The 54,768-nt window shown below is 63.6% G+C and carries 48 protein-coding genes; 24 read left to right on the forward strand and 24 right to left on the reverse strand.

Going from position 1 to position 54,768, the window contains the following annotated elements:
* Together ACTIFE_RS18370 and ACTIFE_RS18375 are read right to left on the reverse strand one after the other, a co-directional pair.
* The coding region (locus ACTIFE_RS18370) for a FecR domain-containing protein (protein ID WP_439530590.1) at nt 1-1,110 on the reverse strand (1,110 nt) is incomplete at its 3' end.
* A 133-nt stretch (nt 1,111-1,243) separates the two neighbouring features.
* Nucleotides 1,244-1,966 (reverse strand): glycerophosphodiester phosphodiesterase, encoded by a 723-nt coding sequence (locus ACTIFE_RS18375; RefSeq protein ID WP_439530591.1) that lies wholly within the window; start codon nt 1,964-1,966, stop codon nt 1,244-1,246.
* 412 nt (nt 1,967-2,378) lie between these two features.
* Between ACTIFE_RS18375 and ACTIFE_RS18380 the strand changes: the two genes are divergently transcribed.
* From ACTIFE_RS18380 to ACTIFE_RS18400, 5 genes are all read left to right on the forward strand, one after another.
* The gene (locus ACTIFE_RS18380; RefSeq protein WP_439530592.1) at nt 2,379-2,957 is read left to right on the forward strand and encodes a YceI family protein; all 579 of its coding nucleotides are present in this window, start codon (nt 2,379-2,381) and stop codon (nt 2,955-2,957) included.
* Between the two features lie 63 nt (nt 2,958-3,020).
* Entirely contained in the window at nt 3,021-3,602 is a 582-nt protein-coding gene (locus ACTIFE_RS18385) for a cytochrome b (protein ID WP_439530593.1), read from the forward strand.
* Nucleotides 3,603-3,630: 28 nt separating this feature from the next.
* The gene (locus tag ACTIFE_RS18390; RefSeq protein WP_439530594.1) at nt 3,631-4,173 is read left to right on the forward strand and encodes a YceI family protein; all 543 of its coding nucleotides are present in this window, start codon (nt 3,631-3,633) and stop codon (nt 4,171-4,173) included.
* 414 nt (nt 4,174-4,587) lie between these two features.
* Complete coding sequence (locus tag ACTIFE_RS18395; RefSeq protein ID WP_439530595.1) at nt 4,588-6,225, forward strand: fumarate hydratase; 1,638 nt, start codon at nt 4,588-4,590, stop codon at nt 6,223-6,225.
* 469 nt (nt 6,226-6,694) lie between these two features.
* Nucleotides 6,695-7,288 (forward strand): L,D-transpeptidase, encoded by a 594-nt coding sequence (locus tag ACTIFE_RS18400; protein WP_439530596.1) that lies wholly within the window; start codon nt 6,695-6,697, stop codon nt 7,286-7,288.
* A gap of 224 nt (nt 7,289-7,512) precedes the next feature.
* Here ACTIFE_RS18400 and ACTIFE_RS18405 read toward each other — a convergent pair whose 3' ends face one another.
* Entirely contained in the window at nt 7,513-7,872 is a 360-nt protein-coding gene (locus ACTIFE_RS18405; protein WP_439530597.1) for a gamma-butyrobetaine hydroxylase-like domain-containing protein, read from the reverse strand.
* A gap of 166 nt (nt 7,873-8,038) precedes the next feature.
* Between ACTIFE_RS18405 and ACTIFE_RS18410 the strand changes: the two genes are divergently transcribed.
* Entirely contained in the window at nt 8,039-9,064 is a 1,026-nt protein-coding gene (locus tag ACTIFE_RS18410) for an FkbM family methyltransferase (RefSeq protein WP_439530598.1), read from the forward strand.
* Between the two features lie 3 nt (nt 9,065-9,067).
* On the opposite strand, the gene ACTIFE_RS18415 is transcribed toward ACTIFE_RS18410, so the two are convergent.
* Nucleotides 9,068-10,507: a cryptochrome/photolyase family protein gene (locus ACTIFE_RS18415; RefSeq protein WP_439530599.1), complete on the reverse strand. Its 1,440-nt coding sequence runs from the start codon at nt 10,505-10,507 to the stop codon at nt 9,068-9,070.
* Between the two features lie 238 nt (nt 10,508-10,745).
* On the opposite strand from ACTIFE_RS18415, the gene moaA reads away from it, so the two are divergent.
* On the forward strand, nt 10,746-11,777 hold the full coding sequence (moaA, locus tag ACTIFE_RS18420) for a GTP 3',8-cyclase MoaA (protein ID WP_439530636.1): 1,032 nt from the start codon (nt 10,746-10,748) through the stop codon (nt 11,775-11,777).
* 19 nt (nt 11,778-11,796) lie between these two features.
* Here moaA and ACTIFE_RS18425 read toward each other — a convergent pair whose 3' ends face one another.
* The 3 genes from ACTIFE_RS18425 to ACTIFE_RS18435 form a co-directional block, all read right to left on the reverse strand.
* Nucleotides 11,797-13,002, reverse strand: coding sequence for a multidrug effflux MFS transporter (locus ACTIFE_RS18425; RefSeq protein ID WP_439530600.1), 1,206 nt, complete (start codon nt 13,000-13,002; stop codon nt 11,797-11,799).
* Nucleotides 13,003-13,122: 120 nt separating this feature from the next.
* The gene (locus ACTIFE_RS18430; RefSeq protein ID WP_439530601.1) at nt 13,123-14,013 is read right to left on the reverse strand and encodes a DMT family transporter; all 891 of its coding nucleotides are present in this window, start codon (nt 14,011-14,013) and stop codon (nt 13,123-13,125) included.
* Nucleotides 14,014-14,178: 165 nt separating this feature from the next.
* Nucleotides 14,179-15,351 (reverse strand): Mrp/NBP35 family ATP-binding protein, encoded by a 1,173-nt coding sequence (locus tag ACTIFE_RS18435; RefSeq protein WP_439530602.1) that lies wholly within the window; start codon nt 15,349-15,351, stop codon nt 14,179-14,181.
* A gap of 260 nt (nt 15,352-15,611) precedes the next feature.
* On the opposite strand from ACTIFE_RS18435, the gene ACTIFE_RS18440 reads away from it, so the two are divergent.
* The 3 genes from ACTIFE_RS18440 to mobA all read left to right on the forward strand — a co-directional run bounded on the left by ACTIFE_RS18440 (nt 15,612) and on the right by mobA (nt 18,934).
* The gene (locus tag ACTIFE_RS18440; protein ID WP_439530603.1) at nt 15,612-16,298 is read left to right on the forward strand and encodes an SDR family oxidoreductase; all 687 of its coding nucleotides are present in this window, start codon (nt 15,612-15,614) and stop codon (nt 16,296-16,298) included.
* A gap of 122 nt (nt 16,299-16,420) precedes the next feature.
* The gene (locus tag ACTIFE_RS18445; RefSeq protein ID WP_439530604.1) at nt 16,421-16,876 is read left to right on the forward strand and encodes a BLUF domain-containing protein; all 456 of its coding nucleotides are present in this window, start codon (nt 16,421-16,423) and stop codon (nt 16,874-16,876) included.
* Nucleotides 16,877-17,047: 171 nt separating this feature from the next.
* Nucleotides 17,048-18,934, forward strand: a complete 1,887-nt coding sequence (gene mobA / locus ACTIFE_RS18450) for a molybdenum cofactor guanylyltransferase MobA (protein ID WP_439530605.1) — start codon at nt 17,048-17,050, stop codon at nt 18,932-18,934.
* A 10-nt stretch (nt 18,935-18,944) separates the two neighbouring features.
* Here mobA and ACTIFE_RS18455 read toward each other — a convergent pair whose 3' ends face one another.
* Entirely contained in the window at nt 18,945-19,985 is a 1,041-nt protein-coding gene (locus tag ACTIFE_RS18455; protein ID WP_439530606.1) for an MBL fold metallo-hydrolase, read from the reverse strand.
* 131 nt (nt 19,986-20,116) lie between these two features.
* Between ACTIFE_RS18455 and ACTIFE_RS18460 the strand changes: the two genes are divergently transcribed.
* The 6 genes from ACTIFE_RS18460 to ACTIFE_RS18485 all read left to right on the forward strand — a co-directional run bounded on the left by ACTIFE_RS18460 (nt 20,117) and on the right by ACTIFE_RS18485 (nt 26,014).
* Complete coding sequence (locus tag ACTIFE_RS18460; protein WP_439530607.1) at nt 20,117-21,019, forward strand: LysR substrate-binding domain-containing protein; 903 nt, start codon at nt 20,117-20,119, stop codon at nt 21,017-21,019.
* 52 nt (nt 21,020-21,071) lie between these two features.
* Nucleotides 21,072-22,196, forward strand: a complete 1,125-nt coding sequence (locus ACTIFE_RS18465) for a DUF4214 domain-containing protein (RefSeq protein WP_439530608.1) — start codon at nt 21,072-21,074, stop codon at nt 22,194-22,196.
* A gap of 433 nt (nt 22,197-22,629) precedes the next feature.
* On the forward strand, nt 22,630-23,409 hold the full coding sequence (locus ACTIFE_RS18470; protein ID WP_439530609.1) for an ABC transporter substrate-binding protein: 780 nt from the start codon (nt 22,630-22,632) through the stop codon (nt 23,407-23,409).
* A gap of 136 nt (nt 23,410-23,545) precedes the next feature.
* The gene (locus ACTIFE_RS18475; RefSeq protein ID WP_439530610.1) at nt 23,546-24,259 is read left to right on the forward strand and encodes an ABC transporter permease; all 714 of its coding nucleotides are present in this window, start codon (nt 23,546-23,548) and stop codon (nt 24,257-24,259) included.
* Nucleotides 24,256-25,080 (forward strand): ABC transporter permease, encoded by an 825-nt coding sequence (locus ACTIFE_RS18480; protein WP_439530611.1) that lies wholly within the window; start codon nt 24,256-24,258, stop codon nt 25,078-25,080. The genes ACTIFE_RS18475 and ACTIFE_RS18480 overlap by 4 nt, the downstream gene beginning before the upstream one ends.
* 52 nt (nt 25,081-25,132) lie before the next feature.
* On the forward strand, nt 25,133-26,014 hold the full coding sequence (locus ACTIFE_RS18485) for an NAD(P)-dependent oxidoreductase (RefSeq protein ID WP_439530612.1): 882 nt from the start codon (nt 25,133-25,135) through the stop codon (nt 26,012-26,014).
* A 175-nt stretch (nt 26,015-26,189) separates the two neighbouring features.
* Here the strand turns inward: ACTIFE_RS18485 and ACTIFE_RS18490 are convergent, their stop codons facing one another.
* Together ACTIFE_RS18490 and ACTIFE_RS18495 are read right to left on the reverse strand one after the other, a co-directional pair.
* Nucleotides 26,190-26,675 carry an Lrp/AsnC family transcriptional regulator gene (locus tag ACTIFE_RS18490; protein ID WP_439530613.1) on the reverse strand — a complete coding sequence of 162 codons (486 nt, stop codon included), beginning with the start codon at nt 26,673-26,675 and terminating at the stop codon, nt 26,190-26,192.
* A gap of 150 nt (nt 26,676-26,825) precedes the next feature.
* A complete protein-coding gene (locus tag ACTIFE_RS18495) occupies nt 26,826-27,491 on the reverse strand; it encodes a uracil-DNA glycosylase family protein (protein WP_439530614.1) in 666 nt (221 codons plus the stop codon).
* A 139-nt stretch (nt 27,492-27,630) separates the two neighbouring features.
* On the opposite strand from ACTIFE_RS18495, the gene ACTIFE_RS18500 reads away from it, so the two are divergent.
* Nucleotides 27,631-29,184, forward strand: coding sequence for a sensor histidine kinase (locus ACTIFE_RS18500; protein WP_439530615.1), 1,554 nt, complete (start codon nt 27,631-27,633; stop codon nt 29,182-29,184).
* A gap of 8 nt (nt 29,185-29,192) precedes the next feature.
* On the opposite strand, the gene dusA is transcribed toward ACTIFE_RS18500, so the two are convergent.
* The 6 genes from dusA to ACTIFE_RS18530 all read right to left on the reverse strand — a co-directional run bounded on the left by dusA (nt 29,193) and on the right by ACTIFE_RS18530 (nt 37,156).
* Nucleotides 29,193-30,218, reverse strand: a complete 1,026-nt coding sequence (gene dusA / locus ACTIFE_RS18505; RefSeq protein WP_439530616.1) for a tRNA dihydrouridine(20/20a) synthase DusA — start codon at nt 30,216-30,218, stop codon at nt 29,193-29,195.
* Nucleotides 30,219-30,418: 200 nt separating this feature from the next.
* Nucleotides 30,419-30,913 carry a hypothetical protein gene (locus tag ACTIFE_RS18510; RefSeq protein ID WP_439530617.1) on the reverse strand — a complete coding sequence of 165 codons (495 nt, stop codon included), beginning with the start codon at nt 30,911-30,913 and terminating at the stop codon, nt 30,419-30,421.
* A 133-nt stretch (nt 30,914-31,046) separates the two neighbouring features.
* Entirely contained in the window at nt 31,047-31,712 is a 666-nt protein-coding gene (locus tag ACTIFE_RS18515) for a TetR/AcrR family transcriptional regulator (protein WP_439530618.1), read from the reverse strand.
* 175 nt (nt 31,713-31,887) lie between these two features.
* Nucleotides 31,888-34,986, reverse strand: coding sequence for an efflux RND transporter permease subunit (locus ACTIFE_RS18520; protein WP_439530619.1), 3,099 nt, complete (start codon nt 34,984-34,986; stop codon nt 31,888-31,890).
* Nucleotides 34,983-36,062 (reverse strand): efflux RND transporter periplasmic adaptor subunit, encoded by a 1,080-nt coding sequence (locus tag ACTIFE_RS18525; protein ID WP_439530620.1) that lies wholly within the window; start codon nt 36,060-36,062, stop codon nt 34,983-34,985. Before ACTIFE_RS18525 ends, ACTIFE_RS18520 begins: the two co-directional genes overlap by 4 nt.
* Nucleotides 36,059-37,156 carry an efflux RND transporter periplasmic adaptor subunit gene (locus ACTIFE_RS18530; RefSeq protein ID WP_439530621.1) on the reverse strand — a complete coding sequence of 366 codons (1,098 nt, stop codon included), beginning with the start codon at nt 37,154-37,156 and terminating at the stop codon, nt 36,059-36,061. The genes ACTIFE_RS18525 and ACTIFE_RS18530 overlap by 4 nt, the downstream gene beginning before the upstream one ends.
* Nucleotides 37,157-37,403: 247 nt before the next feature.
* Between ACTIFE_RS18530 and ACTIFE_RS18535 the strand changes: the two genes are divergently transcribed.
* The 4 genes from ACTIFE_RS18535 to ACTIFE_RS18550 all read left to right on the forward strand — a co-directional run bounded on the left by ACTIFE_RS18535 (nt 37,404) and on the right by ACTIFE_RS18550 (nt 41,338).
* Complete coding sequence (locus ACTIFE_RS18535) at nt 37,404-38,369, forward strand: LysR substrate-binding domain-containing protein (RefSeq protein WP_439530622.1); 966 nt, start codon at nt 37,404-37,406, stop codon at nt 38,367-38,369.
* Between the two features lie 312 nt (nt 38,370-38,681).
* Nucleotides 38,682-39,812 (forward strand): alpha/beta hydrolase, encoded by a 1,131-nt coding sequence (locus ACTIFE_RS18540; RefSeq protein WP_439530623.1) that lies wholly within the window; start codon nt 38,682-38,684, stop codon nt 39,810-39,812.
* 134 nt (nt 39,813-39,946) lie between these two features.
* A complete protein-coding gene (locus tag ACTIFE_RS18545) occupies nt 39,947-40,591 on the forward strand; it encodes a TetR/AcrR family transcriptional regulator (RefSeq protein ID WP_439530624.1) in 645 nt (214 codons plus the stop codon).
* Between the two features lie 567 nt (nt 40,592-41,158).
* Nucleotides 41,159-41,338 (forward strand): c-type cytochrome, encoded by a 180-nt coding sequence (locus tag ACTIFE_RS18550; RefSeq protein ID WP_439530637.1) that lies wholly within the window; start codon nt 41,159-41,161, stop codon nt 41,336-41,338.
* Nucleotides 41,339-41,793: 455 nt separating this feature from the next.
* Here ACTIFE_RS18550 and ACTIFE_RS18555 read toward each other — a convergent pair whose 3' ends face one another.
* Both ACTIFE_RS18555 and ACTIFE_RS18560 read right to left on the reverse strand, forming a co-directional pair.
* Nucleotides 41,794-44,418, reverse strand: coding sequence for a cation-transporting P-type ATPase (locus tag ACTIFE_RS18555; RefSeq protein WP_439530625.1), 2,625 nt, complete (start codon nt 44,416-44,418; stop codon nt 41,794-41,796).
* Between the two features lie 223 nt (nt 44,419-44,641).
* Nucleotides 44,642-44,869: a helix-turn-helix domain-containing protein gene (locus ACTIFE_RS18560; RefSeq protein ID WP_439530626.1), complete on the reverse strand. Its 228-nt coding sequence runs from the start codon at nt 44,867-44,869 to the stop codon at nt 44,642-44,644.
* Between the two features lie 142 nt (nt 44,870-45,011).
* On the opposite strand from ACTIFE_RS18560, the gene ACTIFE_RS18565 reads away from it, so the two are divergent.
* On the forward strand, nt 45,012-45,872 hold the full coding sequence (locus tag ACTIFE_RS18565) for a universal stress protein (protein WP_439530627.1): 861 nt from the start codon (nt 45,012-45,014) through the stop codon (nt 45,870-45,872).
* Between the two features lie 112 nt (nt 45,873-45,984).
* On the opposite strand, the gene ACTIFE_RS18570 is transcribed toward ACTIFE_RS18565, so the two are convergent.
* The 6 genes from ACTIFE_RS18570 to ACTIFE_RS18595 form a co-directional block, all read right to left on the reverse strand.
* Nucleotides 45,985-46,824, reverse strand: a complete 840-nt coding sequence (locus ACTIFE_RS18570; protein ID WP_439530628.1) for an inositol monophosphatase family protein — start codon at nt 46,822-46,824, stop codon at nt 45,985-45,987.
* Entirely contained in the window at nt 46,821-47,657 is an 837-nt protein-coding gene (locus ACTIFE_RS18575) for a glycerophosphodiester phosphodiesterase family protein (RefSeq protein ID WP_439530629.1), read from the reverse strand. The genes ACTIFE_RS18570 and ACTIFE_RS18575 overlap by 4 nt, the downstream gene beginning before the upstream one ends.
* Nucleotides 47,658-47,676: 19 nt before the next feature.
* On the reverse strand, nt 47,677-48,726 hold the full coding sequence (locus tag ACTIFE_RS18580) for an ABC transporter ATP-binding protein (protein ID WP_439530630.1): 1,050 nt from the start codon (nt 48,724-48,726) through the stop codon (nt 47,677-47,679).
* Between the two features lies 1 nt (nt 48,727).
* Nucleotides 48,728-49,615, reverse strand: a complete 888-nt coding sequence (locus ACTIFE_RS18585; RefSeq protein ID WP_439530631.1) for a carbohydrate ABC transporter permease — start codon at nt 49,613-49,615, stop codon at nt 48,728-48,730.
* Between the two features lies 1 nt (nt 49,616).
* Nucleotides 49,617-50,498: a carbohydrate ABC transporter permease gene (locus tag ACTIFE_RS18590; protein WP_439530632.1), complete on the reverse strand. Its 882-nt coding sequence runs from the start codon at nt 50,496-50,498 to the stop codon at nt 49,617-49,619.
* A gap of 64 nt (nt 50,499-50,562) precedes the next feature.
* Entirely contained in the window at nt 50,563-51,870 is a 1,308-nt protein-coding gene (locus tag ACTIFE_RS18595; RefSeq protein WP_439530633.1) for an extracellular solute-binding protein, read from the reverse strand.
* Between the two features lie 118 nt (nt 51,871-51,988).
* Here ACTIFE_RS18595 and ACTIFE_RS18600 point away from each other — a divergent pair, with 118 nt between their 5' ends.
* Together ACTIFE_RS18600 and ACTIFE_RS18605 are read left to right on the forward strand one after the other, a co-directional pair.
* Nucleotides 51,989-53,143 (forward strand): ROK family transcriptional regulator, encoded by a 1,155-nt coding sequence (locus ACTIFE_RS18600; RefSeq protein ID WP_439530634.1) that lies wholly within the window; start codon nt 51,989-51,991, stop codon nt 53,141-53,143.
* Nucleotides 53,144-53,313: 170 nt separating this feature from the next.
* Entirely contained in the window at nt 53,314-54,597 is a 1,284-nt protein-coding gene (locus tag ACTIFE_RS18605) for a hemolysin family protein (RefSeq protein ID WP_439530635.1), read from the forward strand.
* Nucleotides 54,598-54,768: the final 171 nt, after the last annotated feature.

Here is a 54,768-nt window from a genome sequence, read left to right on the forward strand (position 1 = left end):
GCCATTGCCACCGGCGTTGCCATTGCCATTGCCGCCGGCGTTGCCATTGCCATTGCCGCCGGCATTGCCATTGCCGTTGCCGCCGGCGTTGCCATTGCCGTTGCCGCCGGCGTTGCCGTTGCCGTTGCCGCCAGCGTTGCCGTTGCCGTTGCCGCCGGCGTTGCCATTGCCGTTGCCGCCGGCGTTGCCATTGCCATTGCCGCCGGCGTTGCCATTGCCGCTGGCGTTGGCGTTGGCGTTGCCATTGCCGCTGGCGTTGCCGCCGGCGTTGGCGTTGGCGTTGGCGTTGCCGGTACCCTTGCCACCGTCCGAGTTGTCTCGGGGCGTGTCATTGTTGCGGGAGGTGAAAGCACTGCCGGAGCTTCCCGACGGGGTTACGCTGTTTGCTCCGCTCACAGTGCCGGAGGGCGACGAGGAGAAGGTGGACGAGGCTGGAGCCGTTCCGGTTTCGATTGTGGGAAGGGTGCCGGATCCGGCCACGCTGAGACCAACCCCATCCTGCGTGCTGGCTTCTTGCCCGGCTCCGATATCGGATCGCTCGCCGGTATCGAGATCAATCACCTGGACCAGGCCCCGCTCAACCTCAACCTTCGCCCGTCCCTTGCGGATCTGGACATCAAACCGCGTTCCCTTGACCACGGCGGCCAGAAACGGGGTCTCGACCACGAAATGCGGCCTGGCCCGTTTTTCCACGTCCACGCTCACCTGACCGTCACGCTGCAGGAGGGTCGTGGTATCGCCTGTACTCTTCAGGCGCGAGATTGCAACCGTCGAGTTCTGGGAGACGAGAATGGTCTCCCGGCCGCGGACCAGCAGCGCCTTTGCTCCGCTTCTCGTGGCAAGGGTCACGCCTTTCGGCAGGACCATGCCGCTTCGCGCGGCAACAGGCTCTACGCCCGGCGAAAGCAGATACACCTTGCCACTGCTGCGCTGGATCACCCAGTCCGCAGCCAGAACCGGCGAAGACAGACCGGCCAGCGCCAGGATCACTCCCAGCAGTCGCACGGCGCCCGTGACAGAAAAACCGCGCCATCGCAGAGCCAGGCGTGTTGCCGGATGACCGATTGATCTCTGGCCGAGAAGGCCTGCCCGCAGGGTCCGCTTTTGCATCGTGTCCCGTCCGTCTCTGTATCAGATCGGACCAAACCAAACACATCTGCCTTAACTTCCGCTGAATCCGACCTCACAAAGAACAGGGTTTCGGCCGATTGACGGCAAGCTCAACGCCAGAGGCGCAAATATATCAAATCGTCTCTGCGAGCATCCGCGCCTCGACAGCCCGAAACAATTCAGCCTCGTCGATATTCATCTGTTCGATGCCACAGCGGATCGCCCGTTCAAACACATCCTCTTCAGCCCCGGCGTAGAACATCTGCGTCACCAGCCCGGCCTCCCGCGCCCGGGCAACGCGCTCGGGCGTCATATTGCCCTCGTGGAATTCGAGGATATGGGCCTCGGCCGCCACGGCCCGCTCCACCGAACCCATATGCTGGAACAGCACCATGCGGCGCAGGTCCGGCACCCTAGCGCGCATCTGCGCCCGAATGTCCTGGTCAAACGAGAAGGACCAGGCCCGGCCGAGCATGCCGCGCGCGGCCAACATGTCGCGCACCCGCGCCGGGTCCGCTGCCTTGATCTCGGCATAGGTGCCGATCCGGCCTTTGCAGGCGTCCAGGAACACAGACAAACGCGGCAGCCGCTCACCTGCGAAGGCTGGCGAAAACCAGCTGCCGGCATCGAGCCGATCCAGTTCCGCCGACGTCATGTCCGCCACACGGCCGTGTCCGTTGCTGGTGCGGTCCACTGTCTCGTCGTGGATGACATAGAGCACGCCGTCACAGCTGGTGTGGATGTCGAATTCGACCACATCGGCTCCGGCGGCAATCGCTGCCTCCAGCGCTGCCAGCGTGTTCTCAGGCGCTTTGCGCGACAGGCCACGATGGCAGATGAGCACGGCTTTCTTCACAACGAATCCCTTCGGTCTCCACCACCAAGGATTGCAGCGGATGGCAAAATCTTGTTATGGATGCGGACTTGACTGCTTCCTTCCTGCACCAGTCCGTTGATGGATTGATGACAAAACGGCCCACGCCCCCCGACTTTCCATTGTGCATTGCACCACCAGCCTCGCTCACATCTGCGAGAAGATCCTGTGATCCCGACTTGCCGCATTGAGCTGCCGAACCTGGAAAATGCGTATTTTTCCGCAGTTTCTGGCAGAGATCGGTCGTTAATTGTGGTCAGTTCACCAGGTGACTTGCGGGCATCGTTCACCCGTGGTGAACAGCCCGTCAAATTGTGCCTTGCGCAAAATCAGCTACATGTAGCAGCGCCGGCATCACTGATGCCTTCCTGTTTATCCCTTCCGGAGACGTCGCATGACCCGCTTTGCCGCTTCTGCCCTTGCCCTCGCCCTGTTCGCCACCCCGGCGCTCGCCGAGCCGGTGGCCTATGCGTTCGACAAGAGCCACTCGAACCTGTCCTTCACCTATGATCACCTCGGTTACTCCACTACGGATGGCCGCTTCGGCAACTGGGACGCTACGCTTCTCGTCGATGCCGACAAGCCGGAAGCCTCGTCCATCGAGTTCACCATCGACACCACCTCGCTCGACACCTTCTTTGCCGATCGCGACACGCACCTGAAAGGCGCCGACTTCTTCGACGTCACCAAGTTCCCGCAGGCGACCTTCAAAAGCACCAAGGTGACCAAGACCGGTGACAACACCCTGGACATCATCGGCGACCTGACCATCAAGGGCATCACCAAGCCGGCGACCCTCGCCGTAACCGTGACCACGATGGGTGAGCATCCCATGGCCAAGATGCCGGCCATCGGCTTTGCCGGCACCACCACGATCAAGCGGTCCGACTTCGGCATGAACATGTTCGTCCCCTATGTCGGCGACGAGGTGACCATCACCTTGCACGCTGAAACCCTCGCTGCGGCCAAGTAAGGTCCGCGCAGGTCGGGTCGGACGCCCCTGGAGGTGTCCGACCCCTCAAATCTGGAGAGCCCCATGCTGCGCAACAGTTCCACCGGCTACGGCTGGATCGCCATCGCCTTCCACTGGACCATGGCCGTGATGATCATCGCCATGCTCGCGCTGGGGCTGTACATGCACCGCCAGCCCTTGACCGATCCCTCGACCTTCGCCCTGTTCCAGTTGCACAAGTCGGTCGGCTTCGTGGTTCTGGGCCTCGCCGTGCTGCGCCTCGTCTGGCGCCTTGCCAACCCGAGCCCGGCCCTGCCCGCCAGCATGCCCGCCTGGGAAAAGGCGGCCGCGCATCTTGGCCACCTGGGGCTCTACGGCCTGCTCTTCGCCATTCCGCTGAGCGGCTGGCTGATGGTCTCCGCCTCGCCGTGGAATATTCCGACCATCCTCTTCGGCGCGGTGCCCGTGCCCCATCTTCCCGTGCCCGAAACGCTTGGCACCAAGGCAGAAGCCGAAACCCTGTTCAAGGACCTGCACGAGCTGTTTGCCTGGCTGCTGATCCTTCTGCTGGTGGCGCATGTCGGCGCTGCCCTCAAACACCATTTCCTGGCCCGTGATGCCGTCCTGCGCCGCATGCTGCGTCCCGATGCCGCCCCGCGCGCCTAACGCCTTTTCCGTTTCAAGGAGTTCTCCCATGCGCAAGCTCATTGCCGCCGCACTTGCCCTGACCTTTGCCTCCCCGGCACTGGCGTCCGACTGGACCGTCGACCCGGTCGCCAGCACGCTCGGCTTTGCAGTTGACCAGGGTGGGCAACCGGTCGAGGCCACCTTCAAGACCTGGACAGCGGCGATCCGTTTCGACCCGGCCAATCCGGCGGATGCCAAGATCGATGCCACCATCGAGACCGGCGGCATTGCCACCGCCAACCCGCAGTTCGTCGACATGATCCCGGGTGCAGACTGGCTGGCAGCTGCGACCTTTCCGACCGCGACCTTCACCTCCGGCGCCGTCTCGTCCAAAGGCGGCAATGCCTATCAGATGGAGGGCACTTTGACCCTGCGCGGTCAGACCCAGCCTGTAACACTCGACTTCACGCTCGACATCAGCGGCGATACGGCCCGGGCAATCGGCACGGCAAAAGTCCAGCGCACGGCCTTCGGGGTCGGCGCAAGCTTCCCGCCGGCCACCGTCGGCGATGATGTCACCATCAAGCTGGACCTGACGGCAAGCCGCTGACCGCCCGTGGTGTCCCCGCGACGAATAGCGAAGGCCGGACCCGCTTGGCGGGAGCGGCCCTTGCTTCGTTATTGCGCCCGCCGATGTCACCCCGGGCGGAGCGAAGCGGAGACCCAGGGCCTACTCGTTCGCAGAGCAGCAGAAACTGGCAGGGTCGCACCACAGGCTGCAGAGAGGGCATGCGATGCTTGCCGCAGCGCTGCTGCACGCACCGCACCGCTCTGGAAGCGAGTAGGCCCCGGCTCTCGCGATGCTCGGCCGGGGTGACACGGAGTAAGGTGCCAGCAACAAACAAGGTTTGTCCGCAGCCAGAGGCCGGACCGCTTGGCGGAACCGGCCTTTTTGCCGTAAAGAAGGCCATCCCGTTTTGAGCCGTTCCAATCACGAAGCACGGCCGCCAGGAAAGAGACCCCGATGAACGCTCCTGTCACCGCTCCGGACTATCTTCACAGCGCCATGTTCCCGCTTGGCGAGGACAAGACGCCCTACCGCAAGCTGACGTCTGACCATGTGTCCACCACCTCCTTCAACGGCAAGGAGATGCTGGTGGTCGAGCGCGAAGGTTTGCGGCTTCTGGCCGAGCAGGCCTTCATCGACATCAACCACTACCTGCGTCCCGGGCATCTGGCCCAGCTCAAGGCCATCCTCGATGACCCGGAGGCGACCGACAATGACAAGTTCGTTGCCTTTGACCTCCTGAAGAACGCCAGCATCTCCGCCGGCGGCGTGCTGCCGATGTGCCAGGACACCGGCACGGCGATCGTCATGGGCAAGAAGGGCCGCTGCGTCTGGACCGATGGAAGCGACGAGGAAGCCCTTGGTGAGGGCGCGCGCGACGCCTATTTCAAGCGCAACCTGCGCTATTCGCAGCTGGCGCCGATCTCCATGTTCGAGGAAAAGAACACCTCGACCAACATGCCGGCGCAGATCGAGCTCTATGCAGAGGGCGAGAACGCCTACAAGTTCCTGTTCATGGCCAAGGGCGGGGGCTCGGCCAACAAGACCTTCCTGTTCCAGGGCACGCCGTCGCTTTTGACCCGTGACCGGCTGATCGAGTTCCTGAAGGAAAAGATCCTGACGCTCGGCACCGCCGCCTGCCCGCCGTATCACCTGGCCATCGTCATCGGCGGCACTTCGGCCGAGATGTGCCTGAAGGCGGTGAAACTTGCCTCTGCCCGCTATCTCGACACGCTGCCGACGCAAGGCTCCGAACTTGGCCACGCCTTCCGCGATCTGGAAATGGAAGCCGAGATCCACAAGCTGACCCAGGCGACCGGCGTCGGCGCGCAGTTCGGCGGCAAGTACTTCTGCCATGACGTTCGCGTCATCCGCCTGCCGCGCCACGGTGCGTCGCTGCCGATCGGCCTTGGCGTATCCTGTTCCGCCGACCGTCAGGCGGTGGGCAAGATCACCAGGGATGGCATCTTCCTCGAGCAGCTCGAGATGCACCCGGAGACCTACCTGCCGGACGTGACAGACGACCATCTGTCCGAAACGGTGGTCAAGATCGACCTGACCCGGCCGATGCCGGAGATCCTCGCCGAACTGTCACGCCACCCGATCAAGACCCGCCTGTCTCTGACCGGCCCGCTGATCGTTGCCCGCGATCTGGCCCACGCCAAACTTCGCGAGCGACTGGAGGCCGGTGAGCCGCTGCCGGACTATTTCAAGAACCACCCGATCTACTACGCCGGTCCTGCCAAGACGCCGGAAGGCATGCCGTCAGGCTCCTTCGGCCCGACCACGGCCGGGCGCATGGACGCCTATGTCGACCAGTTCCAGGCTGCGGGCGGCTCGATGGTGATGCTGGCCAAGGGCAACCGTTCGGCCGCTGTCCGCCGCGCCTGCCAGGCCCACGGCGGCTTCTACCTCGGCTCCATCGGCGGCCCCGCAGCGCGCCTCGCCCAGGACTGCATCAAGAAGGTCGAGGTCGTCGCCTATCCGGAACTCGGCATGGAAGCGATCTGGAAGATCGACGTCGAGGACTTCCCCGCCTTCATCGTCGTCGACGACAAGGGCAACGACTTCTTCAAGGAACTGAACCTCGGCTGAGATGTTTCCCTAAGCCGGTCAGCTGATTTCGGAGGGCCCCGCCGGGGCCCTTCGCAACTGCAAATAAACTCTCCATCGTCATCCCGGGCTGAACACAGCGAAGACCCGGAACCGGAGAGCCGAAGCCTCGCCAGTATAACTCATTGAATTATCGACACCTCGGCTCTCCGGTCCCGGCTCGGCGCTTCGCTGGGCCGGGATGACGCCGGTGAGATCGAGGCCTGCCATCAACCTCAAGGCCCCGCCGGGGCCCTTCGTCGTTATACAGATTTGTCGGTGCCCCCCCGGTTCGTACTTCGCTTGGCCGGCCGGATGACATGATCCAAGGTCCGGATCACTGACAAGGCCAGTCAAACGCACGTGAACCCCGATCCCCTTGCGTTAAGTCGGTAGAAAGACGCATGCTCTAGTCTGCGGCAGGATTTGGAGAGACGCGCCGGGTGGCGCTGTGTGTGGGGAGCACTTTCTGATGCGCAAGATGATCGGCCTTCTGGCCACCTGTATTCTTCTGGCCGGTACTGCGGCCGCCAGTGCCCAGGCGGGCCGCTTCTATGACCCGGTCACCCGGCAGTGGGAGAGCTACGGTCCGGGCACCGGCTCCGGTCGCTCGCCGATTGCGCGCGAGATGGTGAGCTATTCCGGTCCCTATGCGCCGGGAACCATCATCGTCGACACCAAGGAACGCCGGCTCTACCACGTGCGTGATGGTGGCCGCGCCATGAAATACGGCGTCGGTGTCGGCAAGGAGGGCATGCAGTGGTCGGGCGTGCACACCGTGACACGCAAGGCGGAATGGCCGGGCTGGACCCCGCCGCCGGCCATGCGCGCCCGCGAGCGCAAGCAAGGCAGGATCCTTCCCGCGCATATGGTCGGCGGCATCAACAATCCGCTGGGTGCCCGCGCGCTCTATATCGGCTCGACGATCTACCGCATTCACGGCACCAACCAACCCTGGACCATCGGGTCGGCCGTCTCGTCCGGCTGCATTCGCCTTGCCAATGAAGATGTCGAACATCTGTACGAAAACGTCGGCGTCGGCGCCAAGGTGGTCGTGAAGCGCTGAGGTTGGAAGCGAGGGCACCTGCTTTCCTTGCGCCGCCCCGGCTCTGCCTCGCCAGAGCCGGGGCCATTGACGCATCAAACCGGATCCGCACTTCGTCGCTCCTGCGCAGGCAGGAGCCTAGTAACCCGCTGAATTGACTATTTCTTGATGCCGGGGACAAACAATCCCTGCCCCGATTACTAGGCTCCTGCCTGCGCAGGAGCGACGAGTGAAATCTCCCATCCTCACCGGTCCCGCGACAGCCCCTTCTCCTCCAGTTCCTTCAGATAGACGCCCCAGTGCTTGTCCGGGTTTTGGCCGAGTTCGAGAAAATAGGGCCACGTATAGATGCCGGTGTTGTGCATGTCGTCAAACCGCAAGCGCACCGCATAGTTGCCGACCGGCTCGATACCGATGATCATCACGTTGCGCTTGCCCGGCACCGTGATCTTCTGTGACGGATTGTGCCCCTGCACCTCGGCGGACGGTGAACAGACCCTGAGATACTCGGCGCTGTAGGCATGCCGCTCGCCGCTTTCAAAGGCCACGGTCAAAGTCTTCTTGTCATTGGACAGGCGAAGTTCGGTTGGCCAGGGGGTGCTCATGTAAAAAGGTCCTGAGACAGAAAAGGCGGGGGCGGCAGGCGAGCCTAGATGGCCTTCAGAACCTAGTCTCTCCGGTGCACAGGTCAAGTATCTCACTGATATCGCTTGCCAGAACGCTGGCACAATATCATTAGTTGCGCTTGCGATCTTTACCCGGACCCGCCTGATGCGCTTTGAAGCTTTTTCCCAGAATTTCGAGGATGTGATCCTCTGGCGCGTGCTGCGCGATGTCGAGAACGGCTTCTATATTGATGTGGGCGCTGCGCATCCGGTGCAGGACTCAGTCTCCCTCGGCTTCTATCGCCAAGGCTGGCGCGGCTTCCATGTCGAGCCGCTGCCGGAAATGGCTGCCGCGCTCCGCGCCGCCCGTCCCGGCGACCGGGTGTTCGAGGCCGCCCTGTCGACCAGCCCGGGCAGTGTCACCTTCCACCGCATCAATGGCACCAGCGGCCTGTCGACCGGCCGGGCGGATGTGGCTGCAGCGCATGGCGCGGCCGGCTACCACAGCGAGCAACTGACTGTTCCGGCCTTGCGCCTGGCGGATGTCCTGAATGCCGCGCCCGGCGATGTGCATTGGCTGAAGATCGATGTGGAGGGCATGGAAGAGGACGTTCTCGCCAGCTGGGGTGCGTCCCCCGTGCGGCCCTGGGTTGTCGCCATCGAGACCACGGTGCAGGGCGAAGGATCGGTTGCCGAGAACGAGGTTGACCGCCAGTTGCAGGACCTCGGCTACACGGCGATGCAGTTCGACGGGCTCAACCGCTTCTATCTGCATCAGGCCCATGGTGAGCTTTCCAGCCGCTTTGGCCTCGGCGCCAATATCTTCGACGATTTCATCTGGTACGGCGGAGATGCCAGTGTCACGCTTTCCCGGCTGGCCACCCGGGCCACCGGCCTTGCAACCCTGGCCCAGATGCTGCTGACAGGTCAGCTGCCGGAGGAGGCCGCACCGGCCGGGTTACCACGCAGCGAGGCCGAGATCCGCGCCGCCTACCGGCTTGTGCTCGGGCGCGAACCGGAGAGCCTTGCGGCGATGCAGCCGCATTTCGCCCATCCCGACTTCTGGAGCCTTGCCCGCACCTTTGCCACATCGGCCGAGTTCGACGTCACCGGCCAGGAGGCGCGGGACCTCGCCGGTCTGCTGGACTTTCGCATTCCGGCGGGAAATGCCCCGACGCAAGCCGGTGACTAGGCCCTACTCGGCGGCATTTCCACCGGCGATCTTCACCGCCTCGTAGCCCGCCATCGCGGCAGCGCGGGCGGCTGCGTGGTCGACGATGGGCCGGGGATAAGTCTTGCCAAGAACGACGCCCGCCGCCTTCAGCATCCGGTCCGGTGCCTCGAAGGGCGCGTGCAGGACCTCGTTCGGCAGCCGCGCCAGTTCCGGGCACCAGCGCCGGACATAGACACCGTCCGGATCAAATTTCTGCCCCTGCCCCACCGGCGCGAAGATGCGAAAATAGGGTGCAGCATCCGCGCCGCTGCCGGCGACCCACTGCCAGCTTGCGGAATTGTTGGCGAGATCCGCATCCAGCAACGTGTCGCGGAACCAGGCCTCGCCGTGCCGCCAGTCGATCCTGAGATGCTTGATCAGGAAGGAGGCGACCAGCATGCGCACGCGGTTGTGCATGTAGCCGGTTGCCCACAGTTCCCGCATCCCGGCATCAACCATCGGATAGCCGGTCATGCCCTTCTGCCAGGCAGCCAGGTCCTCGGCGCTTTCGCGCCAGGGATAGGCGTCGAAGGTCGGCTTCCAGTTCTTCGCCGGCAGGTCCGGGAAATGGTAGAGCAGATGATAGGCGAACTCGCGCCAGCCGATCTCCGACAGGAACTTGTCCCCGTCCTTGGCCTGCTCGGGATGCAGGTCCGTATGCAGCCGGGTGGCGGCCAAGATCTGTCGCGGCGAGATCTCGCCAAAGCGCAAATGCGGCGACAACCTCGAGACATTCGGCAAGTCCGGACGGTTTCGCAGCTCGCCATATCCCTTTAGGTTCTCATCGAGAAATGCCGCCAGCCGTTCAACTGCCCCGGCTTCCCCTGGCTGCCACAGATCGCGCCAGCCAGCGGCCCAGTCCGGCCGCGACGGGGTGAGGGCAAACTCATCCAGCGGCCGGCCAAGCCCGTCCGGTAGCACCAGTTCTCCCCCTGGGCGCGGCAAGGGCGCCGGCACAGGTCGCAATTGGGCCGCACGCCAGAACGGGGAATAGACCTTGAAGGGGCCGCCGGTCTTGGTCTCCAGTTCCCAGGGTTCATGCAGCAGGCTGGCGTTGAAACTGCGCACGCTAAGCCCCTCGGCGCTGAACTTCGCTTTCAGGCGCTTGTCGCGGGCAATCGCATGCGGCTCGTAGCACCGGTTCCAGTGGATCGCACGCGCTCCGCTCTGCTCCACCGCCCTTGCCAACGCCGCTTCTGCCGGCCCTTCCATGATGATCAGGCAGCCCAGATCCCGGCGGAGCGCTTTGAGACTGTGATGCAGCCACCACCGGCTCGCCCCGGTCATAGGATGCGTTTCACCCGCCTGCTCCGGCGTCTCCAGGATGTAAAGTGGCAGCACCGGTCCATCGGCGAAAGCTTCGGACAGGGCTGGATTATCGGTCAGGCGCAGGTCCTGGCGGAACCAGACGATGGTGGTCATGGGGGGCGCTCAATCGGAATGGAGAGAAGAACAATTTGAGACTTGATACGCATTTGGCACGATCCGGGATCACTTTGCCGATCTGCCCCTTGCCGGATGATGAAAACTCAATATGTTTGAAGAAACAGATCGCGACGAGACCCGGCAGGACGCAAGAACCGGGCGCAGGGAGAGACGCATGGGGGAGACAGTTTTCACTCCGGACGCGCTGCGCCGTGAGAACGCGGATGCAATCACGATGGCCGCAGCGCCGTTGGCGTCCGCCGGCGCCCGCCCGGCCATGATCGATCCCTTCGGCCGCACCGTGTCCTATCTGCGCGTTTCGGTCACTGACCGCTGCGATTTCCGCTGCGTCTACTGCATGGCGGAAGACATGACCTTCCTGCCCAAGCGCGAGATCCTGACGCTTGAGGAACTGGACCGGCTCTGCACGGCCTTCATCGCCAAGGGCGTCGGCAAGCTTCGCCTGACCGGCGGCGAGCCGCTGGTGCGCAAGGGCATCCTTGACCTGATCCGCTCCCTCTCCCGACATCTGAAGTCTGGTGCCCTGGAAGAACTGACGCTGACCACCAACGGCTCGCAGCTCGCACGCTATGCCGGCGAGCTGGCGCAGGCTGGCGTCCGGCGCATCAACGTCTCCGTCGACACGCTGGACGCGGACCGCTTCCGGGCCATCACCCGCTGGGGTGACCTTGCCAAAGTGATGGACGGCATCCGCGCCGCCCGGGAGGCCGGTATAGCGGTCAAGCTCAACATGGTGGCGCTGAAGGGCGTCAACGAGGACGAGATCGTGCCCATGCTCGAGTGGGCGCATGCTGAGGGCCATGATCTCACGCTGATCGAAACCATGCCCATGGGCGACATCGACGGCGACCGCACCGACCAGTATCTGCCGCTCAGCCTCGTGCGGGCGCGGCTTGCCGAGCGCTTTACCCTGACGGATATTCCCTACAAGACCAGCGGCCCGGCCCGCTACATGCAGGTCGGGGAAACCGGCGGCCGCATCGGCTTCATCACGCCAATGACGCATAATTTCTGCGAAAGCTGCAACCGGGTCCGCGTGACCTGTACCGGCATGCTCTACATGTGCCTTGGCCAGGACGACAGCGCCGACCTGCGCGCGCCCTTGCGCGCCTCCGAGGGCGATGACCTGATTGCACGCGCCATCGACGAGGCCATCGGTCGCAAGCCCAAGGGTCATGACTTCATCATCGACCGAAACACAAAAAGGCCCGCTGTCTCCCGCCACATGAGTGTCACCGGCGGCTGACGCGGCCGGGCACAAGATGTCAGGTCGTGCGTCCGGCGCTGCGCCGCTCGATCAGCGCAACGGCAGCAACTGACACCAGCGTCAGCACAACGCAAACGCCCATTACCAGCACCAGCGGCCAGGTGGTCGCCGGGTACATGCCGTCCGACAGCAGGAAGGCAACCAGCGCCGAAGACACCGCACCGAGCCCGATCTGCATGCTGCCCGCAAGACCGGATGCAGCGCCCGCCAGTTCTGGCTTGACGCTCACCGCGCCCGCTATTGCGCTCGGCAGGCACAGCCCGTTGCCGAGGCCGACGATCAGCATCGGCAGGAACAGCGACAGCGGATGCACCACGCCCGCGCCGAACAGGCTGCCGACCAGCACCACGGCGACCAACGGCATGAACGAGCCGATGATCACCATCGTCGTCACCCCGAGCCGCTGCGCATAGCGTCCCGACAGGCCATTGCCGACAATATAACCCGCCGCCACCAGCATGAAATAAAGCCCCATGCTCAGCGGCGTCATGCCAAGCACGGATGCGGCGATGAAAGGCGCGCCGCCGAGAAAGGCGAAATAGACCGACGACGTGAACATCGCGGTCGCGGCATAGGCCCAGAACTCAGGAATTGCCCCCAGCGACCGATAGCTTGCAAGGAGACCGCCAAAGCCCTGGCCGCGCGTGCGGTTGTGGTGAGTTTCGTGCAGGTCGAACCAGGCCGCGGCAAATACACCGATACCCAGCAGCAGCATAAGATAAAACCCGCCCTGCCAGCCAAAGGTGCCGTCCAGCGCTCCGCCCAAAGCCGGGGCGAACATCGGCCCGATGGCCATGCCCATGGTGACATAGCCGATCATGCTGGCGGCCTGGTCGCGCTCGTAGAGGTCGCGCACGATGGCCCGGCCGAGGACGAGCCCGGTGCAGCCGCCCAGCGCCTGGATGATGCGACCGATGATGAGCGTGTTGATATCCGGCGCAATCAGGCAGATGACCGTCCCCAGCACGAAAACGGCCATGCCGCCGACGACCACGGGGCGCCGGCCATACCGGTCGGAGATCGGTCCGAGGAAAACCTGCGCGATGCCGACCGCCGCAAGATACAGCGACATCGTCAACTGCACCTCGGCCGACGTGGCATTAAAGGCCACGATCATCCCGGCAAGTGACGGCAGGTAGATGTTCATCGCCAGCGGATTGACCGTGGAAATGGCCACGAGAATCGCCAGCGACGGGCGCGGCATTGGCGGTTGCCGTACAGCACCTGTTCCCCGCCCCGAAGGTTGCACCTGGTCGTTCATCCGGTCGGTTCACCTTGTTGCACAGCCGATTGGCAGCATTCCCGCCTGCCAGCCGGCGCCACCTTAGCGCGGTTTGTCACCTGCCGCCTGCTGGGCGACCCGCCTTTCGCGGATCACGGTATAGATGCCGGTCGCAACCACGATCGCCGTTCCCAGCATGGTCAAAGCATCGGGAACATCACCCCAGACGAAATAGCCGATCAGGATCGCCCAGACGATGATGGAATAGCGGAAGGGCGAGACCAGCGAAATATCGCCGATGCGCATGGCGACGATCAGGAGGACATAGCCTACCAAAAGACAGGTTGCCGCTGCAGTCAGCAGCCCCACATCGGCAAGGCTCATCGGCTCCCATCCCTCGACGCCCACGACACCGAAGCCCAGCAGCAGGACGCCGGCGCAGGTGACCAGCGTCACGCCGAAGGTCGGCACCTCCACCGGCATCATCCGCGTGGTCAGGTCACGCAGCACCATGAACAGGATGCCAATGAGAGCCAGGATCGACCACTGGTCAAAACCGGCCAGGCCCGGACGCACGATGATCAACACGCCCGCGAACCCAACCCCGATCGCCGTCCAGCGCCGCCAGCCGACGGGCGCTCCGAGGAAGATTGCCGCAGCACCCGTCACCATCAGCGGCAGCACCTGCAGGATGGCGGTGATATTGGCGATGGGCATATGCATCAGGGCGATGAGATAGCACAGGGTCGCGCCGACCTCGCCGAAGGACCGCAGGAACACCATCCGGTTGCCCAGATGACGGAATTCGCGATGCACACCGGTCACGTAGGACAGCACTAAAATCATGACAATCGCAATGATGCCACGCACCACGATGATCTGGCCGAGTTGGACCGTTTCATAGACGATCTTGACCAATGCATCATTGCCGATGAAGGCGGCCATCGCCACAAGCATCGCCAAAATGGCCTTGCCATTTTCCTTGAGGTCCACGGTCGGATCCTGAAACGGGGGAAGGCCACCTTGGGGCTGGCAATAGGTGACCGATATCCAAGGCTTGTCGGCGTTTTTTCAGCATCCGTCAATCGGATTGCGTGCAGTGGCGAAACCTTTCCCGCCTGGCCGGTTCGATCCAGGCAGGAAAGGACGCAACCGGTTTCAGTCGAACACGATGGCAGGCGCTGTGCGCCGCACTTCGCCCATCGGCCGGCTCACCTCGTCCCAGACCTTGGCGGCGATCTGGCGATAGACCTTCGCATGCGCGCCATCCGGATCAGCCACCACAATCGGCGTGCCAGTGTCGGAGTTGATGCGGATATCCATGTCGAGCGGGACTTCGCCCAGGAACGGAATATCCAGCCGTTCCGCCTCGGCTCGCGCACCACCATGACCGAAGATGTCGTAGCGCTTGCCGGTATCTGGGGCGATGAAATAGCTCATGTTCTCGACGATCCCGAGCACCGGCACATCGACCCGGCGGAACATGTTGAGGCCCTTGCGCGCATCGATCAGCGCCAGATCCTGCGGCGTCGAGACAATGACCGCCCCGGACAGCGGCACCTGCTGCGCCATGGTCAGCTGTGCATCACCGGTGCCCGGAGGCATGTCGACGACCAGCGCGTCAAGCTCGCCCCAGGCCACTTCCCTGAGCATCTGCGTAAGCGCCGACATGACCATCGGCCCGCGCCAGATCATCGGCGTGTCTTCCTCGACCATGAAGCCGATGGACATGACTTTGATGCCATGGGCTTCCAGCGGCTTCAGGATGCGGCCTTCGACCTGCTCCGGTCGGCCCGAGACGCCGAACAATCGCGGCACGGACGGGCCATAGATGTCGGCGTCCATCACGCCGACCCTCAGGCCATTGGCCTTCATGCCCAGCGCGATATTGGCCGTGGTGGTCGACTTGCCGACCCCGCCCTTGCCCGAGGCGACGGCGATGATATGGGCCACGCCCGGCACTCCCGCCTTGGCCGGACCGCCTTGACGCTGGCCTTGCGGGGCGGCCGGGGCGTGGCTGTGACGCGGCGCGGCGGCTGCGGGCGCGGCCTGCGGCGCCTGACTGCCCTGACTGCCCGGCTTGCGCTCGGCTGTCAGGGCAACCATCGCCTTCTCGACGCCCGGAACGGACTTGACAGCGCTCTCGGCGGCGAGGCGCAGCGGTTCCATCTCGCGGGCCCGGTCAGCCGGAACCGTAATGGAAAAGGCGACACGGCCATCAGAGACAAAGACATCCGACACCAGGCCGAGCGATACGATATCTCCGCCGCCTTCCGGCCCGGCTATCCGTCCCAGGCGTTCCAGCACCTCTGCCTTGATTGCATCACTCATCCGTCTGCCAGTCCTTGTTTCTGGGTATCCGGTCTTGCCGCCGGTCGACACGCCTAACCTAGTCTGCCGCGCCCATCCGTCAATCAGGTCATCCACATGTAGCTGCGGGACTGCATGTGTTGCCACACTCTGCCGCAGGCAGGGGCATTTCCCGGTTTTTTTGCCACTTCGATCTCGCCGGAGGGCAGATTTAGCCGCTATGCTGCAGCGCCTGTCCACCCTGCATCTCGTTGTCCGCCCCAGCCGATTGGAATGTCCTCATGCCCACCATCCTCATCACCGGTGTCAATCGCGGCATTGGTCTTGCCATCGCGGAAGCCGCACTTGCCCGTGGCTGGAAAGTTGAGGGAAGCTGCCGCAGCCAGGCCCAGGCGGATGCGGTGTCCTTGAAACTGGGGCATGGCTTTGAGGCTCATGTCTTCGACGTCACCGATCACGAGCGGCTCGCCGAGGTCGCCTCGAGCCGGACAAGCCCGCTCGATATCCTGATCAACAATGCCGGTGTCATCGGCCCGGATCCGGAGAATCAGAGCGCGCTTTCGATGGATTTTGCAGGCTTCCGGCAGACACTGGAGGTAAATACGCTGGCGCCTCTCGCCGTCGCCCAGGCCTTCCTTCCGCGTCTGCGCCGGGCCGATAACGGCCGCATCCTGACGATTTCCAGCCAGATGGCCTGGATGGGCTATGCCAAGTCGGACCGCCTCGCCTATCGGGCCTCAAAGGCTGCGGTCAACAAGGTGATGCAGTGTCTGGCGACCGACCTGGAGCCGGAAGGCATTGCCGTCGGCATCGTCGATCCTGGCTGGGTGCGCACGGACATGGGCGGCGACGGGGCCGACCTCCCGGCCAGCGAAGTGGCCAGCGGCATCGTTGATCTGGCCGAAAACCTCGACCTCACCCGCACCGGGCGCTTCTTCCGCTGGACAGGGGAAGAACGGGAGTTCTAAGCCGAACCTGCCGCAGATGACGATTGAAAATCGAAAAATTCGTTCGAATTTTCGGAAACAGCTTCAGCAAAGCTACGTATCTTGTCTGATAGAATTCGGGTGTTCGACCACAGGAGGACCCGATGATGTCGGATCTTTATCACATCTGCTACATCAGCATGATGAAACGCGCCGAGTTCAAACCGAACATCGGACAGGGCCTGGACAATCTGCTGGAAACATCCCGGCGCAACAATGCCCACAATGGAATTACCGGCTGCCTTTTGTTCACCGGCGAGGTGTTCGTGCATGTGCTGGAAGGGGGCGAGGTCGAAGTCCAGGAGACCTTCGGCCGCATCACCCGGGATCCGCGCCACACGGATGTCCGTGTCCTCAGCGAAGGCCCGATCCTTGAGCGCGCCTTCTCGGACATGTTCTCGACTGCAGGCGTCTCGTCCCCGCTCAGCGCGGATGCCATCGAGGAAATCCGCGCCGCTTTCGACAATCCCGCCAAGCACCTGCATCCGCGCGAAATGACGACCCTGCTGGCCGTCCTGACCCAGGAAGACCGGCACGTGGATGCCTTGCTGGCCAGCTGAGGCCGCCCATGGCTGCCTTGTGGCTGCCCTGTGGCCGCCCTGTAGCCGCCCTGTAGCCGCCCTGTGGCCGAACAACTGGCGTCTGGCGCCGGAGAAGGATAGTTCTGTTCCCCGTGTGGTCTTGCCGAGAGCCCCAAGCCGGGTCGGCAGCCCATGAGGGGGAGCGGAACTGTGAACGGACTGATCGGATGCATTCTCGCCGGCGGCCTTGGAACGCGCTTCGGTGGCGGCGACAAGAGCCTTGCCGATCTTGCAGGACGCCCGGTCGTGGCGCATCTCCTGGATCGCCTTGTGCCGCAGGTCGATCATGTCGTTCTGAACGCCAATGGCGATCCGGCCCGTTTTGCCTGCCTTGGCCTGCCGGTCCTTGCCGACCTGCAGCCGGGATATGCCGGACCTCTTGCCGGCGTCCTGGCCGGACTGACCCATGCCGCTGCCGTCCATCCGGCTGCCCCCGGCCTCATCACCGTTCCCGCCGATACCCCTTTCGTTCCGACCGATCTTGCCGCCCGGCTCTTTGCCGCCTCGGACGCTGGCCAGGTTCCGGTGATGGCGGAAAGTTCCGGCAGCCTGCATCCCGCCGTTGCCTTCTGGCCCTTGCATCTCTTGCCAGACCTCGTGACCTTCCTGGCCGATCCCGGCAATCGCCGCGTGCGCGCCTTCCTTGCCGGCAAGAACGCCCGCTCGGTGGTCTTTCCAGTCACCACCGCAGGGCCGGACCCGTTTTTCAACATCAACACCCCCGCCGATCTTGCCACGGCGAACGGCTTTTTCAGCCCCGGCGTTGACGACTGCCTGCGCCCCGGGCCGCAGCGTCTCAGCCATGAGGGCGCCCTCGACCACCTTGCCCGGCGCCCCCTGCCTGTTCCGGCTTCAGAGGAGATCGGGCTTGCCAATGCGCGAGGCCGGATCCTGGCCGAGACCGTGACCGCACCGCGCAATGTGCCGCTTGCCGACACGGCCGCCGTCGACGGCTACGCCTTCCGCCATGCCGATCTCGATCCGGCGGGAGGGTTTTTCCATCTCGAGGCACGCATCGCTGCCGGCCATCCGGGCACGCAGCCGCTGTCACCCTGGGCGGCGGCGCGCATCTTCACCGGCGCCGTCATTCCCGAGGGGGCTGACACCGTTGCCATGCAGGAAGACTGCGAAGCAACGACACAGGACGGCAAGCGCTTTGTCCGGGTTCCCCAGTCACTCGCGCGCGGCGCCAATCGCCGCCGGGCCGGAGAGGACCTGAAACAAGGGGATCTGCTGCTTGCGCCCGGCGACCGGCTGAGGCCGCAGGATATTGCCGCCCTCGCCTCCATTGGCCGCAGCCGCGTGTCGGCCCGCAGCCGCATCCGCGTCGGCCTGCTGTCGACCGGAGACGAACTGCTACGCCCGCAGGAAAATCCGGACGCCGCCCCGATGCGGCCCGGTGCGCTGTTTGACGCCAACCACTATCTCCTGGCCGGTCTGCTCGACACCTATCCGGCAATCGTGGCCGACCTCGGCATCTGCGGCGACCGGCGCGACGCGCTGCAGATCGCGCTGGCCGAGGCAGCCGGGGCCCAGGATGTCATCCTGACCTCGGGTGGTGCCAGCCATGGCGAGGAAGATCATCTTGTTGCCGTGCTGGCCGCGCTGGGAGAGGTCGAGATCCTCGATCTCTCCATCAAGCCGGGGCGGCGGCTGATCCTCGGCCGTATCGGCACCTGCGAGATCATCGGACTGCCCGGCAATCCGGTGGCGGCGATGATCTCGTTCCTGCTCTATGCCCGGCCGCTGCTGCTGCGCCGGGCCGGGGCGACGGTCACGCCGCCGCACCGGTTGATGGTGGCGGCCGGTTTCTCCCTGCCTTCGCGCAAGACCGGCCGGCGCGAGTTCCACCGGGCCCGGCTGATTGCCGGACCAGATGGAACGCTGACCGCCGATCTCTACGCCCGTTCCGGCTCAGGCCTCATTTCCAGCCTGCGCGCAGCCGATGGCCTCGTCGAACTGGGCGAGGACATCACCGGCGTTGCCCCCGGCACCCCCGTCCCCTTCCTGTCCTTCGCCGCCCTTGGCGTGAACTGACCCCCTGGCTTTAGCCGGCATAGGGCCAGCTTGCCGCGACATAGCGGTACGCCTCGCCGTCCCGTGCCACATGGCCGAAGCCCGGGAAGCCGAGATGCATGCCGGCCACCATCACGCCATCGGCCGAGGCCATGTCGAGCACCTTGTTGCGCGTCTCCGCCGCCAGCGCCGGATCGACATCAAAGGCAACCGACCACTCCGGCCGGGCAAACTGCAGCGCCGGCACATGCACCACATCGGCCAGTATCAGAAGGCTTTGTCCATCGCTGTCGATCCGCAGGCCGCTGTGTCCTGGGGTATGGCCCGGCATGGCAAGGGCAGTGAAGCCGGGCAACACTTCCTCGCCTGCCTTGAACCGTGTCTGCCGCCTGGCATAGGCGTCAGCCGCATGCCGGGCGCCCAGGAAGAAGCCCTTCATCATCTCGGGCGCGGCGTTCAGTGCGGCATCATCATACCAGAACGCATGATCCGCCTCCGGCAGGAGCAGTTCGGCGTTGGGGAACATCGGCAGGCCGCCCGGGGTCAGCACACCGTAGATGTGATCGGGATGCATGTGGGTGATCAGCACCGCATCGATCTGCTCCGGCGTCACACCAGCCGCCGCCAGAGCCTTGGGCAGATGGCCGAGGGTCGGCCCCATCTTGTCGGAGGTCCCCGCGTCAATCAGCACCAGCTTGTCACCCGTATTGACAAGAAAAGCATTCACGGGCCCGCGCATTGCCGGCCCCGTGGCAAAGGACGCCGCGCGCAGAGGTTCGCCAATCGCCGGGTCATAGCCGATGATCAGATCAGGCCCCAGCTCCAGATACCCGTCGAGCAGCGCGGTGATTTCGAACTTGCCAAGCCGCCGACGCAGGGCACCCGGCTGGCTTATGCCCGCGAGCGGAGCCGCAGCCTGGGCCGCAAGTGTGGAAAAGGCAAAGCCACTGGCAGCCAAGCCCGTCAACAGGCCGCCGGTCAACCCGGCCGCCAGCCCCCCCGTGAGCAAACGGCGGCGCGACAGGGACAAGGGGGAGCTTTCGCCGGACTGGTGGGGATCTCGTTGAGACATGGGATAGCCTTTCCTTCAAGGCGGCGCGGACTGCACCGGTCGGGCTAAACCTGCATTCATTACCCTTGGTTTTGAAGCGGGGTTCGCGTTATAGGAATTAAAATCAAGGCTTATGAATTCAGAGCTTCCCCATGGACCGCCTCGCTGCCCTCACCGCTTTCGTCCGCGCCGTCGACCTTGGCAGCTTTTCAGCCGCAGCCGTGCACCTCGGCCTGTCGCAACCGGGCGTCAGCCAGCAGATCCGGGCGCTTGAGGAACATCTGGGCAGCCGCCTCCTGACACGAACCACCCGCCGCCTGAGCCTGACCGATGCCGGCGAGCGCTATCTCAGCTATGCCCGCGACATCGTCGAGCGGCTGGACGAGGCCGACCGATCCGTCCAGAGTGCGGAGGCGCAGATGACCGGCACCTTATCCGTCAGCCTGCCGGTGGGCTTTGCCGAGGCGATGCTTGCCGAGTTCCTCATCCGCTTCAAGCACGACCATCCCGGCCTCGTGCTCGACGTGCATCTGTCGGATGTCTATGTCGATGTGATGCGGGACCGCCTGGACCTCGCCATCCGGCTTGGCGAGATCCGCGATGACCGGCTCATCGTGAAGAACCTCGGCCGGGCCCGGCGTGCCCTGTTCGCGGCCCCAGGCTATCTCGATACAAGGGGCCGTCCGGCCCACCCTTGCGAGCTCTCCAGTCACGAATATCTGCTCTACCGCAACATCGCCACCGGCGACAGCGTGCCGCTGACCGGCCCGGACGGACAATCCGTCTCCGTCCGCATCCGCCCGGTCATGATCGTCAACAACTCCTCCGCCCTGCGTCTCGCGGCCGTGGCCGGCCTCGGCATCTGCCTCTCCAACACCTGGATCGTGCAGAACCACGTCGATGCCGGAGAACTGGAACAGGTCCTGCCCGACTGGCGCTACCACGACCACCCGTTTCACGCAGTCTACCCGTCGAACCGCTACATTCCGTTGAAAGTCAGACGGTTTGTCGACGCCCTGCGCGCGTTTTTAGCTGAAAAAGGCGCCTTTTCGTGACAGGGTTCCGCTGCGGCGCTACGGTGTCTTTGCGCGCTTGCAGGAGATTTCCATGGCCATCAATTATTACACCGATACGTCCGAGGACAGCCTCGATGCCCAGGAGCTTGAGCTTTACAACCTGATCATGGCCTATCGGCAGGACAATGGGCTTGGCAGCATTCCCTTGTCGAAGGCGCTGACGGCAACCGCCGGACGGCACGCGCTCGACACTGTCTACAACATGGGTACCTACTCCGGCCATTCCTGGTCCGATGCGCCCTACGACGGTTCCAATGCCTTTACCTATCGCAACATGTGGGACGCGCCGGAACGGGTCGGCACCGGCTACACAGGGAACGGCTACGAGATCACCTACGGTTTCTCCGGCACCAATGTTGCAATATTCGATGTCGACCCGACCGCAGCACTGCAGGGCTGGAAAGCCTCGCCCGGCCACAACAATGTGATCCTGAACAAGAGCGACTGGTCCGCCCTGACCTGGAAAGCAATTGGCGTCGGTATTCACAAGGGAATTGCGCACGTCTGGTTCGGCGCCGAGACCGATACTTCAGGCACACCCGTGACGGCCACCACGCCGATCATCGGCACGCCGCAGCGCGACACCTTCACCGCCACCGCCGGCAATGACGTGTTCGATGGCCTGGCCGGTCTCGACACGGTGATCATCGCCGCCAGCCGCGCCACGGCCACGATCACCAAGTCCGGCGCGGTGCTCAGCGTGACCGGAACCGGGCTCGGCACCGACAGCTTCACCAACATCGAACGCCTCGCCTTCAGCAACGGCACGCTCGCCTTCGACCTTGATGGCAACGCCGGCCAGACCTACCGCCTCTACCAGGCCGCCTTTGCCCGCACGCCGGACACCGCCGGCCTTGGCCACAACACCCGCCTCGTCGACAACGGGCTGACGATCAAGGACATGTCCGCCGCCTTCATCGGCTCGGCCGAATTCATCGCCCGATACAGCCAGAACACCACCGACACGACCTTCATCACCGCGCTGTACCAGAACGTCCTGGGTCGTGGTCCGGATTCTGCCGGCCTTGCCGGCTGGCAGCAGCGCCTCGCCGACGGGACCTGGACACGCCCAGACGTCCTCTTCGGCTTCTCCGAAAGTGCCGAAAACAAGGCCCTCGTCGGCACCGCCATCGAAGGCGGCATCTGGCTCGGATAACCTTGCTCGACATCTGATCCGCAGCGGGCGGCCGTCCGAAGGAAGCCGCCCGCCAGGATCCGGCTGCACATTTCCACCGCCCCTGCCCGAAGACTGCAGATGACGCAGCGTCGGAGCCACTTCGTACAGTTGTCCGGACGGACCGGCATTCCACATGCACAGCGCCGGAGGAAAATCCACCCGGATAATTGCTTCAAACAATGCTGTTTCTTCATATGAGTGGTTGAAATCCGGCAAGATATGTTGGGAATATGGTCACCAAGCCTGTAGTCCCGACAGGGGCTGCCGGCATTGACCTGAAAGTCCGTCTGCGCGGCTTTCCGGCGGTCCCGGCGAACAGGATCGCTGCCATGACAACAATGAAACCGTACCGGGCAAGGCCAGGGACAGCAGGAACCTGCGACCGCCTTGCCCCTGATGAGGGGAGTACTTCATGCGTATCGCCACTCTGGTCGCCGCCGCGGCCATGACCCTGGCCGCCTTTGGCGGTGCTGACGCCAAGGACTGGTCCAAGGTCCGCATCGGCACCGAAGGCGCCTATCCTCCGTTCAACGTGCTTGGCTCCGATGGCTCGCTGACCGGCTTCGACATCGACATCGCCAAAGCCCTTTGCGAAGAGATGAAGGTCGAGTGCGAATTCGTCACGTCTGACTGGGATGGCATCATCCCGGCACTGCAGGCCGGCAAGTTCGACGCCATCATCGCCTCCATGTCGATCACCGAAGAGCGCAAGCAGAAGGTCGACTTCACCAACAAGTACTACAACACGCCGCCGGCGATTGCCGTCCCGAAGGACAGCAAGATCACCGAGGCAACCGACGCGGCCCTCAAGGGCATGACCCTTGGCGCCCAGTCCTCGACCACCCACTCCAACTATGCCGAAGCCAAGCTGAAGTCGGCCGAGCTGAAGCTCTATCCGACCCCGGACGAGTACAAGCTTGACGTCGCCAACGGCCGCATCGACGGCGTGATCGATGACGTCGTTGTCCTGTCGGACTGGCTCGCCACCGCTGACGGCGCTTGCTGCAAGCTGCTCGGCACCCTGACGTCCGATCCGGTGATCAACGGCGAAGGCGCCGGCATCGCCATCCGCAAGGAAGACCAGGACCTCAAGGAGATGTTCAACACGGCCATCGCCGCGATTCGCGCCAATGGCAAGTACAAGGAAGTGCAGGACAAGTACTTCGCCTTCGACGTCTACGGCGGCGAATAATCCTGACGCCTGACCGGTGCCGGCGGGGCAACCCGCCGGCGTTTCTCCCGTTTCAAGACGGGCAGGACCGGTTGTTGCACTTCCGGCGCTGTGCGGATCCGATCCGCCAGCCAGATCATGGCTTCCAGCTCATACAATGACCGAGGTCCTGACACTTCTCTCCTTCGGACCCGACGGCTGGGGCGACGAAATCGCATCCGGCATTCTCGTCACCGTGTCCCTCGGCCTTGCGACCCTGCCCTTCGGGCTCGTCGCCGGTTTCCTGCTCGCCCTTGCCAAGAACTCGCGCGAACCCTCGCTGCGGCTGGCGGCGGGCATCTACACCACCATCTTCCGTGGCCTGCCCGAGCTTCTAACCCTGTTCCTGGTCTATTTCGGCGTGCAGATCGCGGTGAAGAGCCTTGCCGAGGCGATGGGCCTTGGCTTCACCATCGAGGTCAACAGCTTCGTCGCCGGCATGATCGCGCTGACGCTGGTGTTCTCGTCCTACGCCAGCGAGGCGTTCCTGTCGGCGTTTCGCGGCATCCCGCGCGGCCAGTATGAGGGCAGCCAGGCGCTTGGCCTCAACAAGGTGCTGACCATGCGCCACGTGGTGCTGCCGCAGTTGATCCGCCTGGCGCTGCCGGCGCTGGCCAATCTGTGGCTGATCCTGCTCAAGGAAACCTCGCTCGTCTCCACCATCGGGCTTGCCGATGTGGTGCGACAGACCGGCGTTGCCGCGCGCATCACCAAGGAGCCCTTCCTGTTCTACGGTCTGGCCTGTCTCATCTATCTCATCCTCGCCATGATCTCCTCCACCGGCCTTGCCCGCATTGAGCGCTGGTCGAAGCGTGGGGAGGCCGCACGATGACCACGGGTTCCACTGCGATCCGCCCGCCGGTTCCGCCGCGCCCCTGGACCGCAGCCCGCATCACCGGCCATGTGCTGATGGCGCTATGGATCGTCTCCTTCGCCTTCCTGCTGCTGTATCTCGGCAACAACATCGGCAGCGAGTTCGTTGCCAACTATGCGCCGAAATATCTCAGCGGCCTGGTGATCACCCTGCAGCTCGTGATCACCTCCGTCATTGCCGGTGCCCTGCTGTCGGTCCCGGTCGCCCTGGCGCGCAATTCCAAAAACCGGATCCTGTCGGGCATTGCCTATGGCTATGTCTATTTCTTCCGTGGCACGCCGCTGCTGGCGCAGACCTTCCTGTTCTACTACGGCGTCGGCACCTTCCGCGAAGCCTTTGAAACGGTTGGCCTCTGGTGGTTCTTCCGGGAAGCGTGGTATTGCGTGCTGCTGGCCTTCGCCCTCAACACCGCCGCTTACCAGGCGGAGATCCTGCGCGGCGCGGTCCTGAACGTGGCACCTGGCCAGTGGGAAGGCGGACAGGCGCTGGGTCTCAGCCGCACTGTGATCTTCTTCAAGATCATCCTGCCGCAGGCGTTGATCACCGCGCTCCGGCCCTATGGCAACGAAATCATCCTGATGCTGAAGGGCTCGGCGATTGCCGCCATCGTCACCATCTTCGACCTGATGGGCGAGACGCGGCGCGCCTATTCGCGCAGTTTCGACTTCCAGGCTTACATCTGGGCCGCCGTGATCTATCTCATCATGGTGGAAACCCTGCGCCAGGTCTGGGAAAAGCTGGAACAGCGGCTGACCCGGCATCTGGTGCGCAGCGAATAACCTCCTGTTGCCGGGAGATGCGCCCGGCCCCTCAAGACATGCGGAGTTGAACATGGCCAAGGTGGCATTCATCGGCTTGGGCGTCATGGGCTATCCCATGGCCGGCTATCTCGCCTTGCGCGGCGGCCACGACGTGACCGTCTACAACCGCACCCGCGCCAAGGCGGACAAATGGGTCACTGAGCATGGCGGCAAGGCGGCAGCCACCCCGCACGAGGCCGCCGAAGGCTGCGACTTTGTCTTCGCCTGCGTCGGGAATGACGACGACCTGCGCGCCGTGACCACCGGACCGGATGGCGCGTTCCATGGCCTCAAGCCCGGCGCGGTCTTTGTCGATCACACCACGGCCTCGGCCGAAGTCGCGCGGGAACTCGGCACTGCGGCTGCCGCACGCGGCTGCCATTTCATCGACGCGCCGGTATCGGGCGGCCAGGCGGGTGCCGAGAAGGGCATCCTCACCGTCATGTGTGGCGGCGAACCGGACGTATTCGAGCGCGCGAAGCCGGTCATTGAGTGCTTTGCCAAGTTCGTTGGCCTGATGGGCCCGGTCGGCTCTGGCCAGCTGACCAAGATGGTCAACCAGATCTGCATCGCCGGTGTGGTCCAGGGGCTCGCCGAAGCCATCCACTTCGCCAAGCAGGCCGGACTTGATGTTCCCAATGTCATCTCCGCCATCCGGGGCGGGGCGGCCCAGTCCTGGCAGATGGAAAACCGCTGGGAGACCATGGCTGCGGGCAAGTTCGAGTTCGGCTTTGCCGTCGACTGGATGCGCAAGGACCTCGGAATCGTTCTGGACACCGCAAAGGCCACCGGCGCCCGCCTGCCCCTGACCGCCCTCGTCGACCAGTTCTACGGCGACGTCCAGGCCATGGGCGGCAACCGCTGGGACACCTCCAGCCTGATCGCGCGGTTGGAGGGCGTGAAGAAGGCCTGAGGATGGGTGTTGGGGGGGAGACGGGACCAGTTCCCCCCTTCGTCGCTCCTGCGAAGGCAGGAGCCTAGTAACCACTGGAAGTCCTTAGTTGTTCCGGAGGTCACCCATTCAATTATCGCCGCGTTTACTGGGCTCCTGCCTTCGCAGGAGCGACGAGGAGGCTAGTCTTGCGCCCTCACTCCGAGCGCGGCTTTTCCACCGGGATATATCCCAGCGGCAGCTCCGTCGTATACTTGATCTGTTCCATCGCGAAGGTCGTCGACACGTCGGTGATGTCGATCTTGGCGATCAGCCGCTTGTAGAAGGCGTCATAGGCGGCAATGTCCGGCACGGTGACGCGCAGCAGATAGTCGACCTGTCCCGCCATGCGGTAGAACTCCACCACCTCGGGGAACTCGCGGATCACGTCGGCAAATTTCCGCAGCCAGTCTTCCGTGTGCTGGTTGGTGGTGATGGCCACGAAGGCCGTCACATTGACATTGACCTTCACCGGATCCAGCAGCGCCACGCGGCCGGTGATGACCCCGTCCTCCTCCATCTTCTGGATGCGGCGCCAGCACGGTGTCGTCGACAGACCGACCCGGCGGCCGATCTCGGCCACGGGAATAGTGCAGTCCTCTTGCAGGATGGACAGGATGCGCCGGTCGATACGGTCAATCATGGCAGGTCTCTTCGCGGATCGGCAGTAGATGGGTCTGCAATCAGGGCACCACAGAAGCCTTAGAATTCTGTTTCCTGCAAGACCCTATCCACGCCAACCCCTTCTGCGGCAGCGGATAAACACCCCGGTCAACCGAAACCACTTTGCGCATCAGCCGGCGAGCCGGGCGGACACCGCCATCTTGAGAAACGGCAGCAGTTCGGCCTCGAACCAGGGATGCCGCTTCAGCCAGGCATTGTTGCGCCAGGACGGATGCGGCAAGGGCAGCACGACAGGCCCGCCCCGCGCCGCCGTCTCTGCCACGATCTTCCGCCAGTCCGCAACCGTCTGCGTCAATCCCGCACGGCGCAGCGGTCCCAGATGATAGGCCTGGGCATATTGCCCGATGGCCAGCACCAGTTCGACCTGCGGCATCGCGGCCATGATCGGGTCGTGCCAGGTCATCCGGCATTCCCGGCGCGGCGGCAGATCGCCGCCCTTTGCATCGAGCCCGGGAAAGCACAGGCCCATCGGCAGGATGGCGACGCGGGCCGGGTCGTAAAACGTGGCAGCTTCGATCCCCATCCAGTCGCGCAGCCGGTCACCGGACGGATCGGTGAAGGGCAGGCCGGAGGCATGAACGCGGGTACCGGGCGCCTGCCCGGCAATCAGCAGACGCGCCGTGTCCGACAGCCGTGCCACGGGTCTCGGCGCATGCGGCAGCTCTTTGCCCAATGGGGTTTCAACGCAGACCCGGCAGGCATTTGCCAGCTCGGCCAGTCCTGTCAGGGCACCTTGACCGACAACCTCAACCAAGGGATCCGCCCCCTGCCCCATTGCGGCCTCAGCATCTTCAACCGGGCTTTTCCCTTTGTTAACCAAGTCCTTGAGCCGCTTCTTAAGAGTTGATGAGCGAGAACACTCGAACGGGATTCATTCCGTCAAGCAAGTCAAAACCGTAAGGTCGGAAAGTGGCATGGGCCAGGAGCCGCGCACCAAAGGCGACGACAGGACGGCCATCAACCGCGAGCGCGCCCAGCGCCGGCGGGAGGTGGCGCGGACCGTGCGCAGCGTGCGCGAACGTCTGTCCACGCATGAGGGCGCGCAGCCGGATTTCGACACTGAGCTGCTGATGCTGTTCGCCAAGGCGCGCACCAGCGCTGCGCTTGCGGTACCGATGTTCCTGATCATCATCGCCAGCATCTCCTTCATCTGGATGGAGCCGGTCCTGGTCGGGGCGTGGCTCTTGTTCACCTTCAGCATCTGGATGCTGACGGTCACGACCTGCCGCCGCTTCGAGAAGCTTCCGGTCAACGAGCGGACCAGCCACCCCTGGCGGCGCCAGTTCACCATCGGCGACTTTCTCTATGGCCTGTGCTGGGCCTCGTTCTTCCTCCTGCCCGCCTCGTCAGCAACGACGGAGGGGTTCGAGGTGTTCCAGTTCGCCACCATGCTCATCGTCATCGCCATGTCGACGATGCAGTCCTCCACCCTGCCCCGCGCGCTTCTCGCCTGCACCTTGCCGCTGACGCTGGCCATTGCCACCACGCTGATGCAGCGCCATGCCCCGCTGCATTATGCCATGGCGGCGATGGCGGTGGGGGCGCAAGGCTTCTTTCTCGTCCTCGGCAACCAGCTCCTCAACGCATCGCTCACCATGCTCGCCTACCGGGCCGAGAAGGATCACCTGATCGCCGAGTTGGAGCAGGCCAATGCGGTTTCAGATGAATCCCGCCGCCGGGCGGAAGAGGCAAACCTTGCCAAATCCCGTTTCCTTGCCACCATGAGCCACGAGCTGCGTACGCCGCTCAACGCCATTCTCGGCTTCTCCGAGATCATGAAGGACGAGGTCATGGGGCCGATGGGCCACAAGATCTATCGGGGTTATGCCGGCGACATCCACGGCTCCGGGCAGCATCTGCTCAATCTCATCAACGAGATCCTTGACCTCTCCCGCATCGAGGCCGGCAAGTACGAGCTGAACGAGGAAGCCGTCGGCCTGATGGAGATCGTCGAGGACTGCCAGTCGATGATGCAGGTGCGTGCAAAGGCCAAGGGCATCGCCATCCGCGAGAGCCATGAGGAAGGCCTGGCCCGCATTTGGGCTGACGAGCGTGCCATCCGCCAGGTGATCCTCAACCTCCTGTCCAATGCAGTCAAGTTCACCCCTTCCAACGGCGAGGTGCTGATCCGCATCGGCTCGACGGCCGACGGCGGTCAGTATGTCTCGATCAAGGACAATGGCCCCGGCATCCCGGAAGAGGAAATTCCGATCGTGCTGCAGGCCTTCGGTCAGGGCTCGATGGCGATCAAGAGCGCCGAGCCCGGCACCGGGCTTGGCCTGTCCATCGTCCAGGCCCTGGTGTCGCAGCATGGCGGCACGTTCGAGCTGAAGTCACGCCTGCGCGAAGGCACTGAAGTCATCGTCAGCCTGCCTGCGGCCCGGGTACTGACCGTTCTTCCGGCCTATCCGGACGAGATCTACACCCTTCCGGCGCGCAAGATGTCCCTGCGCCGCAAGGCGTCCTGACACCCCGGTCAGGCAGCGTCCCCTGCCAGTCGCCCGGCAGCCAGTTCGGCCGATCTTGCAGCCGCCTCGTCCATTGCCGCCAGCGCCTGCAGCAGCACCTCGATCCCGGCACCCGGCTTGACGCCCTCGACCGTCAGGATCCGCCGGAACAGCCGTGCGCCCGGCACGGCGGAGAAGGCGCCCAGCATATGCCGGGTGATATGGGCCAGCCGCACGCCTTTCGCCAGTTCCGACTCGATATACGGAACATAGGCCTCGATCGCCGCCCGCGGGCTCACGTCCGCCGTCGTCTCGCCGTAGATCCGCCGGTCGACAGCGCCCATCAGCGCCGGATCGTGATAGGCCGCCCGGCCCAGCATCACCCCGTCCAGCCCCTGCATCACGGCAATCGCCTCGTCCAGCGTCGCGATGCCGCCGTTGATGCCGATGAACAGGCCCGGCAACCGCGCCTTCAGCCGGTGCACCCGGCCATAATCGAGCGGCGGAATATCGCGGTTTTCCTTGGGGCTCAGCCCCTGCAGCCAGGCCTTGCGCGCATGCACCCACAGGGCATCGACGCCGGCATCCGCCACCCGGTCCGCCAGCCGGTCCAGCGCTTCCTCCGGATCCTGCTCATCGACGCCGATGCGGCACTTGACGGTGACAGGCACGCGCACCGCCGCCTTCATCGCAGCGACGCCCTCAGCCACCAGTTCCGGCTCCAGCATCAGGCAGGCGCCGAACCGTCCCGACTGCACCCGGTCGGACGGGCAGCCGACATTCAGGTTGATCTCGTCATAGCCCCGGTCCTCGGCAATCTTTGCGGCCTCTGCCAGATCCTGCGGATCCGACCCGCCCAGCTGGCAGGCCACCGGATGCTCGCCGGCGCTGAAGCCCAGGAGCTTGTCCCGGTCGCCATGGATCACCGCGCCAGTCGTCACCATCTCGGTGTAGAGCAGCGCACGGGCCGAAAACTGCCGGTGGAACATACGGCAATGCCGATCCGTCCAGTCCATCATGGGCGCAATTGCGAATTTAACATATTTTTCAGTCACTTAACAAAAATCCACCGTTTGAACTCGATTATTGTTATGGTTATATTTCAAGTGCTTGCCCTATTTTGTTCCATTCCTGCCGATTTCGTCTTTGGCACAATGTGCCATATCAGAAAGCCGTGCACCAAATCGATGGGAGGGGAAAGACCTCCCCTTCCCTGTTCTCGCAATCCCTCGTCGGCCGGAGCCATTGGAAAAGGCTATTCTCCGCGATCGACCAGGATGCATTCCCGATTGAGGATCGCTTTCGAGACGCGAGCAATTTCGCGGATGATTCCCTCGATCCGCTCCTCAACGCTTTCCTGCGAAAGTGGTGCGCGAAGCTGGTCCACCGCTTCCTTCATCAGGTTGTTGAGCATTTGGTGGTCACGTACCATCGGGTTGAGCATGAGTTCGATCTTGCACACTGTCCGCAACAGGTTCTCAACCCGGACCAGCAATTCGGGATCGCGGACAATCACCTTGCCCGGCGGCTCTTGCAGGGTTTGGCGCACCGCGGCCGCCATCAGGAACTGGGAGTTGAGACTCGCCACGAGGTCCCGCATCGCCTCAACCCATTTTTGCCGGTTGACCGAAAGCACGTTGGCTTTGAACTGTGTCCTGGCAACGCGGGTGTTCACGAATGGGCTGGCGATCGATGCGATCATCGCGGTCGAAGCCATCACCAGGGTAATCCATTGCGGATTGAAGTCCATGTTGTTGCTCCAACGGAAAATCCCCCGCCTTTCCGCCTGTAAAGAGTTCAAGTGCTCAGTAATCCGAAGAACGCCAGGTATATGGTGAAACCTGCGATCGACACCACGATGAGAAGAGAGAACCATCCAGACATCATGGTTGCCAGCCATGGTTGGGAAGCGAGCCCGCTCTCATGTAATTGCTTTCGACATTCCGCCGTCTGACGATGGCGTTGCGGACAACGTCATTGATCTGGGAAATGCACTCCGCTTCGGTCGGATGCGCCTGGTTCGGCACCAGAATGCGTTCGGTCACATGCATGAGGCACTGCCTGGTAAACTCCTCGGCCGCGGCATGACAGTTTCCGATTTCAACCTCACACTCGTCCTTGCGGGTATCGAGATAGGTGGCCAGTTGTTGCCGGGTCTGTCCCAGACTCTCTCGCAGGAACTCTTCACCGAGGTTCGGAAACCGGCTGAGCGCGCCGATGATCAGTCGCAATGTGGCGACGGTCGCTGAATTGTTCAGGCTTTCGAGCATGGCCATTCCGGTCTGACGCAAGACTGACGCCGGATCCGGATTATCAAGGTCGATATCCGGCAAGGTCCGGACGATTCTTTCCGCTTCCGCCGAGACCAGAGACCTGAACAAAGCGTCCTTGCGGGCGAAATGGTGGTACAGCGAGCCCTTCGAAACACCCGCCTGGGATATTATCTGGTCGATGCTGGCTCCCGCATAGCCGTTGAGGAAAAACACTTCACGTGCGCCGTCCAGGATTCTTTGCCGGGTCAAGGCACCCTTGAGATCGAGCTTGTTCATCTTGCAGGCCTGATTTGTGTTGCTGGACATCTTGAACTTGTCCTTTTGCAGATTGGGGTGGAGCCCCGGCCGCGCGGAGGCATGCGCCGACCGGGGCACTTGCCCGGTATTTCACGAAGCCGGAGAAGGGGTTGGGACCTCCGGACCCGAATGCCGGGCAATCTTGAACAAGAGGTTATGCGGGTGTGAGCTCGTGTTCCGACACCGGTTCGGATTGCGGTTCCAGCGACGGCGGCATGGGGGCCTTGATGCGGAACCAGGCGACGTAAAGTGCCGGAAGGAACAGGAGCGTCAGCAACGTGCCGACGATGATCCCGCCCATCATGGCGTAGGCCATCGGCCCCCAGAACACCTCATGGGCGATAGGGATCAGCGCCAGGCTTGCAGCGGCTGCCGTCAAGAGGATCGGCCGCGTGCGGTGCATAGTGGCTTCCACGACGGCTTCCCAAGGCGCCCAACCCTCCCTGCGAAGGTCCTCGATCTGAACGATCAGGATCACCGAGTTGCGGATGAGGATGCCGATCAGAGCCAGAACGCCGAGGATGGCAACGAAACCGAGGGGGGCGCCGCTCGGCAGCAAGGCCGCCACCACGCCGATGAGGCCGAGGGGAGCCACGGCGACAACCAGGAAAAGGCGAGAGAAGCTCTGCAACTGGATCATCAGGATCGTGGCCATCAGGAACAGCATCAGCGGAACCACGGCCGCGATCGGGCCCTGGGACTTGTTGCTTTCCTCAACCGGACCGGCGACGGCAACACCGTAACCTACCGGAAGTTCCTCGATGAATTTCTCGATGCCGGGGGTGAGTTGCTTGACGATCGTCGCAGGCTGGGTGTCATCTACGATGCTGCCGCGAATGGTGACCGTCGGCAGGCGGCTGCGGCGCCAGAGCACCGGCTGTTCGAGTTCGTAGCGGAAGGTCGCCACGGCCGCCAACGGCACGGATTGCCCTTTCTTTCCCGGAAGTTGCAGGTTCTGCAGCGTTTCTATGGAGCCGCGTTCCGGGCCGCTTGCCCGGCTCACGACATCAACGAGGTAAATGGAGTCGCGTACCTGGGTGATGGTGGTTCCGCCGACCACGCCGTTGAGGGCACCGGCGATTTCCCGAGAGCTCACCCCGAGCTGGCGCGCCTTGTCCTGCAGCACATCGACCTTGATAACGCGGGCCGGTTCGTTCCAGTTGAAGCCGACGTTGCTCACTAAGGGATGCTCGCCGACGATGGCCGCAAGCTGCCGGGAAAGTTCCCGCACGCGCTGGATGTCGGGGCCGCTCAGACGGTATTGCACCGGACGCCCCGCCGGCGGTCCGACCGCAAGCAGATCCACATAGATATCGAGACCGACAAATTCCTCCCGGGTCCAGATGTCGATCTTTTCCCGGAGCCGTTCACGGGCCTCGATGCTCTTCGTGACGATCACCATCTGGCCATAGTTGGGGTTCGACGGCTGCGGGTCGAAGGCCAGGATAAAGCGCACCGCGCTCCGGCCTACATAGGACGACCAGTGGTCGATGTCCGGGTCGTTCCTGAGTTTGGCCTCGAACCGGTCCATCTGTGCCCTGGTATCGGCGATCGAGGCGTTTTGCGGCAGTGTGAAGTCGACAAGAAGTTCGCTGCGGTCCGAGGACGGGAAGAACTGCTGTTCGACAAATTGCATGCCGTAGAGAGAGATGCAGAACAGCACGACGGTGACGCTGATGGTCAGCCAGCGCAGGCGCATGGCGCCCACCAGGACGCGGTTGAACATCGTGGAAAGACGGCTCGGCTTGTCGTGGTGTTTCTTCATGGTCTTCGGCAGCATTGTCACACCGAGCAAAGGCGTGAACAGCACGGCGACGATCCACGAGAGCAGCAGCGAGGCGGAGATCACGACGAAGAGCGTGAAGGTGAACTCGCCCGCGTTGCTGCTGTTGAGGCCCACCGGAATGAAACTTGCGACCGTCACCAGCGTACCGGTGAGCATGGGGAAGGCAGTCGAGGTATAGACCGCGGTCGCCGCCTTGCGCAGGCTGTCGCCCGCCTCGAGCCGTGCCACCATCATCTCGACGGCGATCATTGCATCGTCGACCAAAAGGCCAAGGGCGATGATGAGCGCGCCGAGCGAAATGCGCTGCAGCGAAATGCCCGTATACTGCATGATCACGAAGGTCATGGCGAGGACGAGCGGGATTGACAGCGCCACCACCAGCCCGGCACGCATCCCCAGGCTGATGAAGCTGACGGCCAGCACTATCGCCACGGCCTCGAACAGCGCCTTGGTGAAACCGCCCACGGCCTCCTCGACGATGACGGGCTGATCGGCAACGAGGTGAACGCCCACGCCAATCGGCAAATCGGCCGTGATCTGGTGCATCTGTTCCTGCAGCGCTTCGCCGAACTTGAGCAGGTTGGCGCCGGTCTTCATGCCGATGGCAAGGCCGATCGCCGGCTCGCCGCTGAACCGAAACAGGGACTGCGGCGGATCGACGTAGCCGCGGCTGATCTCGGCAATGTCGGCCAGGCGGAAGAACCGGTCGTTGACGCGCAGGTTCAAGTCGCGCAGATCCTCTTCCGAGGTGAACTCGCCGGAAACCCGGATGCTGATGCGTTCGCGGCCGGCTTCGATCACGCCGGAAGGCGCGATGGCATTTTGTGCCTGCAGCGTTGCGATCACGTCCTGCTGGTTGATCCCGAGCGCGGCCATCTCGCGGGTGGAGAATTCGAGGAAAATCACCTCATCCTGGGCACCGATCAGATTGACCTTGCCGACATCCGGAACAGTCAGAACCTTGGCGCGCACATCCTCGACATAGTCCCAGAGCTGCCGTTGCGAGAGCCCGTCTGCGGTGAAGGCGTAAACATTGCCGAAGACATCGCCGAAGTCGTCATCGAAGAACGGGCCAATGACACCTTGGGGAAGTTCCAAGGCGACGTCGTCGACCATGTTGCGAACGCGCATCCACACGCGCGACACATCTTGGCTTTTCACCGTGTCCTTCAGTTGGACGTAGATGACGGTCTTGCCGGCAGTCGTCTGGCTTTTGGTGTAGTCGAGCCCGTCGAGTTCCTCCAGCTTCTTCTCGATCCTGTCCGCGACCTGCCGGGCGGTGTCCTCGACCGTCGCCCCTGGCCACTGGGCCACGACAACCATGGTCTTGATGGTAAAGGAAGGATCTTCCTCGCGTCCGAGGTTGAGAAAGGCGAAAACGCCGGCGAAGGCGAAGGCGATCATGAAATACCAGACAAGCGAACGGTGCTCGAGAGCCCAGTCCGAGAGATTGAATCGGTTGGTCATTGGAAGGCTCCGTCCGTCAACTTGACTTTCTGGTTCGCGGTGAGGCTGTTGACGCCGGCGGTGACGATGCGCGTGCCGTCGGCGATGTCGTTGCGGACCCAAATCGAAGAGCTGTCGCGTGCGATGACAGTCAGGTCCTTGAGGGACACGGTCTGCGTGGCCGGATTGACGACCCAGACCATGGTCTTGCCGTCCCGCTCGAGCAGCGCCGTTGCCGGCAATTCGATGCCCGGAGCCGTATCCTCCGCCAGCGTGGCGGTGACTGTGGATCCGAGGCGGAAACGCTCGGGCGGGGCATCAAGCGTTATCTTGACGCGGCGCGTGCGTGTGGTCGCATCGGCCTGTGGTGCGATTTCCCGTGCAAGGCCGGAGACCCGCAGAGAAGGGTCGACTTGCAGCGCAATCTCGAAACGTGTCTGCAGCGGCAGGTTCCTGCCGATCGTCTCGGGCAGGTCGACCACGGCCTCGCGCAAGTCCGGCCGCGCAACCGAAACGACGGTCTGGCCCGGCTGCACTACTTGACCGAGTTCGGCCGAAACGTCGGTCACGACGCCGTCGAAGTTGGCGAGAAGTTCACTGTAGCCGAGCTGTTCGTCTGCCTTGGCGAGATAGGCCCTGGCGCGGATGACGTCCGCACGGGCCGTTTCTAATGCCTGTGTCGCGTCATCGAATTGAGCCTGATTGGCAACATCCTGCTGCAGCAGCTTGCGCAAGCGCCTCTCAGCGGCCTTCCCGTTCTCGAGGCGGGCGCTCGCACTGGCGAGATCCGCCTTGGCCGAGCGCACGGCCAGTTCAAAAGTCAGCGGATCGAGTGCCGCCAGGCGCTGGCCCTTCTTGACGCGTTCGCCGACATTGACATCGCGGCTGACGATGCGTCCAAGGACTCTGAAACCGAGGTCTGAGCTGTAGCGCGCCTCGACGGTGCCGGCAAAGCCGGTCGTTTGCGCCTGCTGCGGGGCCACCGCGATCGAAAGCACCGGCCGGACCGGCGCCGTCTCGCCTTCATGCTCGTCCTGGCAGCCGGCGAGCATGGCGGCGGTGCCAAGCATGGTGAGCGTGATGAGGGTCGGCTTCATTTGCCTGGTCCTTCCGTGAGTGCAACCACCTGATTGGGGTGCAGGAACTGCGCCCCCGCCCTGACAACCAGCTCGCCTGGACGGAGACCTTCGCGGACCAGGATCCGACGCGTTTCGTAGCTCTCGATGGTGACCGGTTTAAGCGCGACTGCCTTCGTCGACGGATCCACGGTCCAGACGGCCGGCTGCCCGTTCCAGCTGGCAAGAGTGCTCCAGGACACCTCGACCCGCTCTCGGGCCTGCAGCCGGCTCTCGCCTACAACCGCGGCTCCCAAAGTCATCGCGGCGGGCGGCTGATCGACCCCGATCTTGACCCTGACGGTGCCGGTGTCCCGGTCGACGGTCGGGGAGATCTCACGCACGATCCCGGGTGCAACAACCGACGGATCAGAAACCAGGGTCAGCTTGACGTCGCGGCTTGCGGGCGTGCGGGCGAAAAAGGATTCGTGGACGTTGAAGACCGCGTCGCGCGGTCCGTCATGGGCGATCGAAAAGACGGTCCGGGCTTCCTGCACGACCTGCCCCGCCTCCGCTTCGCAGGTGGTGATGACGCCGGCAACTCCGGCGCGCAGCACCGTGTCGGTCAGCCGGTCGCGAGCGGTAGCGAGCTGGGCCCTGGCATCGGCAAGCGAGGCTTGAGCCGTCCGAAAAGCCTGTTCGGCGTCATCATGGTCCCGTTGCGGCGTGAAGCCGCGTGCGAGAAGGGCTTTCTTGCGCTCGAAATTCGACGTTGCCTGCCGCAAAACGGCTTCAGCCGACTGGACGGTCGCCTCGGCGGCGCTGACGCTTGCCTCCTGCTGTTCCGGATCAAGCCGCGCCAGAACCTGACCTGCGGCGACATGATCGCCGACATCGGCCAGGCGTTCGCTGATCCGGCCTGCGACCTTGAAGGACAGATTGCTATCCACCCGGGCGCGGATCTCGCCGGTCAACCGCACGATCGGCGCAAAATCCGCCAGAACGGCCTTTTCGACCTGAACAACCGTCGGCAGGTTTTCGGGACCCGTCGCCTCGTCCTTGCATGCGGAAAGGCTCGCGGCGGCGAGCAATGCGGCGCAGCAGACCGGGATCCGCCGGTGACTGATATATCCCATGACCTGCCCCTTTTCTGGTGCTGGAGCCAAATTCTGGCGGGGAAATAGGCCTTGCCGACCGGTCAGTCCAATATATTATTGTTGATGTAATAATATAATTTTTATATCAATAGCTTTCTTGACGGAAACCGGCATGCTGACCGGTGCGCAGCGCCGGTGCAGACTTGAGTGGCAGTCACAGGCCGCCGAAACCCGCGGCGGAACCCGAGAGGGCACTCGAAACCCAACTTTGGCAGAGGGTATCAATATGGATCTGCGCCAGCTCCGGTACTTCGTGGCGACAGCCGAGGAACTCCATTTCGGGCGGGCCGCGGAGAGACTGCACATAGCCCAGCCGGCCTTAAGCATCCAGATCAAGGGGCTGGAGGAGACGCTCGGCGTCAAGCTGCTCGACCGGACCAACCGGAGTGTCGCCCTGACGAAGGCCGGCACGCTTTTCCTGACAGAGGCGCGGCGTACCCTGGCGCAGGCACAGCATGCCGCCGAAGTGGCCCGCCGGGCGGGGCGCGGAGAAATCGGACGGATCGAGATCGGCTATTCGGTCGACGTGTCCTATTCCGGAGTGCTCTCGAAGGCACTGCGCGAGTACCGCAAAACGGCCCCGGATGTCGAACTTGGACTTCATGAGCTCCATCCGAGCACACAGATCGCCCAGTTGCAGGAGGGCCGCATCGAGGTCGGCTTTGTCGCCAGTTTCGTCGGCAACCCAGCCTGGAAGCTGCCGCCCGAACTGGACACTATCCGTCTGATGGAATGGCCGTTGCGGCTTGCACTGCCCGCGGATCACGCCCTGGCAAAACGCGCCCGGATCCCGCGCGAAGCGCTCGCCGACGAACCGTTTATCGCCTACGTGGGTTCCGACATCGAACAAGACCGGGCGCTGGTGCAACTGACGCTCGGATTTACTCCGCGCGTCGTGCATGAAACGCGCAGTGCCTTTTCGCTGGTGAGTCTGGTTGGTGCAGGTCTTGGCGTCGCGATCGTGCCCGGATCCGTGAGCACCTACAGCGTCGGCGAGCACGTTGTCTACCGGCCCTTGTCCGGAAACACCATCCAGGTCGCCACCGATCTGGTGTTCAAGTGCGATGGGCAGAGCCCGACGGTCAGCAAGTTTCTTCAAACCCTTCGCGTGACTGAGGCTTTCGGAACCGGCAATCCGGGCAAGGCCCGGTCCGTGCCTCGTGCCACAACTTCGCCGGTTCGGCACCGGTAGAAGCGGCTGGCCTCGTGGCCATGCGCTTTGCCGTTTCCTGCCGTTCCGCCGGACGCCCGGACCTCCGGGCGGCACCGCTCCGCATCCTGGCAGCCGGCAACAGCGCGAACGTCGCGTCGTTTTTCATATTGACCAAAAAGTCAATTTGACATAATTGGGCGAAAACTCTACCCCATGCGCGCCACGCTGGCCTTCCGGTGCCGACGAAACGGATCCTGCGAAGCGCAGTCAGGACATGCAACTGTGCCGACTTTCCCTGTTCGATCCTGTGGCCAATGGTGCCCCAGGGCGCGCGTTACTCCTGCGCTTACCTTGATCCTGCTCCTGGGTCTGGCGCTTTCGGGTTGCGCTACACGACCGCAGAATGTTTTTCAGCCGCTTGCCGCCGCTGCGAGCGATGCCAGCCACGTCGACATGATGGTCGCAACAACCCGCAAGGCGTCGGAGGACCCGGGCCGGCTCTATTCCGGCGAGCGGGGCGAAACGATCTCGCTCAACAATATCGTGATCTCGGTGCCGCCGGACCGGAACCGCAAGGCGGGCCAGGTCCAGTGGCCGAATCGGCTCCCTGCGAATCCAGAAGAGGAGTTCGCCGTCCTTGATGTCGGGAAGATCACCACGGAAAAGCAGGCGCATTCGTGGTTCCGGAAGAACCGCAACAGGAAGGGTCAAGTGGTCATCTTCGTCCACGGTTTCAACAATTCCTACGCCGACGCCGTGTTTCGATTTGCCCAGATCATGCATGACGCAGGCACGGATGCCGCGCCCATTCTGTTCACATGGCCGTCCAGGGGCAGCGTTTTCGACTATTTCTATGACAAAGAGAGCACCAATTATTCACGGCGCGCGCTGGAAGACCTGATACTTCAGGTCACCAGGAGCCCGGACATCGCCGATGTCACCATCCTCGCTCATTCCATGGGGACCTGGCTTGCAGCGGAAGCGCTGCGGGGTGTCGCCATGCGTGAGAAATCAATCCCGTCCAAGGTGAGGACAGTCGTGCTTGCGTCGCCTGATATCGACGTCGACGTGTTCCGTCGGCAGTTCATCGAGATGGGGCCCAAGCGGCCGTTATTCGCGATCCTGACGTCGCCCCAGGACAAGGCGCTCGGCTTGTCGCGATGGCTGTCGGGGGGTGTCGAACGTATCGGAGGAACGGATCTCAGACCCTATGCAGATGTCCTCGCTGAGATGGGTGTCATGGTCATCGACACGAGCGCCATCGCGTCCGGCGACCCGCTCGGCCATACCACTTTTGCGGACAGTCCAGAGATCGTGCGGCTGCTCGGGCGCCGACTGGCCGGGCAGCCCATGGAAGGCCGCGCTGAAAGCATTTCCGGCCGGGTGGGTCAGGTTTTCGCCAATTCGGCGGTGATCGATACTCTTCGCCGGGACTTTTCTCCGAGCCCCGGGGAGATCGTGGACGGAAGTGTTTCCTACTAGGTCGAAAAGGGGCCGGCTTTGTCTTCTAGGGAAATCCTGACCCATAGGCCACAAACAGACTTTCTACGCAGTCGCAAACTGGACGCTCCAGTTGAACTCAATCAGGCAACTCTATATTTCAAGCTGGATCAACCATGAAAATCAATCCTGCACGTCGAGCCGAAATCGGGCGTGAGAAGCGAGCGCGAACACGAGCGCAGCTTGTTGCCGCCGCCAGGGGATTATTTGCCGGGCAGACACCGGAATCCGTTACCGTTGACGATGTTGTTCGGGAGGCGGGCGTCGCCAAGGGAACCTTCTACGTTCATTTCGAAAGTCTGGACTCTCTGATAGGAGCGGTCGGAGAGGAACTGGTGTCCTCCTTCGACGATCTGCTTCAACCGGGCAGGCTTTCTCTCGTCGATCCGGCCCAAAGAATTACCTTCGGCTGCCGGTCTTTTCTCCAGAAGGCGACAGCCAACCCGCATTGGGCGCGCCTCGCCGCCCGCATGGCCGCAATACCGGGCAACAGCGGAGAAACCCTCCGGCTCAGGCTTTTCGAGGATCTCGAGCACCTTTTTCCTGAGACGCCGGAGGCCGGCGCAACCGCGGAGCTACATCTGGAGATCGTCTTCGGGATCATGCTCCAACTCACGCAAGCGATCGGCGAGGGCAGGCTCTCGGCCGCGGACATGGATGCACCCGTCTACGCCATCCTTCGCGCGATCGGGCTCAGCGACCGCAAGGCGAAGTCCACCCTGGATCGCGTGTCCCGCACGGGAAACGGTTTCTCCCAGTAGCCGCGATGCCAAACAGCCGGCGCTTGCTGCCGCGCTCCGCCGCTGCGTGAACCGTATGTGCCCCGAACTCTCTCCCGGTTTTCAGCGAAATTTGCCACGTGCCCAAGGCTTTGACAGGGAACACCGCATCCTTGTACGGTCCGTCCGTCGCGATGGCCTGCCGAAGGAACGGAGCCATGACGGTGCCAGTCCTCATTTTCAAATTAACTTTTTAGTCATTTTGATTAAATCGTCGGAACACTTGTTTACCCAAGCGCCGTCCGACAGCCCGAGAGCAGATGGCGAGCGGAATGATACCGCGAAAGCACGCTGATGGCAGGCGGTTCCCTGGACAAGCAGCCAGGGCTTGGAAGAGAGCCGGTTCGCGCGCAGTCGCAACACGGCGGCTCGTATCATTGCCCCAGGCAGATGCGGTTTCACATCGGAGATATTGGAATGCGACAGTTCGAAAATTGCCAGGATGGTGGGTGCGCCGGAAGAGACGACCGGAAGGGAGGCCCTGTGTTTGAAGCCGGGACTTGGTGAAAATTTCGCGGTCCAGTCGGTCCCTCGGCCCAGCCGGATGGCATCAACCTGATCAAAGTCATGGCTCTTGGGATCGCCCCTCAGAATTTGTCGCTAACACATGGGTTTGGCCTCATGCCCGCGTTTGCGGATCGCCTCTCCCCGCAACAAATGGCTGACCTTGCCAACTATGTGCGCTCAGCCGTCGCCTTCGATGGGAAGACACTTCCCATTCTCAGATAAACGGACGTGGAGAGGATCCTTGACCAGCGTTGAGAGGCAGACTTCCTGACATCTCCTTGTCCAGCGCCTAACGGAAGTTGACCGGATGAGATGTTGGTACTTGGTACACGGAAGTTCCCACATCCCTTTGGATTTTCACATCAAATTTCGACCAGTCCATCCAGTCCATCATTGGCGCAACGGCAAAGACGGGGGGCGTGTAGAGACCGCCATGTTTCTGTTTTTCAGTGCCTTGCGACACGCTCTTCTCCGTCTTCGTCAAACATGCCTGCGTTGAAGCGATCCCATCGCGCAACGGCTGCAACGGCAGAGCTGTCTGCCGGAACTGGCCGTGGTTGTTTCGGAAGGCGGTGCCATATCATGGGATGGACCTATTTGGTAGCCACCCCTTCCCCGCCTGGTCGTAGCGGGAAAGGGGAGGGCAGACGTTAGGGCTCGCGTTTCGGCCCTTTGCCCTAGGAGCGAGCCTCGCGCGGTCCAGCCCTCAAGCCAAGACGGATCTGCTTTTCGATCTCGATGATGGCAAAGAAAACCACGCCGATGCCGACGATCAGAACCCCGTCCAGGAAGGGGACAGGCTCGGTTCCGAGGACAAACTGCAAGGGCGGCAGATAGGTCACGGCAAACTGCGCGACGGTGATGGCAATGACCACTGTCCAGACGACCCGGGTGCCTTTCACGGCCGCCCAGGTCAGCGATGTCCCGTGCATGTTGCGGATGAAGAACAGATGAAAGATCTCGAGCACAATGATGGTGTTCATCGAGATGGTCTGGGCCATCGCAAGCGAATGCCCCTTTGCCAGGGCATAGTTGAACATCCCGAACACGGCCACCACGAACAAGACGCCAACGAGAACGATGTGCCAGACCAGTGTCGCGGAGAGAAGCGGAGCATCCCGGCGGCGCGGCGGGCGGGCCATGGTGCCAGCCTCGGTCGGTTCGAACGCCAGCGCCAGGCCGAGTGTGACCGTGCAGATCAGGTTGACCCATAGGATCTGAACCGGCGTGATCGGCAGGGAGAGCCCCAGGAACAGGGCGAAGACAATCGGCAAGGCCTCGCCGACATTGGTCGGCAACGTCCAGCTGATCACCTTCTTGAGATTGTCCCAGACTGTCCGCCCCTCGCGCACAGCCGCTGCGATCGAGGCGAAATTGTCGTCTGCCAGGACCAGGTCCGACGCTTCCTTGGCAGCTTCCGAGCCCTTCAGGCCCATGGCAATACCGGCATCGGCGCGTTTCAGGGCCGGTGCGTCATTCACCCCGTCACCGGTCATGGCAACGGACAGGCCCCGCGCCTGCAAGGCGGTGACGAGACGCAGCTTGTGCTCCGGGCTGGTGCGGGCAAACACGTCCACGTCGACGACTTCCATCGCCAGCTGCGCTTCATCGAGCTTGTCGAGATCCGCACCCGTCAGGACCCGGCGGGTGTTCTCAAGTCCGATGTCGGCGGCAATGGCAGCGGCCGTGCCGGCATGGTCGCCGGTGATCATCTTGACCCGGATCCCGGCCGCCCGGCATTCGGCAACGGCGGCGATGGCTTCCGGACGTGGCGGATCGATCAGGCCGACGAGCCCGAGGAATTCCAGCCCGCCATCCAGCGCCTGCCGGTCGATCTCCTGTTGAGCCTCGGCCCGCTCGGCCAACGCCAGGACGCGCAACCCGCGACGGGCCATCGCTTCGGCCCGGTCGTGCCAGTGCGCCAGGTCAATATCCCGGCACATGCGCAGCACCCGCTCCGGCGCACCTTTGACATGGGTGACCAGTCCGTCCGGCCCTTCGGCCAGCACCGCCATGTAGCGGTGACGGCTGTCAAACGGGATGAGATCAAGCCGCTGGGCCGAGATGTCGCCTGCAGCCTTCCCGGCAAAGGCGAGCAAGGCACCTTCCATCGGGTCGCCTTCCACGATCCAGTGGCCGGCCTTGTCGCGCAAGGCTGCGTCATTGCACAGGGCTGCCGTACGGGCGATGCGCCCAAGGTCACCGCCTGGGCTGATCTCGCCGCTGGGCGCATAGCCCTCCCCCTTGACCTCGAAAGCAGCTTCCGGGGTTTCGACGGCGACAACCACCATCTCATTGCGGGTCAACGTGCCGGTCTTGTCGGTACAGATGACCGACACGGATCCGATGGCTTCAATCGCCGGAAGGCGGCGCACAATGGCATGCCGTTTGGCCATCGCCTGCACACCGATGGCCAGCGTGATGGTCGTGACCGCCGGCAATCCTTCCGGAATGGCGGCCACGGCAACACCGACAACCGCCATGAACAAGCCGGAGAACTCAAGACCGGCGAGGAAATAGCCCCAGGCCAGAAGGATCCCCGCGGCCAGCACGATCAGCAGCGACAACCACCTGGCGAAATGGTCCATCTGTTCGACCAGCGGAGTGGTGAGCGTTTCCACACTCGACAGCAACCCGCCGATACGGCCGATTTCCGTTCCCTCCCCCGTGGCGACCACGAGACCACGCCCGGCGCCTTGCGTCACCAGGGTGCCCGACCACAACATGGAGCGGCGGTCGCCGAGCGGAGCGTCCGGGGCCACCGGAGACACCGTCTTGTCGACGGGAACGGACTCGCCCGTCAGGATCGCCTCCTGCACGCTCAGCCCATGCGCATCAAGCAGACGCAGGTCGGCCGGCACCTTGTCGCCCGCTTCGAGCAAAACCACATCGCCGGGCACAAGATCAGCCCCGTCCACCGAGATCCGCTTGCCATCGCGCAGGACCGCCGCCTTGGGTGCCAGCATGCTGCGGATCGCTGCCATGGCAGCTTCCGCCTTGCCCTCCTGGATAAAACCGATGAAGGCGTTGGCGACGACGACCGCAAGGATGACGCCCGTATCCACCCAATGCTGCAAAAGGGCCGTGACCAACGCAGAGCCAAGCAGCACATAGATCAACACATTCTGGAACTGGGCGAGCAGGCGAACCAGCCGCCCGCGCCCCCGGCTCTCGGGCAGCCGGTTGGGTCCGTATGTGCGCAGCCGGCGTTCGGCCTCGGCAGACGACAAACCACTGCGATCCGCGTCAAGCGTCTCCAGACAGGCCTCGGCCGGCTGGCTATGCGGTGAATTCAAGGTCATGGGAAAGCCTCATCTTGACTTGCAGCGGCCGGGCATCGTCGACGCTGTTCCGTTGATAGGGGCGGACACCTTCATCCGGCATCTCGGGAGATCGGTTGGGACTTGTGGTGCAATTCTGCGGATCAGGCCGTTGCACGGCCCTCCGCTGCGATTTCGGGGATCTGCGTCCGTTCTTCCGCCGTCCAAGGCTTGCCGGCCCCACCAGCCTGCCGCCCAAAGACAGTCATGCATCACGATCCTTGTTGCACAGCGCCTCGCCGCTACCGGAGAGCCTTGGCACCGTTTCATGACGGCGCAAAAACAGATCGAGGTCGCAGTCAGCGATCCGCCATCCTTTGCCGATATCGATCGCGCGCAGGTCGCCGGTCTTGATCCAGTGACGAACCGTCGCCTCGGCAATCTGTAGCCGGTCCGCCACGTCCTTGACCGTCTGATATTTCTCGCTTGGCATCGCTGAACGTTCCCAACCTCGTTTTGGTGAAGCATAGCGACGTTTGACAACACTGGATTGAGCTGGATCAATTCAACTCAGGTTCGTAAGTGTTTGGATCAGAAAGACGAAACACAGAGGCTAGGAACGGAGACACGGAGCGATGCAGCGGATCATGCTGGCCACGGACTTTTCTGAACGCTCCGACCGCGCCTTGCGCCGTGCGGTGCTGCTTGCGCACCAGACCGGAGCTGTTCTCGATCTCCTGCATGTCGTGGATGATGATCGGCCGCGCCGCATCGTCGACCATGAGCTTGCAGATACGCGATTGCTGCTGCGGGATCTGGCTCAGTCGCTGCAGGATGTGGATGGGATCCGCTGCGAGACCAGCGTCACGCTCGCCGACCCGTTCTCCGGTATTGTCAAGGCTGCTGCCGAGCGCGGGCCCGACCTGCTGGTCCTCGGCCCGCACCGGCGGCAGGTCCTGCGCGATGCCTTTATCGGCACCACAGCCGAACGGACGATCAGATCTGTCGACTGTCCGGTCCTGATGGTCAATGGCCCGCCGGTCGGCCCCTGGCGCCATGTCCTGCTGACCACGGACCTGTCCGACGCCTCCAGGATGGCACTCAGCCGGTTCGCCAGGCTTGACCTTGCGGCCTCGGCACGCTGCAGTATCCTGCATGTCTTTGAAGCGACGGTGCTCCGTCTGGCAATGGCCGGCACAGTGGCCGGGGCAGATCGGGAGAGCTTCCTGTCAGGCCAGCGCAATACGTCCCGTCGCGAGCTGGCCGAGTTCCTGGAAGGCTTGTCGCCGCTTCAGGCGGATTTGCATGTCCGGCATGATGAAAGCGATTGCGCAACCGAAGTCCTGACGGCAGCGCGGGAGTTCAATGCAGATTTGCTTGTGGTGACGGCCCACGGCAAGAGCGCCCTTGCGCGGATGGTCCTTGGCAGCGTCACATCCGACATCCTGAAATCGGCCGAGATCGATGTCCTGACGCTGCCGGTAAAGCAAAAGTAAAAGTCCCGGCCGGCAGGAACAACGGACGGCTGCCTTGTCGCCGCCCGTCCCCTTCCGCTCGAGAACGTCGTCAGCATATCCAGCAGCTGCAAGCAACTGCAGAGACTTCCTGCTAGCCCCCAGCAAACCCGAGGCGTTCACTGACCTCGCCATGAACCGCCAGCGATGCGGCTGCAATCAGCGGCCCCTTCTGGACGCGGGCACCGTGATAGGACGAACCATCGGCAAGCCGTGCGATCCCACCGGCTTCCTCGACCGCCAGCGCCCCGGCGATGTGATCCCAGGGCTGCAGGTTGGCGCTGAGGTTGAAGTCAACGCGGCCCTGTGCCAGCAGGCGGTACTCGTGGCAGGAGCAGCGCAGCGATGTCGCCCGGCCCAGCTCAGCCATGCCCGCTGCAATGCGCGGCCGGTCTTGCCTTGGAAACAGGAACAGCGGCACGAAGCCGGCAACGCCCTGTTCCGCCGGGCCCTGCTGCACCGACAGCCGTTCAGCCACGCTGCCCGGCCGGGCAAAGAACGCGCCTGCCCCGCGTTCGGCCATGACCCAGTCATCGCCGAGCGGGTCATAGAGAAGGCCGAACACCGGCTCGCCGCGCCTCAGCACCGCGATGATGACGCCGAACACCGCGAGGCCATTGGCAAAGTTCCAGGTGCCGTCGACCGGATCGCAAACGATCGCCAGTTCCGCCTGCGGCAAGTCCTCCAGCAGGCGCCGGTCGGCGGAGACCGCCTCTTCGCCGAGGAACAGGGCCTGCGGCATGAGGCGCGCGCAGGCCTCGCGCAGGCGCTGTTCCATCTGCCGGTCCGCCTCGGTCACCAGATCATCCGGCGCGGACTTTGCCGCAATCATGTCGGAGGACAGCCGGCGGAAGCGCGGCAGAATTTCTTCCGCCGCGCCTGCCCGCACCTCGTCGATCAGCCAGTCCCAGATCTTGGGCGACGGTGTCGTCAAGCCGCTGCTCCCTGACGTTTGATCCAGGCAGACAGCAGATCGGGAATGTCCGTCTGGAAAACCGAGACCCCGGCTTCAACCAGAACGCCCCAGATCGCATCGGGTTCATGTTCCGCGCGACTGTCGCTGAGCCCCACCGAACAGACGGGATCAAGCGTGTTGACCCAGACCGAGGTGCCGCCGGCGTTGAGCCGGCCAGCCGCTGCACGAAGGGTGTCGAGGCTGTCGAACTTCATTTCGGTCATCACCGCGCCGCTTTCCAGCACGCGGGCGACGTCATCAGCCCAGGTCTCAGCTGTCACGCGCAGCATCGGCATGACCATGACGCCTGTCGTCGCCTCGATGTGGCGCAGCCGGGCAAGGTCCTCAGCCGTACGCAACGGGAACTTGACATTTACCCGGGCCGCGGCCCCCAGTTCGGCAGCCGTTTCAGCGACCTTTTCGATCAGATGGGGGTGCTTCACATCGAGATCGAGAAAGCCACGGCCCTCCGCCTGCGCCAACACTTGGGCGAGGGTGGGAACCGGCTCGTCTGACGCAGCGGCATCGCTGCCGCCATCGCGCTCACGCAGCCTGAAGCTCGCCAACTCGGCCATGGTTCTGTCCGACGCCGCGCCGGCTTCGCCAGTCATCCGGTCCAGCGTGTCGTCATGCATCAGGAACAGAACGCCGTCGGCGCTCTCCTGGATGTCGATCTCGACAATCTGGTGCCCGGCATCGAAGGCCCGGCGAATGGCGAGAAGGCTGTTCTCGGGGCCGACGGTCCAGGCCCCGCGATGGGCAACAATCAACGGCTGGCGGTTCTTGCGGGCAACGAAGTCACGGTAATTCAACAACGATATGTCCTTTCGGTCAGGAGACAAGGCGAGCGCCGGTTTCGGCGTCGAAGAGATGCAGGGCGTGATCGGGAATGCCGAGGCCGGCATCGGATGGAACAGGCAGTCCGGCTGCAGTCTGAACGGCAACCTTCTGGCCATCGGGCAGGCGGAAGAACTGGACTGCATGCGAGCCGAGATCTTCCCGGTGCAGCGGGACAAGTGATGCCCCTCCAGCGTCCAGAACCACAGCTTCCGGTCGGACGCCGGCCAGAACGGCGCCCTGGTGGGTGGATGCGGCAAGCGGTGTACCATCGCCGAGCCGCAGCCAGGTGCCGTCCCCCATTGCCGTGATGAGGCTCATTGGCGGATGGCCGATGAAGCTGGCGACGAAGCGTGTGGCCGGACGGTGGTAGATGTCAGCCGGGGTCCCGATCTGCTCGACCCGGCCGGCGTTCATGACGACGATCTGGTCGGCCAGCGTCAGCGCTTCGGCCTGGTCATGGGTAACGAACACCGTCGTCGCGCCGATACGCCGGTGCAGGTCGGCAAGTTCCGCCCGGGTTTCATGGCGCAGCAGCGCGTCGAGGTTCGACAGGGGCTCGTCAAACAGCATCACCTGCGGCGCCCGCACGATGGCGCGGGCAATCGCCACACGCTGCCTTTGACCGCCAGACAGTTCCGAGGGGCGGCGGGCGAGCAGATCGCCAAGGCCAACCACACGCGCTGCTTCGGCAATCCGGGTCATGCGCTCGCGGCGCGGCACACCGGCAACCTTCAGCGGATAGCCGATGTTGTCGCCGGCCGTCATGTGCGGATAGAGCGCATAGGACTGGAACACCATGGCGCAGCCCCGGTCGCGCGGCGGCAGGTCCTGCACTTTCCGTCCGCCGATCTCGATCTCCCCGCCAGAGACGGCTTCCAGCCCGGCAATGAGGTTCAAGAGCGTGGACTTGCCGCAACCGGACGGTCCCAGGATCACGGTAAAGGCGCCGGCCGCAAAGGTCAGGTCGAGCGGCGGCAGCACCTCGGTCGCGCCGAAGCGCTTGGCAACGCCTTTCAGCGCGATTTCAGCGGCTTGTGTCATGTCATTTCTCCGAGAGGGCATAGCCGCGCACGATGAAGCGCTGCAGCAGGGCAACCATGGCCAGCGGAATGGCCGAGACAACGAGGGCTCCGGCCATGATCAGCGGATAGTCCGGCACCGCCCCAGGCATGTCATTGGCCAGCCGGGACAGGCCGACGACCGCCGTCTGCATGTCGGGGCGCGAGGCGGCGACCAGCGGCCAGAGGTACTGGGTCCAGGCGCCCAGGAACATCATGATGAACAGGGCAATGAGCGGGGCGCGCGACAGCGGCAGCAGGATGTCGACGGCAAAACGGAGCGGCCCCGCCCCGTCCATCACGGCGGCCCGGGGCAGGTCGCGCGGCATCGCCAGAAAGGCCTGACGGAACAGGAACGTGCCCGTGCCATGCGCCACCAGCGGGGCGGCGAGCCCGAACCAGGTGTCCAGCACCGAGAGGCGCATCAGCGGCCCGATGCCGAACAGCTCCAGCAGGATGTTCGCCGGCATGCCGACATCGGCGGCGACCTGATAGGTGGTGATCACCCGCAGGTCGAGCGGCAGCATGATGGTGACCAGCGTCAGGGCGAACAGCGCCCCGCCCCAGCGGATCTGGAAGAACACGATCGCCAGCGCGGTCATGAAGGCGAAGAGGCATTTCAGCGTCGCGACCAGAGTGGCCGAGACGAGGGAATTGACCAGCTGGCCTGGAAGCGACGTCTCGGTGAAGACGCGGGCGATATTGGCGGCAAGCTGCCCGCCGGGCAGCCAGCTCAGCCCACCGGTCAGCACTGTTTCATAGGCTTGCGTGGCGGTGATGAAGGCCACGACGAGCGGCAGCAGGACAAACCCCATCCCGAGCGCCAGGATCAACCCGGCGACACGGTCTATGCTCTTGGTGTTCTCGACCATGTCAGCGCTCGTATCTTACGCGGCGTTCCAGAACGAGGAACTGGAAAGCCGTCAGGATCAGGACAAAGATCATCAGCAGGGCCGTCTGGGTCGCAGCGCCCGACAGGTCATAGCCACGGAAGCCGTCGGAATAGATTTTGTACACCAGAAGTGTAGTAGATCCGCCCGGACCACCCTCGGTCATCGAGTCGATCAGGCCAAAGGCACCGGTGACGCTTTCGGTGAATTCCAGGGCGAAGGTCAGGAACAGTTGCGGGGCGATCAGCGGCAGCTGGACATCGCGCAGCCGGCGCCAGGGGCCCGCTCCATCCAACGCTGCCGCCCTGTGCAGCACCTGCGGCACGGCCTGAAGGCCGGAGAGCAGCACGACGAAGTTGAACGGAATCCCGCCCCAGATATGGGCCACGACAATCATCGTGAAGGCGTCCGTCCCGTCGATGCGCGGGTTCCAGATCCCCGGAAACATCGCATTGAGCGGCGCCAGCAGGCCCAGGAACGGATTGAAGATGAAAACGAACACAAGTCCGATCGAGGCCCCGGCCACGCCCTTCGGCCAGACCAGGACGTTGCGCGCCGGGCTGCTCAACCGGATGTGCCGGTCCGCCGCCAGCGCCAGGATCAGCGGGATGACGATGGCGAGCGTGGAGCCGATCACCATGAAGACAAAGGTCAGGCGCAACGATCCCCAGAACTCCGGATCGCCCAGCACTCTGGCGTAATTCTGCAGGCCGACAAACTCCGATCCCCCACCAAACGGACGCTCCAGCGTGAACGACCAGTAGAAGGCGAGATAGACCGGCAGATAGAAGAACAGCGCAATCAGCAGCGTCTGCGGCAGGATAAGAGCAAAGGCCAGCCAGCGCTGGGGAAACAGGGCGAGCATCAAGGATCCTTCCGGGAAAAGGACCAGCCCCTGACGCGCATGGCCAGGGGCTGGGCCGCTCTGTTTACGGCAGGGTCACGCCGGCATAGGTCGCCTGGAAGCGGCGCAGCAGCTCGTCACCGCGGGTCTTGGCGCTGTCGAGGGCTGCCTGCATCGGCTTCTCGCCGTTGAAGGCCTTCTGCGTCTCTTCCATGAAGATGTCGCGGAACTGCACGAAGAAGCCGAGCCGGATGCCGCGGCTGTATTCGTTGCCGGCCACGTCCATCGAGCCGACGCCCAGTTCTGCCACCGCAAAAGCCGGATCCGAGGCCCGGTCGGTCGTCTTGATCAGGTCAAGCGCGGCCTGGGTCACCGGCACGTAGCCGGTCGCCTTGACGAACTCGAGCTGCGGAGCCGGATCGCGCAGGTAGTCCAGGAACGCCTTTGCTGCTGCGGTCTGCTCGGCGCCATGCCCCTTCATGACATAGATCGAGGCGCCACCAACCAGCGTGTTGCGGCGCTCGACGCCGTCATACATCGGCGCCAGACCCACCATCAGCTTGTCGCCGAGCGCGGCGAGATGGCTGGAATAGCCGCCCGTCGAGTTCTCGATCATGGCGCATTCGCCAGCGTTGAAGGCATCGCCGAACTTGCCGGCGCGGGTGTCGGCAGCAAGACGGACGAGCCCGTCCTTGCGCCAGCCGGCAAGGTTTTCCAGATGCTTGGCCGGCAGGCCGGCATTGAAGGCGTACTCCGCATCGAGGCCGGCAAAGCCGTTGCCCTTGGTGGCGACCGGTGCGCCGTGACGGGCCGCAAACTGCTCCAGCACGCGCCAGGGATGGCCGTCGGTGGCATAGGGGCAGGCATGGCCGGCATCGCGCAGCTTGGTCGCGACCTCGATCACGCCTTCCCAGGTGGTCGGCAGCTCGCTCACACCAACGGAGGCCAGCGCTTCGCGGTTGCCGTAGAAGATCAGGGTCGAGGCATTGTAGGGCTGCGACCACAGCGCGCCCTTCGACGTCTCGTAATAGGAGCGCGCGCCGCCGATGTAGCTGTTCCAGTCGACGTCCGGCAGCACCGCCGAGACGGGCACCACGGCGTTGGACAGCAGGAGGTCGAGCGTACCGGCGTCAAAGAACTGGATCAGCACCGGGTGTGTGCCGGAGCGATAGGCCGCAATCGCCTTCTGCATGGCAACCTCGTAGCCGCCCTGCCCGACGCAGGTGACTTTGTGCTCGCTCTGGGCAGCGTTGAAGCCGGCGCAATTGGCCTGGATAGCCTCTTCGATCTTGCCGGTATTGCCATACCAGAACTCGAAATCGGTTGCGGAGGCGGGGCTTGAAAGGGCAGTGCAAGCCAGCGCGCACAGCGCAAAAGCTGTAGTTCGGATCATGATGAGGGCTCCTCATGGGGCAGTGGTGAAGGCAGGCGCATTACTACACTTTAAGTGTGACAATGCCGTGACGTGGGACGCCTTTGCAGCCGACCTGCCCTGTGCTTTAAATCCGGGCATGACCTATGATCCCGTTTCCCTGATTTCGCCCCGCTTCCTGCGTTCCAGCGACCCGTGTGAGGTCGTATCGGACAACGAGCGCGCCTTGCTGCGCCTGGCGCGGGCCTATCCGGGCCACTCTCGCTCCGAAATCGCCGCGCGCCTGCCGCTGGCGCAGCAGTCCGTGCACCGGATCATCGATGCCCTTGCCGAACGCGGCCTGATCCTGCTCGGCAGCCCGAGGCCCGGCACCGGCCGCGGCCAGCCGAGCCCGACCGTGTCGCTCAATCCGGAATTCGCCTGGACGGTGGGCCTGTCGGTCAACACGGACCGCGCCGGTTTGTGCCTGATGCCATTTGCTGGGCCGGCCGAAACGGTGTCCATCGACATTGGCGGACAGACCTTGACGGGCAGCCTAGACCGCATCCAGACGCGGCTGACCCAACTCCTCGACCAGCGCGGCGTTGCTGCCGAAAAGATCTTGGGGCTCAGCCTCGGCATTGCCGGCTACCGGATCGAGGGCACGGTCTACAACGCGCCGCTGCCCTTGCATGACTGGTCGCTGATCGAGCTGGGCCCGTTGCTGTCGCGCCGCTTCAACCTGCCGGTCTGGGTGGAAAACGGGGCCAGCACCGCCGCCGTTGGCGAGGCGATGCTGGGCGTCGGCCGCCACATCCAGAGCTTTGCCTATCTGTCGTTCAACTACGGCTTCGGCGGCGGGCTGATCCTGAACGGCGAGCTTTATGCCGGCTCGAATGGCAACGCCGGCGAGTTCAGTGGCCTGGCCGATGCGGAAGGGCACAAGCGACGCCCCGCCCTTCACCTGCTCATCGCTCGTCTCGAGGCCGAAGGCATGCATGTGCCGAGCCTGGAATGGCTGAGGCGCAACTTCCGTGCCGACTGGCCCGGCGTAGAAGCCTGGGTCGATGACGTCACGCCCTTCACCAACACGCTGCTCAACGCCATCTGGTCGGTGATCGACCCGCAGGCCATCGTCTTCGGCGGTGAAGTGCCGCGCAAGCTCGCAGACATGCTGATCGAGCGCGTCACTTTCAACAACAGCCCGCGCTACGGCAACCGCCGCCGGACGCCCAAGCTCATCGTCTCCGACCTCGAAGGCGAACCCTCTGCCGTCGGCGCCGCCGCCCTGCCCTTCAAGACCTGCGTCTTTTGAGCAATCCGGCCGGTCGCGATCTGTCTTGGCGTTTGTCTCTCGGCTCCCGCCCCATTTTCAGCATCTCGTCTTCAACACGCCGTTTCCAGAAACCGTGACATTGCCAGTTTCAATCTATATCTGTAACGCCACCTAGTGCTGCTTTTGCCAAACGGAAACCCAACGCTCTCATGGCCCTCGAACTTCTGATTGTCGTTCTCCTCACCCTGCTCAACGGCCTTCTGGCCATGTCGGAACTGGCGGTCGTCTCGTCCCGTCCGGCGCGCCTGAGGGTCGCGGCTGAGGCTGGATCGCGCGGGGCGGCGACGGCGCTGCGGCTGCAGGAGGATCCCGGCCGGTTCCTGTCCTCGGTACAGATCGGCATCACCCTGGTCGGCGTCCTGTCCGGCGCCTTCTCCGGCGCGACGCTTGGCGAGCGCCTGTCTGGCTTCCTGCTCACGCAAGGGGTGAGCGCGCCGCTGGCGGACGGGTTCGGTGTCGGCATCGTCGTCGTTGCCATCACCTATCTGTCGCTGATCATCGGCGAGTTGGTGCCCAAACAGGTCGCCCTGCGCAATCCCGAAGGCGTGGCCGCGCGGGTTGCCCCCTTGATGCTGCTCATATCGCGCGTGGCCGCACCGCTGGTGTTCTTGCTGAACGTATCGGGCAAGGCGGTTCTTGGTCTTTTGGGCCAAGGCGGTGAAACCGACGAGCGGGTGACGGAAGAGGAAGTGAAAAGCATCATCGCCGAAGCCGAAAGCGCCGGCGTGCTGGAAAGCGCCGAGCGCGACATGATCTCCGGCGTCATGCGCTTTGCCGACCGCACGGCACGCGCGCTGATGACCCCGCGCCGCGAGGTCGAAATCATCGACCTGTCCGATCCCCATGATGTCCTGCGCGCCCAGATCCGGGACACCCGGCGCACCCGCCTGCCGGTTCAGGACGGTGAGGCGGATGACATTGTCGGCGCCGTCCGCGTGCGCGACGTCATCGAGGCCTATGCTGCGAGCGACGAGCCGGACCTGCGCGCCCTGGTCCGCCCGGCCCCGATCGTCATCGACACAGCCCGCGCTCTTGACGTCCTCAAGGCCCTGCGCGCTGCCACGCTGCACATGGCGCTGGTGTTCGACGAGTACGGTCACTTCGAAGGTGTGATTTCCTCCAGCGACATTCTCGAAACCATCACCGGCGTGTTCCAGGACGAAGACAGCGATGACGAGCCCTCCTGCGTCCAGCGCGCCGACGGATCGTGGCTGGTCGCCGGCTGGATGCAGGTCGACGAAGCTGCGGACAAGCTCGGCCTGCCGGTCGACAAGGACCCCGACTTCGAAACGGTCGCCGGGCTGGTTCTCAGCGAACTGAATCACCTGCCGGTCGTCGGCGAGGTGTTCGACTATCGCGGCTGGCGCATCGAAGTCGTCGATCTCGACGGCCGCCGCATTGACAAGCTGCTGATGAGCCGGCTGGCGGACTGAAGCTGGGACTTCACACTCATTTAACTCTTCTCACAAAGGCGTGACATTAAAAGCAAACAGACACGGCAAACCCAAGAACGGGTTCAAGATATTATTAGAGCGTGTCGCGTTTAATTAGTTCCATATCCTGCGGCTTTGAAGAAGTTGTAGCATTCCTCATCGGTGAAGATG

Source organism: Pannonibacter sp., from assembly GCF_051860505.1.
Lineage (GTDB): Bacteria > Pseudomonadota > Alphaproteobacteria > Rhizobiales > Stappiaceae > Pannonibacter.

Bases quoted from the DNA above. Each gene is read 5' to 3' on its own strand.
- ACTIFE_RS18380 (WP_439530592.1), top strand. From the start codon at position 2,379: ATGACCCGCTTTGCCGCTTCTGCCCTTGCCCTCGCCCTGTTCGCCACC.
- ACTIFE_RS18385 (WP_439530593.1), top strand. From the start codon at position 3,021: ATGCTGCGCAACAGTTCCACCGGCTACGGCTGGATCGCCATCGCCTTC.
- ACTIFE_RS18390 (WP_439530594.1), top strand. From the start codon at position 3,631: ATGCGCAAGCTCATTGCCGCCGCACTTGCCCTGACCTTTGCCTCCCCG.
- ACTIFE_RS18395 (WP_439530595.1), top strand. From the start codon at position 4,588: ATGAACGCTCCTGTCACCGCTCCGGACTATCTTCACAGCGCCATGTTC.
- ACTIFE_RS18400 (WP_439530596.1), top strand. From the start codon at position 6,695: ATGCGCAAGATGATCGGCCTTCTGGCCACCTGTATTCTTCTGGCCGGT.
- ACTIFE_RS18405 (WP_439530597.1), bottom strand. From the start codon at position 7,872: ATGAGCACCCCCTGGCCAACCGAACTTCGCCTGTCCAATGACAAGAAG.
- ACTIFE_RS18410 (WP_439530598.1), top strand. From the start codon at position 8,039: ATGCGCTTTGAAGCTTTTTCCCAGAATTTCGAGGATGTGATCCTCTGG.
- ACTIFE_RS18415 (WP_439530599.1), bottom strand. From the start codon at position 10,507: ATGACCACCATCGTCTGGTTCCGCCAGGACCTGCGCCTGACCGATAAT.
- moaA (WP_439530636.1), top strand. From the start codon at position 10,746: ATGGCCGCAGCGCCGTTGGCGTCCGCCGGCGCCCGCCCGGCCATGATC.
- ACTIFE_RS18425 (WP_439530600.1), bottom strand. From the start codon at position 13,002: ATGCCGCGCCCGTCGCTGGCGATTCTCGTGGCCATTTCCACGGTCAAT.
- ACTIFE_RS18435 (WP_439530602.1), bottom strand. From the start codon at position 15,351: ATGAGTGATGCAATCAAGGCAGAGGTGCTGGAACGCCTGGGACGGATA.
- ACTIFE_RS18440 (WP_439530603.1), top strand. From the start codon at position 15,612: ATGCCCACCATCCTCATCACCGGTGTCAATCGCGGCATTGGTCTTGCC.
- ACTIFE_RS18445 (WP_439530604.1), top strand. From the start codon at position 16,421: ATGATGTCGGATCTTTATCACATCTGCTACATCAGCATGATGAAACGC.
- ACTIFE_RS18455 (WP_439530606.1), bottom strand. From the start codon at position 19,985: ATGTCTCAACGAGATCCCCACCAGTCCGGCGAAAGCTCCCCCTTGTCC.
- ACTIFE_RS18460 (WP_439530607.1), top strand. From the start codon at position 20,117: ATGGACCGCCTCGCTGCCCTCACCGCTTTCGTCCGCGCCGTCGACCTT.
- ACTIFE_RS18465 (WP_439530608.1), top strand. From the start codon at position 21,072: ATGGCCATCAATTATTACACCGATACGTCCGAGGACAGCCTCGATGCC.
- ACTIFE_RS18470 (WP_439530609.1), top strand. From the start codon at position 22,630: ATGCGTATCGCCACTCTGGTCGCCGCCGCGGCCATGACCCTGGCCGCC.
- ACTIFE_RS18475 (WP_439530610.1), top strand. From the start codon at position 23,546: ATGACCGAGGTCCTGACACTTCTCTCCTTCGGACCCGACGGCTGGGGC.
- ACTIFE_RS18480 (WP_439530611.1), top strand. From the start codon at position 24,256: ATGACCACGGGTTCCACTGCGATCCGCCCGCCGGTTCCGCCGCGCCCC.
- ACTIFE_RS18485 (WP_439530612.1), top strand. From the start codon at position 25,133: ATGGCCAAGGTGGCATTCATCGGCTTGGGCGTCATGGGCTATCCCATG.
- ACTIFE_RS18490 (WP_439530613.1), bottom strand. From the start codon at position 26,675: ATGATTGACCGTATCGACCGGCGCATCCTGTCCATCCTGCAAGAGGAC.
- ACTIFE_RS18495 (WP_439530614.1), bottom strand. From the start codon at position 27,491: ATGGGGCAGGGGGCGGATCCCTTGGTTGAGGTTGTCGGTCAAGGTGCC.
- ACTIFE_RS18500 (WP_439530615.1), top strand. From the start codon at position 27,631: ATGGGCCAGGAGCCGCGCACCAAAGGCGACGACAGGACGGCCATCAAC.
- ACTIFE_RS18510 (WP_439530617.1), bottom strand. From the start codon at position 30,913: ATGGACTTCAATCCGCAATGGATTACCCTGGTGATGGCTTCGACCGCG.
- ACTIFE_RS18515 (WP_439530618.1), bottom strand. From the start codon at position 31,712: ATGAACAAGCTCGATCTCAAGGGTGCCTTGACCCGGCAAAGAATCCTG.
- ACTIFE_RS18520 (WP_439530619.1), bottom strand. From the start codon at position 34,986: ATGACCAACCGATTCAATCTCTCGGACTGGGCTCTCGAGCACCGTTCG.
- ACTIFE_RS18525 (WP_439530620.1), bottom strand. From the start codon at position 36,062: ATGAAGCCGACCCTCATCACGCTCACCATGCTTGGCACCGCCGCCATG.
- ACTIFE_RS18530 (WP_439530621.1), bottom strand. From the start codon at position 37,156: ATGGGATATATCAGTCACCGGCGGATCCCGGTCTGCTGCGCCGCATTG.
- ACTIFE_RS18535 (WP_439530622.1), top strand. From the start codon at position 37,404: ATGGATCTGCGCCAGCTCCGGTACTTCGTGGCGACAGCCGAGGAACTC.
- ACTIFE_RS18545 (WP_439530624.1), top strand. From the start codon at position 39,947: ATGAAAATCAATCCTGCACGTCGAGCCGAAATCGGGCGTGAGAAGCGA.
- ACTIFE_RS18555 (WP_439530625.1), bottom strand. From the start codon at position 44,418: ATGACCTTGAATTCACCGCATAGCCAGCCGGCCGAGGCCTGTCTGGAG.
- ACTIFE_RS18560 (WP_439530626.1), bottom strand. From the start codon at position 44,869: ATGCCAAGCGAGAAATATCAGACGGTCAAGGACGTGGCGGACCGGCTA.
- ACTIFE_RS18565 (WP_439530627.1), top strand. From the start codon at position 45,012: ATGCAGCGGATCATGCTGGCCACGGACTTTTCTGAACGCTCCGACCGC.
- ACTIFE_RS18580 (WP_439530630.1), bottom strand. From the start codon at position 48,726: ATGACACAAGCCGCTGAAATCGCGCTGAAAGGCGTTGCCAAGCGCTTC.
- ACTIFE_RS18585 (WP_439530631.1), bottom strand. From the start codon at position 49,615: ATGGTCGAGAACACCAAGAGCATAGACCGTGTCGCCGGGTTGATCCTG.
- ACTIFE_RS18590 (WP_439530632.1), bottom strand. From the start codon at position 50,498: ATGCTCGCCCTGTTTCCCCAGCGCTGGCTGGCCTTTGCTCTTATCCTG.
- ACTIFE_RS18595 (WP_439530633.1), bottom strand. From the start codon at position 51,870: ATGATCCGAACTACAGCTTTTGCGCTGTGCGCGCTGGCTTGCACTGCC.
- ACTIFE_RS18600 (WP_439530634.1), top strand. From the start codon at position 51,989: ATGACCTATGATCCCGTTTCCCTGATTTCGCCCCGCTTCCTGCGTTCC.
- ACTIFE_RS18605 (WP_439530635.1), top strand. From the start codon at position 53,314: ATGGCCCTCGAACTTCTGATTGTCGTTCTCCTCACCCTGCTCAACGGC.